Below are 57,671 nucleotides of genomic sequence, written 5' to 3' on the forward strand. Positions count from 1 at the left end.
ATTATGGATAGTGATAAATTTAGAGAGTTCTTCTCTAAGTATTCTATTGCAGTAGGATCAACTGGAAACCTAGGACTTAGTATTGGAATAATGAGTGCACAATTAGGGTTTAAGGTTTATGTTCATATGTCAGCTGACGCAAAACAATGGAAGAAAGACCTCCTTAGAAGCAAGGGTGTTACAGTAATTGAGTATGAATCAGATTATAGTAAGGCAGTAGAGGAAGGTAGAAAACAAGCAGAAGCTGATCCAAACATGTACTTTATTGATGATGAAAATTCGACTAACTTATTTTTAGGATATGCTGTTGCAGCTTATAGATTAAAAAAGCAATTAGAAGAAATTAATGTAGTTGTAGATGAGAATCACCCATTATTTGTTTATCTTCCATGTGGAGTTGGTGGCGGACCTGGTGGAGTAACATTTGGGTTAAAGTTAGTTTTCAAGGATAATGTACATTGCTTCTTTGCCGAACCAACACATTCTCCATGTATGGTTTTAGGATTAATGACCGGTATGCATGATAAAGTATCGGTACAAGATTTTGGCATTGATAACCTTACTGATGCAGATGGACTCGCTGTTGGTAGAGCTTCAGGTTTCGTAGGGAAAACATTAGAAAACCTAATAAGTGGATCATTTACTGTAAATGATGAGCAGTTATATATACTTTTAAGTATGTTATCCGACTCAGAAAATATTAAATTAGAACCTTCTGCATTAGCTGGAATACATGGTCCAATTCAATTATTCAGAGATGAAGCTGGACAAAAGTATATAGAGAATAACAACTTAAAAAATAAAATAAAAAATGTTACACATATCGCTTGGGCAACAGGAGGTAGTATGGTTCCAAAAGATGTAATGGAAACCTATTATAAAAAGGGAAAAGAGGCATCTGCTACCCATAGTTAAGGCTATTTTTCACCCATTTTGTGAAGTAGTGATGTAAATAATTTATATGAATAGCAAAAACCACTTCCTCTAAAAATTAGGGAGTGGTTTTTTATGTTGATAAAATTTGCGTATCAAGACTTTTTAGATGACAGACGGTTCAAGAATACCACTAAAACGAATATCAAAATGAACTCTTATTCCAATTCTTTGCTGGCCGTTAAGAAAGGGCTAATGTGATGTTAACTATCAATCTAGAATTTACAGAATGAAAATCGATTTTCGGTGATGAAAAATTGACCGCAGCACTCTTGGCTCGATAAGGCTCATATCCTTCTAAATGGGGAATCTTATCGTTTTAGACAAAGCATGAAACAAAGGGAAGAAAGCGAAAGTTAGCCAGTAGTTTTTTGATCTTGCCTCTAGGAAAAGATCGAACTACCAGGATTTTATAACGATGAAGTAGCTTACCTTACTAATTACGCTATCAATAGAGCAATAAATGTGCTTGAAGTATAAGACCATTTACCTTGGTGATGATTAAAACCTGTGTGTGTTAACAAAAATGCTCACATTTTGCTAACGTATTCAAGTGAAAAACGGTAAAATTCCGTTAAAGATGTTACACCTTAGACTCTCGAAAGCCTTGATATACCGTACTTTTTGCACACCACGTTAAAGATATTACACACTCTCAGCTTACGGGCGGCATGATGTAATTAGGGTTTTAACCTTGTTATATCAACATCTAAAATGATAATATACTTTTCTTGTCCTCGTTTTGACAAGCCGGTATAAAAATGCTATTTAATAGAGAAGGTCTTTCATCAGTTTGCTAAACTGTTGGGAGGCCTTTTTTTCCATATTGGCGGTTATATGAGCGTAGATATACATTGTTATATTAATATTCCTATCCTAGCCGTTGTTATATTTCTTTAATACCGACTCCAGCTTCAGATAAAGCTTTTCGCAAAATCATGATTCACAAGCATGATACCATCCATATAATTTTGGCTGTATTTTTCGTTTAATTCCAAAATCCTTTCTTCAAACATATTCTTAGTAATACGGCTGACTGGATAAGGTCCCCAAAAACTAATAAAATGCTTCATTTCCTTTTCTCTGGTTCTTACGCTGCTAATCTTCACGCCATATGTTTTAAGCCAGTCATGGACAGGCTTTGGTGAAGATATTACCATGCTTGAAAAGACTTCTGGTTTTTTTAATTACAAAAAAGCTTTTATTAATTAAATATTCTATTAAAGTAGTCTGATAATTTATAAGATTGGGTTCTATTTATTGTACTTTCAAGGTAAAACGTTTTCAACTGGGGTATGTAGTTTTCTTCTAAGGATGATGGTGAAATGAGCGCAATAACATGGAAGGCTTTAAATAAAGCTTTGAAACAATTTTTGGGTCGAAAGTAATATTTCTTGAAAAGGGAGAGGCAATCATGAAAACATTGCGTGACAAAGCGTTACAAATGCACCGAGATAAACAAGGGAAATTAGAAGTGAAAGCAAAGGTAGAGATTAAAAATGCATATTACCTGAGCCTAGCGTATTCACCTGGTGTTGCGGAGCCTTGTAAGGAAATCTATGAAGAACGAAATAGAGTATATGAATACACGATGAAAGGCAACACCATTGCCGTCGTGTCAGATGGTTCAGCAGTATTAGGGCTTGGGAATATTGGACCGGAAGCAGCGATGCCAGTAATGGAGGGCAAAGCAGCTCTATTTAAGAATTTTGCTAACGTAGATGCATTCCCTGTTTGTTTAAATACACAGGATGTTGAAGAAATAATTGAAACAGTAAAGCGTCTTGAACCGACATTTGGTGGGGTAAATTTAGAAGATATTTCAGCTCCAAGATGCTTTGAAATTGAAGAACGCTTGAAAAAAGAAACAAATATCCCTATTTTCCATGATGACCAACATGGTACAGCAATTGTAACTGTTGCCGGATTAGTAAATGCTCTTAAACTAGTAGATAAGAAAATGGACGAAATCAAAGTCGTAATAAATGGTGCGGGTGCTGCGGGTGTAGCAATTGCTCAATTGCTAAATCGTTTTGGTGTGTATGATGTCATTCTATGTGATACAAAAGGTGCAATTTATGAAAATCGTAAATATGGAATGAACCCAATTAAAGAAAAGATGGCTAGACAGACAAACCGTAACAATGCAGAGGGAAGCTTAGAGGAAGTAATTGTCGGTGCAGATGTTTTTGTTGGTGTATCTGTTGCAGGTGCAATTACAAAGGAAATGATTTTAACAATGAGAAGGGATGCGATTATTTTTGCAATGGCAAACCCTGTTCCAGAAATTATGCCAGATGAGGCAAAAGCTGCAGGAGCAAAAGTAATAGGAACAGGACGTTCTGATTTTCCAAATCAGGTCAATAATGTGCTTGCTTTTCCAGGAATTTTTCGGGGGGCACTAGATGTTCAAGCAACAGAAATAAATGAAGAAATGAAAAAGGCTGCAGTATACGCCATTTCTTCGCTCATTTCCGAAGTACAACTATCAGAAGACTATGTAATACCTAACCCTTTTGATGACCGAGTAGCAAATGAGGTAGCAAAAGCTGTTGCAACTGCGGCCGTAGAAACAGGTGTAGCGAGGAAATCTTTTGTAACCGTGTAACAAAAGTGAATTTAGGTGACAGGCATCATAAACGGACAAATGTCTTTCTAGGGTGTATGGTGCCTCTGACCAAGGTGGGCTAGCTTATCCCATTGCTTTTGCTGGCGGGTCAGGCTACTATTTTGAGGACTAATTCAACGTCTTGCTTTTGATCCAGGTACTTGCTGGGACGATGATTGGCTCTTATATTGGGGCCAAATTTATCAACAATGTTCCACTGCCAATTTTAAAAAGTGCAATGGTTCTCACCCCAATTATGGCGGGTGCCATTTTGCTAATTCGATGATTCATGATAAAGGCTGCTTAAAGCTCTTTTATGAGCTTAGCGGTCTTTTGTCATTTTATACATAAGTCTTATACATACTATTATTATGATAATATCTGGAGGAGATTATGAAGAAAGGCAAACTAAGTTTACAAGCCATTATTATTATATTTGTATGCATTGTCGTCGCTGTATCACTTGGAATAACTGATTTAATAATAAGCAAAAGAATTACCGCCAGTGTGGAAGAGACACAGAAAGAAAAAGCCTTAAATGTTGCAAAAATGATTGCCATTAGCCCGCAAGTGATAGGAGCTTTTGAAGGGAAAGTTAACAAGAAAGAAGTACAAATTTTAACTAATCAAATAAAAGAAAAAACCCATGTTAACTTCGTTGTCGTTATGGATATGAAAGGAATTCGGCTTTCCCACCCAGATCCCAGTAAAGTGGGGAAGCACTTCAGGGGAGGAGATGAAGGGCCTGTTCTTAAAGGAAAGGAGTATGTTTCCATTTCGAAGGGAACTCTCGGTCGATCCATGCGGGCATTTACTCCAATAAAGAATTCACATGGAAAACAAGTAGGTGCGGTTGCTGTAGGAATTTCTTTAGAAAACGTTACAAAGGCGGTAAATAAAGGACGGATGGGGATCGTTATTGGGACGTTAATCGGAATTCTAATAGGTGTAATCGGTGCAGTGGGCCTGGCAAGATACATCAAAAAAACCCTTTTAGGGCTTGAGCCATTTGCTATTGCTAAGCTGCTTGAAGAACGTAGTTCCATGCTTCAGTCTGTGCGTGAGGGAATAATAGCCATCGACCAAGAAGGGAAAATCACACTTGTAAACAGGGCAGCCAGTAAGCTTTTTAAGAGAGCCGGGCTTGAAGAGGACCCTATGGGTATGAACATTGAAGCTTATTTGCCAGAGACACGGTTAACTCGCATTATAAAATCGGGTGAAACCGAATTGGATCAAGAACAAAACCTGAATGGGGTGGCCATTTTAGTAAACAGGGTTCCGGTGGTTGTGGAAAATGAGCCGGTGGGAGCAATCGCTACATTCCGTGATAAAACCGAAGTCCGATTTTTGGCCGAACAGCTCACAGGTGTGCGTAACTATGCGGATGCTCTCCGTGCCCAGGCACATGAATTCATGAACAAACTTCATGTCATCCTTGGCCTAGTTCGAACTGAACAATATGATACACTTGCTAACTATGTGAGTGAAACGGTTAACCACCGGGAAATAGAAATGGGCTTTGTAACGAAGAAAATTAAAGATCCTGTTCTTGCTGGATTTTTAATTGGCAAACTAAGCTTTGCCAGAGAATCAGGTGCTTCTCTATCTTTTGATTGTGTAAGTAAACTTCCCAAGCCTGCAAACTCGGAAATCACACATGAGCTGATAACAATCATTGGAAATCTCTTCGATAACGCAATGGAGGCAATTGCGGACAGTCCAAACAAAAAAGTCGGCCTTAAACTTGATTATGCAGAGGATATTTTAACAATCGAGGTTAAAGACACAGGGATGGGAATGACGAATTCACTCCAAAACAAAATATTGGATAAAGGATTCTCTACGAAAGGAGAAAACCGCGGGTTCGGGTTATATCTTTTGGCACAGGCAATTGAAAGACTGGAAGGGGATCTGATTATATCGTCCAAGCCTGGAAAGGGAACAAATTTTGCCGTGTATATACCTTATAAAGCAGAGGATGAAAAGAATGATTAATGTAATGATTGTCGAAGATGACCCGATGGTAGCAGAAATCAATAAACAATATCTTGCTAAAATTGATGGGTTCCGGTTAGCTGCAACAGTCAATTCAGTAGCTGAAGCCATCCGATTTTTGGGAAAGAATGATATTCAGCTCATTCTTCTGGATATTTTTATGCCGGGAAAGCAGGGCCTAGAGCTGTTAGCGTACCTTCGGAAAAATGACCTTGAAATTGATGTCATCATCATTTCGGCGGCCACAGATCTTGAACGAATTAAGAAGGCATTAAGGTATGGTGTTGTCGACTATTTAATTAAACCTTTCGAGTTTGAACGGTTTAACGCGGCACTTGCTACCTACTTTGAGCAAACTCGGTTCATTGATAAACAGGATTCGGTTAGTCAGCAGGAGCTCGATAACTTACTTTTACACAGAGACGAAGCTGTAATAGCAGAAGAACTGCCGAAGGGGTTAACGAAGGATACCTTAAAGCAGGTATGGGATGCAATTCATGGATTGAAGGACGGGCCCTTTTCCACTGATGAAGTAGCAAATGTTGTAGGAATATCAAGGGTTTCGGCAAGAAAATATCTTAATTTCCTAAAGGACTTAGGAATCCTTGAAGTCAAGGTTATCTACGGGACGGTCGGAAGGCCAGTATACCAGCATGAATATAACAAATTTAAAGAGCACTTAATAAAAAACTTTCTGTAAGCAGTTTTTGAAACTGCTTACTTTTTTTATTTATTAAAAGAATTATTAAACTTTCATAATCTATGAAAACGGTTTACATGAGAATATGATAGACATGCAGCAAGACAAAGGCTGATTAAAATATGGCAAAGCCTGAAAGGAAATTGGAATCGCTTTCTACAGTTATTAGAGAAATTGGTGAAAATAGGAGTAAAAAATAATCGCTTTTTTGCAAGATTAATAAACTATTTTAGGAGGATTAAAATGCAAATTCCAATTAAGAAAACGCTCGATAAAATTCCAGGTGGTCTGATGGTTGTTCCACTTTTTCTAGGCGTATTAACGAATACATTTTTTTCGCAGGTTTTACAAATAGGTAGTTTTACAACCGCATTATTCAGTAAAGAAGCATCATCAACAATTTTGGCATGTTTTATGTTTTTAATTGGTTCACAAATTAATTTCAAATTAGCACCGAAGGCATTAAAAAAAGGTGCAATATTATTAACAGGAAAATTTATAGTAGGTGCTGGTATAGGTATAACTGTAGCAATGCTTTTTGGGCCTGCCGGAATACTAGGATTATCACCATTAGCAATCCTTGCAGCGTTATTAAATGCTAATGGTGGATTATATGCATCTCTTGCTTCATCGTATGGTGACGAAACTGATGTAGGGGCATATGCGTTATTTTCTTTAAAAGATGGTCCATTTTTTACATTAGTTGCATTAGGTGCATCCGGCCTTGCTTCAATTCCTTTTCAAACACTTGTAGGAGTATTAATTCCAATAGTAATAGGAATGATTTTAGGAAATATTGATCCTGATATGAGAAAGTTCCTTGGAAGCAGTAAATTATTATTAATCCCATTCTTCTCATTCCCATTAGGTGCGGGAATGAATCTTTCAACTATTATAGAAGGGGGAGGTCCTGGCATATTACTAGGATTAATAGCTGCATTCACTGGAATTGGAGCTTACGTACTTTTGAAGTTATTTAAAGAAAATCCTATAGTTGGTTTAGCAACAGGGTCAACTGCAGGAAATGCTGTAGCTACACCAGCAGTTGTTGCAGCTGCAGATCCAACCTTTGCTGCCATAGCACCTACAGCTACTGCACAAGTTGCAGCTGCATGTGTTATATCTGCCATCGTCTGTCCGATTATTGTGAGCTATGTATTTAAAAGGTCCGAAAAGAAAAAATCGAAACAATCGAAACAATCGATTGCAAGGGCAGCCTGATAAAAAGTAACGTAAATTTTAGAAACACGAAAAGTGGAAGATAGTACAAAGCAGTCAGCCAGTTTTACTGTCTGCTTTGTTTAATTACAAAAAAGGGACATTAAATTAAAAAAACTAGTGTGCTAAGGAAAATGTTATTAACATGGAAAGATAGAAATCTATGATCCCGTAATTGTCCGAGTAGTTATTTTAAGAAAGGAAGAAGGAAACACCATGAATATACCTGAGAATGTTATTATTACAACATTAAAAGGAAAAGAGGTTCTCTCTAATCCTTTTTTGAATAAAGGAACGGCTTTTACTAAAGCGGAAAGGGAAGAGCTTGGACTCGTCGGGCTGTTGCCGCCCCAGGTGCTCACACTTGATGAGCAGGCGGAAAGGGCCTATGAGCAATATTCAATGCGGACCACGAATCTGTTCAAAAACGGGCTGCTCTATGATTTATATAACCGCAATGTCGTTCTGTTTTACCGACTGTTGAAAGAACACTTAGCAGAAATGCTACAGATTATCTACACTCCTACTGTCGGTGAAGCTATCCAGACATACTCCCATAGCTACCGCCGTCCAGGAGGTTTATATCTTTCCATTGATGATCCTGAGGGCGTGGAAAAGGCGTTCTATAATCTTGGACAGCCCAATAATGGCATTGATTTAATCGTTGTTACCGACTCAGAAAGTATTCTGGGAATTGGGGACCAAGGGGTAGGCGGTATTAATATTGCGATTGGTAAGCTTGCCGTGTATACAGCGGCAGCTGGTATTGATCCAAGTCGTGTTCTGCCAGTCGTGTTGGATGTTGGTACGAACAATCAAGCATTGATCGAAGACCCTATCTATATTGGCAACAAATTCGCCCGTGTCCGCGGTGAGCGTTATGATCAATTTATTGATTTATTCGTTCAGACTGCAAGAAGGTTCTTTCCAGAGGTACTTCTTCACTGGGAGGACCTTGGCAATGTGAATGCGCGTAAGATTCTAGACAAATACGGTGACAAAATCCTTACCTTCAATGATGACATCCAGGGAACAGGGGCAGTGACCCTTGCTGCAATTATGTCAGCTTTGAAAGTAACAGGAGAATCTCTGAAGGACCAGCGCATTGTTGTCTTTGGACCAGGGGCTGCCGGCATCGGTAACGCTGACCAAATGGTTGATGCTATGATTCTAGAAGGGCTGACCAGAGAAGAAGCCTATGAGCGTTTCTGGGCTATCGACTATCGGGGGTTACTAACGGATGAAACACCAGATGTTCTGAATTTCCAGAAGCCTTATGTAAGAAAGATGGATGAAGTAAAGGACTGGGATAAGAATGAGGATGGAATCATTTCATTAATGGAAGTCGTTCAGAGGGTGAAGCCAACCATCCTGATTGGTACTTCCGGACAAGCCGGTGCCTTCACGGAGGAAATTGTAAGAGAAATGGCAAAGCATGTTGAGCGTCCTATTATCTTGCCTATGTCCAACCCAACTACACTGGCAGAAGCGTTGCCGGAAAACCTGATTAAATGGACAGATGGCAAGGCTCTAATTGCAACTGGCAGCCCGTTTGCCAATGTAGAATACAACGGTGTTTCCTATGAAATTGGCCAGTCAAATAATGCATTTGTATTCCCAGGTCTAGGCCTTGGAGCCATTGTGGCAAAAGCTGAAGTGTTCTCAAAAGGAATGTTCGCAGCTGCTGCTTATGCGGTTGCAAGAATGTCTGACTCCAGTAAACCTGGAGCATCCCTGCTGCCATCCATTGAAAATCTTCATGAAGTTTCAAAATACGTAGCCATTGAAGTAGTCAATGCTGCCATATACGAAGGAATTGCAAGAGCGGAAATCCAAGATGTTGAGACTGCTATTGAAGAGGCTATGTGGAAACCTGAGTATAAGGAAATGAAGAGTGTAGGGATTTGGACAAACATTCATTCCTATGCATGATTAAATAGTTTAAAAAAAATGAATGGGCGGCATGATGTAATCCATCTCTAAAACCCTTGTGCTATAAGGATTTTTGAAGATTAGTTAGCTTTTGGCAACATTTATTAAAAAACATCCATCACATGATATTTTTAGTGAAGGATGTTTTTTATGCTTATAGTTGAATGAATTGATTCATTAGTTTGCTAAAACCCACGGCAGCTTTTTCTCTTACGCTAACATTCTGTTAATATTTTTATTCATTTTTGAGGCTTCTCATTAATTCAGTGAATTTTTGAGAAGCCTCTTTTTTACAGTTCTTTGGTTACGTTTTGGGAAACAAAAATTTTTTTTAATGAAATATCATTTTTGTGCGTTTAGAAAAAAAATATTTTTTCTGAAACAATTTGATTATTAAGTACGTGAAAGGAGCAGAGGGTTTTTTAGGAGGAGAAAATAGGTGTCGACGATAAAAATAGAAGGATTACAGAAAAGATATCGTAAATTTCAAGCTTTAAAGAATATTAATCTACATACGGAAACGGGTTTATTCGGGCTTCTCGGTCCGAATGGAGCAGGGAAATCGACTTTAATGAAGATTCTTAGTACAATCCTTCCGTTTGATGAAGGGAAAATAACCATTTACGATTATGATTTAGTGAAAGAGGGAGACAAGGTGCGTCAGTTGCTCGGTTATTTACCGCAGCATTTTAACGTGCCGACCCAATTTACGGGTAGGGAATTTCTTCATTATGTTGCTTCTATGAAGGGTGTAACGAATCTGCAGGAAAGAAATCTACAGGTAGAAAAGTTGCTGGAGGAAGTCAACCTTGTCCAACAAGCAAATAAAAAGATAAAAGGCTACTCTGGGGGAATGAAGAGGCGGCTTGGCATCGCCCAGGCTTTACTCGGAAATCCGAAATTAATCATTCTCGATGAACCGACAGCGGGACTGGACCCTTCGGAAAGGATTCGTTTTCGAAATTTAATAGAAAAATTGAGTAAGGACCACTCAATTATTTTATCAACACATATCATTAGTGATATCGAATCCAGTTGTGAAAATGTTGCGGTCATATATCAAGGTGAAGTCCTTTTCCAAGGATCCACTGAAGAATTAGCTAAGAAGGCAGTAAAAGTAGTTTGGGAGTTATCGGTGCCTTTTTCTGAATATGATCAAGTCGAAAAAGAATATGTCATTATTTCCAGTCGTAAAGAAAAGGATCGGGTTGTTTTTCGAATCATTTCAAAAGAAAAACCGCAAGGTGAAGTAAGCCCCGTACAACCAACAATAGAGGATGGTTATATGGCAGTTATAAACGGGGTGTTAACATGAACGTAATGAAATCCATTTTTCGAAACGAAGGGCTGCTTTTACTACGAAATAAATTTTTGACCATTCCACTACTGGTAAATATATTGTGTTGGGGATATGTCATTATCTCGTATGAAATTCAGCCTATCCATTATGAAGAACGTGCTGCTGTGTTTTATCAAAGTTTTATTTGGATACTGCTGCTTGATCTTCTCATTGTCGGCCTGATTGCCATTTATATGGCGAGTAAAGATCGGGAAAGTGATTTTGAACAATTAGTAGTAACGTACGATGTAATGAACATGGAATGGATTATAGGAAAATGGCTGATCACCCAATTGTATGGTCTTTGTATCACTGTCATTACAATCGTCGTGCAGGCATTATGGCTTGCGAGTGCGTCAATGACGATAGGAGATTGGTTTAAAAATATTGTTTACGTATTTATTCAAATGGAAGGAGCTTTTTTTCTTCTCATTTCCATTGGCTTTTTATTTGCGATATTGATTAAATCAATGTTTGCGTATCTTTTCATTCCAGCTATTTTAGTATTAAGTTTAATGTTTCCTTTTGACTATGTTGGACACGCCTATAAATGGGATAATCCGAAGTTTCACTTGTTAACTCCATTTGATTATATGTTTATTGGATCGCCGTATGAGGGTATATGGGGGATTCACCATGTGTTAAAAAGTTCAATTTTGCACCAAAGTGCTATTGTGTTGTTGGGAATCGCAGTGATTGTTGTAACTCTATTATTGTTCCGGCGCTATCGTAGGAGTAATAAAGAAAAAAAGATGATACCTATTATTCTTACAATCTTCATCATTCCTACAATTGTGTTAAGTGGAATACGTTTCATGCAATATGAACAAGCGCTTAAACAGTACGTTACAACGGGGCAACTATATGTAAAGTCGTTTCAAGGGGACGACGATGAATCATATTACAAATGGATGAATTCTTACTACGAATATAATAATGATGATCAACCATATGAGTTTTCAATGGAAAAAACAAATTTAAGTGTGGAACTTCAAGCAGATGATCAAATTAATGTTCAAAGTACCTTAACAGTACAAAATAACGGTAATGAGGCAGTGAATGATGTATTTCTTACTTTATACCATGGGTTAAAGATAAAGGAATGTTCGAGTGCAAAATCAGTTACTTGTTCACAAGATAAAGATTTTATAACACTTCACTTCGATCAAATGATTCAGCCGGGTGAAGAATTTGACTTAAACGTTCATTATCAAGGAAAAATTTTACAATACCGTGATGATGGTTATATTGAACAAGCTTTTATAAAAAATCAGCGAATTTATCTTCCTAAAGAAGCGGGTTGGTATCCTTTAATCGGGAAGAGGCCTCTTGTGATTGCTCGGGAGCATAATAACCTTTATGCCCAATTCGAATTAAGAAATGCTCGGCTTGTTGAGGATTTTCCTACGGAATTCACAGTTAATATTACGCGAGAAAATCAAAAAGTTCCTCTTGCTTTAACGATTCCGGAGATTAGTGAAGATACGTTTCAAGGAACTTCTCAATACGGTCTATCTTTGTTGGGAGGGAATTTCAAGGAAGAGAAGGTTGGCCACATTCGAGTCGTCGCACATCCTGAAGTTATAAAAGGTGCGACAGAAGTAATTGAAAGATATCAAAAAGCATGGAGTTTTATGGAAGATTGGCTCGGAGTTCCGATGAGTCCTTCTGTTATTTATATATTGAGTGATAACTATTATAATCTTACACAATATAGTGCAAATCACGATTTTTTTGTGCTGAAAAGCGAGTATAAAGATGATTTTGAAATTGCGTATGAACTAAAGAATGAATTAACCCGGGAAGATATTTTTGGTAATAATCAAGACTTTCATATTTTATCTGATGCAATGGTTTGGATGATTGCGAATCATTTGCAAGAACAAGTTAGTTTTGCGGAATGGTATAAATCGAACTGGTGGGTTGAAGGGGAGGATCTTACTGTTGTAAATTTGCTGCAAAGCTATGAGAAAAAAGGTTCTGAACAATTTAAAGATGTTATAAAGTATCTTTTTCATTATTGGACAGAACTTGATAACAAGCAGGACTTTGACATGGAATCAGCATTAAAGCAATACGAAGGAGAATCAAGAAGATGAGAGGATTCTTGATTAGACTTCGACTATTTATAAAGCTATGGTTTTCATCGATATATTCGTTAATGACTATATTGCTAGTTCCAATTATCGGGATTATCATATACAACTCTGGGACGTATGAGATAGATGATTTATCTAGCCTTATTTATGAAAAAACAGCAACAATATGGTTTGTATTTATCATTCAATGGTGTTTTTCGATTGATTTGGATTCGAAATTTTTCAATCAGCTTATTACGTATCCGGTCGTTAAGTGGAAATTTCTATTGGAGAAGGCATTGTTTTCTGCGATTATTTTTTTCGGAGTAACGAGTATCATCACAATTCCTTTAGTATTTATATATGGCAAATTTCTATGGCAAGGCTTCGTTTTTACAATTCCAGTGTATTTGGCTTTAGGAGGATTTGTCATTCTCGGAACGATGATAGGAAACCATTCGCTTGGTGGATTGATGGCCGGGATTCTTTTTTGGATGATGATCCTATTTGGCGGTGCGTTGTTGCGTGAATTAAATGCGATTTTACTTATATATGGAAGTGTTCAACGTTTTGTGAGCGGAGAAAGTGGATTATTATTAGTGGAAAACCGCTGGATTATCTATAACCGATTGTTTTATATCGGACTAGGAGTAATATGTACTGTAGGAGCTATTTTTAAAATCAATCGGAGGTCAGCTTGAAACGGAGGGATAGGGATGCAAGATGAAGAATATATGCGCCAATTGTCGCTTGGGATAGACACAGCTTTCGATACACTTGTTTTCCGCTATCATAAGCCTCTGTATGGATATATATACCGATTATTGCACGATGAAAAATTGGCGGAAGACATTGTTCAAGAAACATTTTTGAAAATCTATCAGCAAGGACTTAAAGGGTTCGTTCCAGATCAATTTAAACCATGGATGTATAAAATCGCGACCAATACTTGTAAAGATTATTGGAGAAAGCCTACATCTCGTCTCGAATATGTGACAGATAAGGATATTGAAGAAAAAAGCAGGGTTCATCATATTATTGATCATCAGCTTGAACGTCAATGGATGGTAGAGTCATTGAATCAACTCTCACTTGATTATCGTACAGTTCTTTATTTACGTTTCTATCAAGGTTTGAAATACTCGGAAATAGCATTGGCATTGGATATTTCTATAAATACTGTTAAAACGCGAATTACGCGTGGGTTAAAGCAGCTTGAAAATATTCTAGTTACGGATGAGCGGAAAGGGGCTGAGGGAATTGAGTGAAAATCAAGAATTATCGAGGTTAGAAAAAGAATGGAAAACTCACTTTGATCGATTTACTGCCCCTGAACCAACGAGAGAAATGACGTTAGATCTGATTCAAAAGATTAAAAATATAGAGCAGGAGCAAAGTCCGATTGATTTGCGCCTAGAGCTAGAAACGACGCAAAATTCTCTTTCAACTAGATCAAAAATAGTGAATATGTTTTTATCACAATGGAATTTCTATGGAACGACAAGCTGGCTGTTAACTGGACTTCTTATGATTGCAATCACTTTTACCATTAGTGAAAATTCAGCGGACGCCATGACTGGATTTTCGAGCTGGATCAAGTGGATTACCCTTCTTGTCATTGGAGTGATTGGCTATTCGTTCCGTCCTAAAAATGAAGGAAATGAAATCATTGAATCGTTAAGTTATTATCCAGTGATTCAACAAATATTTACCCGATTTATGTTTGTGATGGGATTCCAATTAGTTTTGACACTGCCATTAAGTCTTTTTGTTGTTGGAAAAGAAGGTACAATATTGTATTTGGTTAGTTCGTTTATACCTGTTTTCTTTTTTGGAGTAATAGGTTTTGTTACGATATTTTGGTTAGGGCAAAAAATAGGGTTGTCGATTACACTGTTTATTTGGTTCAGCCAAGTGTTATTAAAGAAAAAGCTATTGTTCCAAGCACCTGGTGATGATTATTTTCTGACAGTGAATATGATTATTTTAGGAATTTCCATTCTTTTATTAAGCAGTGTTGTATTAAAGAGACGTTTTTCGGTGAACTTGAAATGAGAATAGCATTAAATGATGTGGAATATTCGACGGGGGATACAACACGTTTAAACCGTATTACTTGCTCATTTACAAAAGGAATTACGTATGTTGTAGGAAAAAATGGAGCTGGAAAAAGTACGCTTTTGAAGCTACTCACGACGTCGATCCAACCAGGACATGGGGAAATCAATTATTCATTATTAGTTAGAGACGAGCAGATTGGGACGTACCGAAGAAAACTAGATATTGAAGAAATTAGGAAAATCATTAGTTTTCTCCCACAACATTTTACAGGTCATTTAGATATGACTGTGGAAAGGTATGTAAAATATATTGCTTATCATAAAGGGATTCCTCGGGAACTTGTAAAAAAGACTGTTGAACATTGGTTGAAAGAGAGCAATTTAACTCAAATAAAAAGGAGGAAGATTCGCCATCTTTCTGGAGGACAACGGCAAAAAGTTGGTTTAATCCAGGCACTCATAAATCTTCCACGAATTTGTATTTTAGATGAACCCTTTGAAGGCTTGGACATTGAGGAGCAGCTCTATTTTCAACGCGTTCTTAGGCGGCTTTCTTATCATAGTATCATCATTATTAGCACCCATCTAGTCGACAAGATCCAGCAATCGAGCGAAGATAAATTACTTCACTTAAGCGAAGGGAAAATAGCTTACTTTGGAGGAATGGAGACACTCGAAGCTGTGACTCAAGGGTTACAGGAATAAAAAACACCCTTATAGCTCGGTATATCATCGTTTGTGTAAATTAATAAAAAATATAGAATCAAACATCTTACGGGCGGCATGATGTAATAAAGACTAAAAAACCCTAATATTTAGGGATTTATAAGCCTTCGCTCAATCTAGAGTGTCCGAAAAAGTAACCGATATTATTTAATGAGATTTTTAAAGAGGTCTTTCATTAAGTCAGTGAACTTAATGGAGGCCTTTTTTTATGTCTATCTTCTCAACTATCTGCTTCTTCGAGTAATACTGCTTTCATCTGTTCATCATTTTCTTATGAAATGTTAAGGAAATTGAAACACTATACCTAAAATATCCTGGTTCTTCTAAGAAATGAACAACAGAAGCTTGATAATGTCCAGTAGACTAACCCCCTTAACTTTACTCCTAATAAATAACAGACTACTGTACGAGTTAAATGTTAAACGATATAATGATGAGAGTTTATGCCTGAGTAAATATTTTTATAAGCAGTGAGGTAGAGTATGAAAAAAACAACCACAGACATCATTTTTATTATTATTGGTGCCTTTCTTTTTGCGTTAGGTGTTAATTTATTTGTTATTCCGAACGAGTTTGGGGAAGGCGGGGTAACGGGTATCACAATTATTACCTACTATTTATTTGAGTGGTCACCAGGTTTAGTCAACTTAATTCTGAATGCATTTTTGTTAATAATTGGTTATAAATTTTTGAATAAGGTAACAACGATTTATACGATTATTGCAGTGGTTTTTAATTCGCTTTTTCTTCATCTGACAGAAGGTTGGAATATTGCTTCTGATGAATTGATAGTGAATGCTATTTTTGGAGGAATCATTATAGGGGGCGGGATTGGCTTAATTATTCGGGTTGGCGGAACAACAGCAGGTACTACCATCTTAGCAAGGATTACACATAAGTATTTAGGATGGAATATTAGCTATGGTCTATTGTTTTTTGATTTAATCGTCGCTTTTTCATCTTATTTTATCATTGGTGCAGAAAAGCTGATGCTGACAATTATTATGCTATATGTTGGAACGAAAGTGATGGAATTTGTAATCGAAGGCTTGAATCCGAAGAAGGCTATAACGATTATTTCTGATAAACCGAATGACATTGCCGAACAGGTGACTACATCAATGGACAGAGGGGTAACCGTATACTCGGGTCATGGTTATTACACAAAAACCCCAAAGGAAATTCTTTATATTGTTATCAGTAAGCAAGAAGTAATAAAGTTGAAACGAATTGTTCAATCCACCGATCCGAATGCTTTCATCGCTATACACGATGTTCGAGATGTGTTCGGAGAAGGATTTATTGATATTTCTAAAGCATAATAAGAGGCTGTTTTAAAAGAGTTAGAATTTGAAGAGTTGGTATTAGATAGATATCTACCTGTTTTAATTACTAATCTACAGGCAGAGTCAGCCCCTTTTTAATGGTTAAATGACTTTTTTCTAAAGAATAGACTACTTCCTAAAAAACGAGGAGGTAGTCTTTTTTGTTATTAAGTTTGTTTCTCGAGAATGTTGGATGATAGGGGTTCAAAAACATGACAGAGAAAACAATTGAGAGCCTTTTCGAGAAGTGTGTAAAGGTTCATGTGGCCGGTTAAAGAACTATCATAAAAATCACGCAGGATTGATAATAAGGCCCTTTATAGTTGCCTGCTAGATTTACAATAAATTTACTCTGAGAAAATATTAATATCATATTATTCTATTACAATACAAAAAGAGCCTATTCAAAAAGCACCATTTCAGTTTAATGAGAGCAGCAGAAGGTGAAAATCAAGGTTCCAATATTGGAAACGAAAGGGGGATTTACGTGACGAAAAATCTCCTCTCATTCCGATCGATGGGAGGATACCCGCCGTCCTTGTAAAGCGGGGCGATCTTCTCCAGCACAATGGAGTCGTCAACATGATCGATATAATCAATGAGTTCCGCTTCAATGTTTCGCTACGGCGCGTTTTTTTTACTCAATTTTACGAGCTTTTCGAACAGGTTCATAAAATACATAAAATATGGAGGTTTTCTGTAATGAAAAGAATTTTATCCATTACCCTCGTATTAACGATGATATTCGTTATGTTATCGACCACCGCAGACGCATCGGATGCTAATCTCGTCAAAATCGACAATATGCAGCCGGTTTACGGTCAAACGATCACCGCCAGTGTAATCATGAATCATGGTTCAATGGGCAAAAATCTAACATATCAATGGCAAGTACAGGAATCACGTACAAGCGATCAATATATTAATGTAAAATCGGGTGGTACATCCAAAAGCCACACCGTAACGTTAAATGATATTGGTAAAAAATTGCGCGTTGTAGTTGGTTTACCAGCAAATGGTGACAGAAAAACTTCATTGCCCACGAACGCAGTATTAAATGCCAACCCCCTTATTGCATCGATGAAATTCGACAATAATTTAAAGGACGATGCGAATCAAGAGAACTTGGAAGGGAAAGGAAATTATAGTTATGTAGACGGTGTATTACCCGGGACCAAAGCTCTGCACTTAGAAAGCGGAGACGGCAATTATGTCGGTACGAAGCATAGCTTGAATTTTGGTAATGACAGTTTTACCACATCCTTCTGGTATAAGGGTGACACGAACAATAATCAGGTAATATTATCAAACAAGGATTTTACTAAGAGCTCTAACGAAGGCTGGGCGATTTATACATCAGCCAATTCGGTCAATATGAATTTAGGACTCCCGACCGCATCAGTAAAATTTGGGCGCGACACGTTTAATGCTTCCGATTGGCGTTACGTGACATTTGTTGTAGACAGAGATAAAATGCTCGGATCATTGTATATTGATGGTTACAAAATGACTGAAACTTCACTGGGGATCGGAACTTTAGATACATCGAACCCATTAAATATAGGTAGCGACGGATTGGGCAATCATGGCGGTAATTCATTCGATATAGCTGATCTGAATGTTTGGAAAGGTGCATTTAGTAGTGAAGTAGTTCAAGCTAATTATAATAGTTACGCTGTAAATAAAGTAGATATGAACGCACTTAACGACACAATATCAAAAGCAAATACAATAATAGCAGACGGCCTCGGTAACGGCTTCAGCCAAACCGATTATGATCATTTGAAAAAGGTTTTGAATACGGCAACTACGGTTGCAACATCGCAAAAAGTAAAATTATATACACAGGAAACCATCAATTATTACGAACGTGAACTAAACAACGCCCTATTCATCTATCAAAAAAGCAATAAAACATTAACTCCCGCCGGTTTAAATATGATTGTGGACAGTGACCCGGAAGTAAGTGCTAATCCCGCAACAATCGCGCGCATTGAAAAAGATTACAGAACAGAACTGAGACTATTCCCACAGGCCGACGTACTCTTTATTCCTGGCGACGTTACCGGCGGTAACAACGCTAATGAATATGTGTGGATGAAAAATCTGACAGGCATATACAATAAACTTAAAGATGAGGGTCTGTTTGACAATACGAAGCTTTATATGGTTAGAGGCAACCATGATATGGGCGGCGCCGAACAATTTATACCTGTCGGTTCGGCGGGCGCGTGGAACGCCTCAACGAATTCATACGATAACAATTTCTTTAACGATGCTTATCGGGTAAAGGTAAAAGGATATAATTTTGTGGGTTTTGACGGGAATTATAACAATAACAACACGTCTGGAAAAGCCAAAAATTTCCTTGATCAAATTACAAAAGAACCGGATTACGATCCAACCAAACCCATATTTGTATCTTCTCACTACCCTATAAGCGGAACCGTGTGGGGATCGGCATGGAGCAGCGCGGCAAGTAATAATGTAGGTAAATATATTGCCGACAATAATTTTTCGCAGGTGGTATATATGTCAGGTCATACGCAATACGACCCGACCGACGAACGTTCTCACTATCAAGGTGCGGCTACGTATCTCGACAGTGGTGCGAGTTCATATTCCAGCTATATTGATAACGGTCCGTACGGCGGATATATAGAAGGCTCGTATATCAACTACCATACCACACCTCGCATCGCGAATTTCATAGAGGTTTACGGTTCAAAAATTATCATCAAACAGTATAATTTAAGTACAGATGAATATGTAGGCATACCTTCTGTAAAAATCGTTGGTGAAGGGAAAGAGGCCTTTACCTATAGTAAGAGCGATATAAGAGAACTCATAGCTCCGCAGTTTGAAGAGGATATTAAGGTCGATTCCTACAAAAATAACGAACTTGCTTTTACAATAAAGCAAGCAAATGACAATGTGCGCGTTTTGGAATATAATATTCAGCTTATCAACAAGCTCACGGGGAAAGTGGACAAATCGTTTAACAGTCTTTCACTGCCGCTAGACAAACCATTCGATGAATACAGACATTATAAGTTTACAGATTTGTCGCCGACTACTCCATATATACTCAGGGTATTCGCCGACGATTCCATGTATAACCGTTCGTCGAAGGACATTGACATTGAGGCTCAAAATGTTAATTTAAACAGCATCACTGCGCCTGCTGACATAACAGGGTTGACAATAGGAACGGCGAAGACAGCGGACGCCCTTGGATTGCCAAAGACAGTATCTTTGGATACTGATGCAGGCAGGGGAGAAGCAAATGTGACATGGAATGTAGATGCTTCAAACTATGATCCCGCTGTAAAGACTGCACAAACCTTCGCTGTCAATGGAACTGTAATTTTGCCAACTGGGGTGAAAAATCCCAATAACGTGCCTTTGACAACAAGCATCAGTGTATCTGTTGATGCAGCAGCTTTTATTCAGGCGGAAAACTATACCTCTATGAACAATGTAAAGAAAGAGGACACCAATGACATTGGCGGCGGACAGGCACTTGGGTATATTGGTGCGGATTCTTGGATGGAATATAGTGACATCGATATTCCGTCATCAGGAACTTATACCCTGCAATACAGGGTGGCTGTCAATAAGTCGGTAGGATCCGGCATCACATTTATCGTAGACGGAGTTCCGCAGAAGACAACGACATTGCCGAATACAGGAGGGTGGCAAAATTGGTCAACAGTGTCCGATGAGGTTACACTGTCGGCCGGGAAGCATACAATAAGGCTTCAGGCAGCTGCTGACGGATTTAATATCAACTGGTTCAAAATATTGTATCAGAAACAGTAATACCGTTGCTGCGAGACTCTCAATATGTATTGACACAAAAGTAGAGCAATTCAAGTGTTTGAAACCAAAAGTATACACGCAGGTGTCATCACATTAGCGAAATTTAGGATGGATCAGTAATGAAACTGGGGGAGATCAATTTTCTCCCTCTCTTTGATTTGGAAGATTAATAGTACCAAAGACGTAATAAAGCTACATTTCCTCGCTCTGCAACGGGATACCGGCTCATATTTCATATGTAATGTAAAAACACTCTTGGACAGCTTGAAATAAGTCGAGCAACATGTTCAAGTTGCAGAATGAACGTTCGTAACCGGATAAACTATATTGCAGATTGTAATACTATCATTTTATGAAAAGAGGTTCCGCTATGAAGCAGCGTTCATTTCTGTCCATGTTCATCATCATGATCTTATTATTTTTTGGGACTGCCACAACTTCACTTGCGCATTCCATAAATATGAATTACTCGGATTTAACCATTGAAGGGAACGAGATTCTCTATGATCTTTTTATTGAACAAAAAGACTTGTTTCCACAATTCGGTACTGACTTGGATAATCAGGTGAACGATGAACTGGCCTCGCAAAAAATCGAATCCTATCTACAGAAAGGTCTTCGCATAGATGCGGATTCGAAGCCCTTAACGATGGAATTGGTTTCGATGAACATGGCGCAAAAGGGTGCCGTAAGAGGCGTGGAATTTCAATTGAAGTTTATCGCCGGTGAAGACATCGAACAATTTAATCTTCATTACGATCTGGTGTTTGACGATGCGCCTGCTCATACGAGTGTATTCATGGTCCATGCAGGGGAATATTTTCAGCAGGATATGATTGATAGCACTAATAGAGATATTCTGATCAACCTTCCCCAGGAAGTCCCCCAGGACGTTCCTCAGCCTGAAATTGGATCCGTCCTATGGAAATACTTTGTACTTGGAATCGAACACATTTTAACCGGGTACGATCATTTACTGTTTTTGTTATCCTTAGTATTAATCGCATCTCGCTTCAAGGATGCGTTGAAAATTGTTACTGCTTTTACAATCGCCCACAGCATAACACTATTCTTGGTGGCCACCGACCGTATTCAGGTCAGTTCGCATTGGGTCGAATTCTTGATTGCCCTGACGATCTGTTATGTGGCAGTGGAAAATATATTTGTTCAAAAGGCGAAATGGCGGTGGCTATTGACGGCCTTATTTGGCCTGATTCACGGTATGGGTTTCGCCGGGGCTTTGGCCGAAACGGGACTTCCAAAGAGCAATCTGATTGGCTCACTCCTGACGTTTAATTTAGGTGTGGAAGCGGGCCAGCTCATGGTCCTATGCCTATTACTTCCCTTCTTGCTATGGCTGCGAAGGTTCCCATGGTATCGTAAAATGATGATTTCAACGTCTTGCCTTATTTTTGTGCTGGCATTTTATTGGTTGATTCAAAGATTGTAATTAGGCCATTTATTGATCAATACGAGAGTTAGCGGTATTTTTGCTAGCTCTTTTTTATTATTGCGTGTCTAACCAAGTCAGGCACAACTAGCTGGTATAGTCCGGTCGAGGTAAGAGCCTAGTCGCCTCGTAGCTGACAGGCAGCTCGTGAAGAGATCATATCTGATCGGGGTTCACAGTATGTGTCGGAGGATTACTGTACAAGAGATGCAGGTCGGCATGAACCGCAATTTGAAGGAACAAACCATGAATCGTTTAAAGAATCGCCAATTGTAGGAAGTAAAGCCCTTTCAATTTGGAAAGATAATATCCTTTTTGGACATGGCTATTATAATAAAAAGAAAATTCATCTTTATTCATTACAAAATCAAACAATCCAAAGCTATCTTCCTGTAGATGAAGAGAATGACATCATTAACTATGATTATGCAATAGGACGGAAGCACAAGCTGTTTTTAGTTTGTAAAAATGCCGTTTATCATGTTGGTATTCGAGATGTAATTAAATTAGCTGTTATTAACAGTTTGAAATAAAGCTTTATCACGAGAAGTGGTTAGTACTAATTGAATATAAGTAATACATGATTATGTCAATGTTTCGCTGCATCTGTAACGGCAATGTTCTTAACAACAGAAGCAGTTCTTTAGTTAAATACGATTTTCTCACGAATGCTCGCTTATTTCCAGGATTTCATACCACTTTTTATTGGCATTACGGATGATTGAAAAGAGTCACTGACAGTTACGATAATTCGGTTTTTAGTGTGCTTGTTATTTTCGGACTGAATGAATTATTAATAGAAATACATGCCTGAAAAAATTAAAGAGAAGTGCGTTAACACTTCTCCTGGTAACGGTTAAACTATTTATTAATATTTTTAAGAGAAATTTGTTCCGTTTGCTGCTGGCTAACTTGTTCTGTTTCATAAAATTCTTTTGTGTACTCCGCTTGTACGGCTTGGGCGTTAAGAAGGTTTTCAAGAATCAAAATATAATCTGTACATTTTTCGCCTTTAATGCCCAATGTTTCTGCCTTAATGCGGCCGTCAGGAAAAATGCGTATCTGAATTTTTTCTTCCATCTGCTCTCTCCTTAGAAATCAATCGTTCTTCCGCCCCGATTAAAACGAACGTCATCGGTATAATCTGGTGCTTGACCGTTGTCTGGGACCATAACGGTCTCCTTTATATATTCTTTTCGGTCTTCTTGGGGCGTGGCTGCAACGGCACGAACATTCGCCCACTCCCGAATTTGTCTTATTTGTTCAGCCTGGGTAACAGATAATGGAACGGTATTCGAAATCGCTCGTTCAAAATCTTCCAGACTAATCGAGCGATTTCCTGAATAGGCTTCAAATAAAGCATCAATGACTAGATGTTCAATCTCCGCCCCGACAAAGCCTTCGCATTGTTTCGCTAGACTTTCCAACACTTCATCGGTTAATTTGAAATATCCCATTACTTCCGGATCCTTGATACGCTTGTGGATGTGGACTTTAAGGATTTCTTTTCTTTCTCGGAGAGTCGGAAGATCCACAAAGAAGATTTCATCAAAGCGGCCCTTACGCATCAGTTCCGGCGGCAAACCAGAAATATTGTTGGCTGTCGCAATTACAAATACAGGACTCGTCTTTTCTTGCATCCATGTTAAAAACTGCCCGAAAATCCTGGAAGAGATCCCGCTGTCCCCGCCGTTTGAGATCCCGCTGAACCCCTTTTCAATTTCATCGATCCAAAGGATCGAAGGGGAAATGGCTTCTGCTGTTTTGATTGCCTTTCTCATGTTCTCTTCACTGCTGCCGACGATGCCGCTGAAGATTTTCCCCATATCCAGCCTTAAAAGCGGGAGCTGCCACATGGAGCTAATCGATTTACTGATTAAACTTTTTCCGCAGCCGGGGACTCCTGTAATTAAAACCCCTTTGGGTGCAGGAAGACCATATTTTCTTGCTGAGTCGAGCCAGGACTTATTTCGCTTGGCCAGCCAACGCTTCAGATTCTCGAGCCCGCCTACATCTTCTATTTTTAAATCGCTCGTAATGAATTCCAGAATACCGGTTTTTTTAATGATTTGTTCTTTCTCTTCTAGAATAACCTCTACATCATGGATGTCCAGCTTTCCGTCTTCTACCATCGCACGGGCAAAGGCATTTTCTGCTTCGGAGAGGGTTAAGCCTAAGGCGGCCTTAGCCAGCCGTTCCTTTTCTTCATTGGTTAAAGAGATTTGAATTCTTCCGCTTTGCTGATTGATTTGGATCATTTCATCAAGAACGGCATGAATTTCGTTAAAGGATGGCAGATCAAAATCAACTATCGTGATATCCTTTTGCAGATCCTCGGGAATCATCAGAAAAGGAGAAGTAAAGATCACATTAATCGGACTTGGACTTTGCTTGATTTTCCCTAAGATATCCCGTAATTTACGAATAACCTGGAAATCCGGATGTCTTCCCTGACCGCCAAAATACACATGGAAGTCTTGCAAGACCACAATACAGGGCCTATCATGTTTTTCAATAAACTCCAGCGCCTTTAAAGGCTGTTTGCAATCTCCCACTGTTTGCCTGTTGTGATCTTGAATCCCATTTGTCAATCTCCATGTGAATACTTCCCGCGGCGTTTTAATTAATTCTGTGTCTTGGGCAACCGAACGGATCAGTGATAAAACACGGTCTTCCTCCCACGTTTGGATATATAAATACGGAAATCGAGCTTTTAACAGATTTGCCAACAACGTTCGTGTTCTGGTTTGCTTGCCTGCAGACATATGCATCCTTCCTTTTTTCTCACTTTACTAGTATGTAAAGAAAGTAAGCCATAAATAATCCGGCTTACCATATTTCATAAAACTAGATTAGAAGTCTATTACTCTTCCAGAAGTAACTTGTTCTTTGTTGTTTTCGCCTTCTGAAAAAACGAGTCGCGGTTTTACTTTTTCAAATGTGTGCTCCTTTAACCCCATTATTTGGGCAAATTGTTCAAAGGATTGGAAACCGCCAATCTCTTGGCGTTTAACGACTGCTTTTTTGGCTAAAATGATTCCAATTTCAGGAATCGCAGCAATTTCCGCTTCAGGCGCTAAATTGATATTGATTTTTTTAACTTCTTTTTCTTCTGGTACACCCGGTTGGATTTGCGGGATTACCTGAGAGTTGGTGTCAATTTCTGGCCGGTTATCTCTCTTAGGCTGAGGAGGTTGCGTTTGCAAACGATTAACGCCGCCAAATTTCGCTTCAGCTTCTTGTCTGAGCTTTGAAACTTCTTGATTAATTAATTCATTTTCATGAGACTTTAAGAAATCTAACTGGACTAAATAAGCCGGACGTATTTTAAAGGCATGGACAATCGAAACAATCCAAAGGACAAGAAATATGCCTGCACTAATATCTGTTATGTTAAAAGCTATAACAAGAATAAAGACTGCTAAATAAATGAAACCATAAATTTTCCAACGCTGATTTTTTACTTTAATTCCCGTATATAAAAATGCGATAAAACTGGTCATACCAATAGGAGCAAACGTTAATAGAATCCACCAGCTATTCGCTAGCTCCCATGTCTTTCCTCTGTCTGTATAATTTTTTGCCAAATCATTCTCCCCCTTTTATCGATTTAAAATATAGGTAAGCTGGATTGAATGATCCTCTAACAATTCCTCATTCTCTAGAATCATTCCCTGTTGTTTTGCCTTTTCTACTAGATTCAGATAGACTTTTTGCTGCAGGTAATGGGTATAGGACGTTTCTACCTTTTCGATCCATTCTTGGAATGAGTTTTTGTCTGCAGATTTCGGCAAAACAAGCGAGTAGCACCCCTCCTTGTTCATCATAAAAGACACTTCATTTTCATGAAGCTGTTGAAGTGAATCTAGTGCTTCTACTTCTCGAAACGAACAGCTCCACTCTTCCAGTGCTTGCTTGAGAAGAGACTCATCTTTCATTCGTGTATCGAGGATGGAGAAGTCTTTATTATTTTCTTCTGAAATTTTGGAGATGCCCTCCGCAATTTCCTTTGTTAAAGCAATAGCAAGAGGAATTAACACAATTTCAATGCTCATGAATTTACTCCTTCCTTACATAATCCAGTTCCAGTAACATATGTAAATCAATGGACTCTGCCATTCCATTGGCAGATATACTTCCGTCAGGATGCAGCCGTATCTCGAGTTTATTCGGAATTAGCGGCAATGATGATTCCAAATGTTTATAAACATCCGTCAGAAATCGATAGTTTTGATTTTTCGATCCAATCCAAGGGCGGCTGAGATCATGTTGAGCCTGGATATAAGGCCCGTCTATTAACAAATCCGTTTCCTTTAATAATCTGTGCCATTCTCGATTCGGTGATCTCAAGATCGTTTCATATTCATAGCCGGTAAACGTAACAACTGATAAATTCATTTCTTTTATTTCCTGCGCCAGGATACTTAATTCCTTTGCCTGACTAAAAGGCTCGCCTCCTAAAAAAGTGACACCTTCAAGTTCAGTGGCTGTCTCTAAAGTACTCTTTATTTCCAATAAGATTTCGTCAATATCTTTTGTAAAGCCTCCGTTGGAATCCCAGGTATGAGGATTAAAACACCCTTCACAGCGTATCGGACACCCTTGAACCCAAATAGAATACCTTAATCCCGGACCTTCTACTCTCGTTCTTTTTTCTATTCTTGAAATTCTTAGTGAAGGCAAATAGATAACCTCCTTAATAGGTATGTAGATGTTAATTATTAAAATAATAGGCTGCTAATAAAGTCTGAAACCGAATATCTTTTCTGAATACTCAGTTATATATTACCATAAAAATAATCCCGTTGAATCATGAACTAGTAAATATTTACACATAAACAGCTACAAATTAGTAGGATGCTTATGGAAACAATGATGGAGATAAAAAATCTGATGATTCTAGACCATGGAAGGGCTTTGTAGCAGGAATGGTAATTGCGGTTGGTGGATTATCTATTTGTAAACATCATTTGTTTTTGTTTGAAATTATTTACATTGTTTTAGTTAATCTCAAGAAACAATGTACAATTAAGGGAAGAACAGGATAAAGAGCCGAAATCTACCGTTCAAGCGAAAAAGCACCTAGTGAGTACAAATTTCAGTTTCATAAACTGTTCTTGACCAAGTAAGAAGGTGATACTATTGGTAAGGCATATACAAGCCATTCGTAAATTAAACATTGACCATATTGCAGGAAAACATGACACACATAATATCTTCATAGATTACGATGGTAATCTGGTTTTGCTAACTTCGGTTAAAAAAAGAGATATTCACCATCATTCAATTTTTTATGTTACAGAATGGGCAGTACAGAAAATAATAATTCCTCCTTCACAAGAGCCTCTTCACTATGCTCAGCCATTAGGAGACAATTGGCTGCTTGTAAATGCCCGTGCAAAGAATGATACAACACATAATGCCTTTGTTTACGATGATACTCAGAATTTAATGTCTTCTTTTCATATGGGTGATGGAATAGAAGATGTTCAAACTACTAAGAATGGTGATATTTGGACTAGCTATTTTGATGAAGGAGTGTTTGGAGATTCTATCGGAGCAAGCGGGTTACTTTGTTTTGATAAAAAAGGGGTTAAAATTTTTGATTTTGTAAAATTTATTCAGACTCCTAGCAATAATGAAATTCCTTTCATAGATGACTGTTATGCTTTGAATGTTTCCTCAAATCAAACTGTATATTTGTATTACTATTCGGACTTCCCTCTGGTAGCACTACATAACAAGACTGATTATGAGTTATTCAACCATGAACAGTTCCAAGAGTCGCCAATCGTAGGGAGCAAAGCCTTTTCAATTTGGAAAGATTATATCCTATTTGGACATGGTTATGATGTTAAAGGAAAAATTCATCTTTATTCCTTACAAAATAAGAAAATCCAAAGCTATCTTCCTGTAACTGAAGAGAATGACATCATTAACTATGATTATGCAGTAGGGCGAAAGCATAAGCTGTTTTTAGTTTGTAAAGATGACGTTTATCATGTGGATATTCGAGATGTAATTTAAGAAGCTTTACTACATTGAAAACTGGTTTGAAATAAAGGTTATTTGTTTAAAGAGTACTACCTTCTATGACTGCTTTATAGTTATCCACCACTACTTTATAATTTGAAATGAAGCTTTATCACGAGAAGTGGTTAGTGCTAATTGAATACAAGTAATACATGACTATATCAATGCTTCGCTGAATCTGTTGCGGCTATGTTCTTAACAACTGAAGCAGTTGTTGCTGACAAGCCAGAACCTGCTGGTCAAGGCGGCATGCCTGATATGAGTGGCATGGGCGGAATGGGCGGATTGATGTAAGGCTTTTGAGCCTTGCATCTGAGAAATAGTTAACGCTATTTTTCGCCCATTTTGAGAACTGGTCACGTAAATGACTTTTTTCTAAAGAATAGACTACTTCCTAAAAACAAGGAGGTAGTCTTTTTATGTTGTTGAAATTCGGGTATCAAGACTTTTTGGATGATAGACGTTTTAAAAACACAACTGAGACAAACATTAGAAATTACAAAACACTGCTTGGTGAATTTGTGGACTATTGCATCGAGAATGAGGTTGTAAACGTCGAAGACATAACTTACAGTCATGTACGTCAACATCTTTTAGAATGCCAAGAACGGGGCAATAAGGCAGGTACTATCAACACCAATTCACTTGTTGAAAATGAATCGATATATTTTGAGGTTATTGGTATAATTATGTAAATATTACTTCAAGAAATAATGCCATATATTCAAAAAGGGGGTGAGAAAGTTGAATATTGAAAAATTATTTATTAAAAAGGTTACGGTAGATGATGATTTCAATTATAAGGCTCTTTATAACGATAGCAGAGGAGCAGTCTTTAAAGATGAATATAAGGCTTTAATAAGAGAAGCTATCTCCAAAAAGATAATTACAGTGGAGAAATTTATTATTGCTGAAAATATCCAAGATGAATTATACAAAATAAGTGATACTAAAGGCTTTGAATACACTTTGATTGAGTGCTTAAAAAATTATCATAATGAATCTGATTATTTAATTGCTCCACTTATTTTCTTATTAAAGAAATTAGACCCTGACTTCACACTTAGTGACAACGAAGGGAAATTGAAAATCTCATCTAATTTAATTGAAGTAGAACTTTGTCCAAGAATTGATGGAAAGAATGCTGAGCCTAGAATATTTTTCCCTAAGGAGAAAATTTCTATCTCTTCAACAAATGATGATGTTGAAAACTTGGGGGATATATTAGCCGTTAAAGGTGTAAAGGTCTATATTTTAGGTACAGATGACCGTTCGAATGTTATTTATGCATATAAGGTAAACAGGGATGACAGGTATTTTGAGATAGCAGAAGTTTATAAAGATAATGTGAGGATGGAACTATTTGATAAAATTAGAAAATATGAGATTTAAGTACGTTTCAGAATCTATTTAACAATATAACAAGGGTCTCCTTTTTAAAAAAATTTAAATTCTGAAATCTAAAAAGTGGAGTTCATTAAACAGACAAATAGTAAAAGGGGGTTTTCCTTTTGTTCAAAAATCTAATATATTTTGATTCAAACAGAGTAGCTGATTATGTAGCTGTACTAGAAGGTAAAAAACATGTAGCAATTAAAAATGTAAAAGTAAGTTCAGGTAAATCGCTAAGTGCTAAAGTACCCATACTGTTAATGACGTTCTATAATGTCAAGAAATTGACGGAACCTTTTGTCCGTAATCTGACGGGAATATTAACCGAAAGAAAGGGGAAGCCTATACTTTCTCTAGCTTCCCCTTCACCTAAATATTAACTTGATAGGTTTCATTTTGCTTCAAATAAAATTTTGTATCATTCCTACCAACGATAATATACCAATCTCTTCCAAGTTCCATGCGGCAGGAAAGCTTCCTTCCATCACCGAGGTGAAGATCAAACCAATCGCCACAGCGCACCTTGTATCCTGTATTATCACCCCAGAAAACCACCCAACAATCGAGATCCTCATTAAACTTCATTTTTTTCCAGCGGCTCTTCATGACAGTTCCCCCTGAATGACATGCTTAATCATATGATCATCAATTATTCGGCGTCCGTTTTGAGCTCCATAAAGTAAGCTGTGTGTACAAACTTTATTAATAAGCCTTGGGGTTCCGCCGGAAAATCGATGAATTTCCTCCAAAGCACCATCTGAAAAGATTTGTTGGTCAATTCCTGAATATTCTAGATGTCGTGAGACATATGCATCTACTTGTGCGTGATCATAGTGACTTAATTTAAACTGAATATCGATTCTTTGACGTATGGCAGAGTATGATTGAAGACGCAGACGATCCCATAATTCACTTTGGCCCACAAGGATAAGAGCCATCGGGCTTTGTGCATCCATCTTGAAGTTGAGTAAAAATCTAACTTCCTCAAGCATTTCACGATCTAATAGGTGTGACTCATCAACCACAACTACAGGCTGAATTCCATGAATACCTCTCATTAATTCAATTTCTCGATGGAGTTGTCGTTTGGCATCGCCTCTATAAAACTTCGATTCCGATCCTAGCTGTTCTAACAAACCTTTATAAAAATGCCTAGGTGTTAGTTTTGAATCGGATAAATAAAGCACTTGAAATTTCCCTTGATCAAGGCCATCTACAAATTTCCGAATTGTGGTTGTTTTCCCAGTTCCGCAATCCCCAGTTAAAACGGCAAATAGCTGCCTCTCTGCCGTATACTTTAATCGGCCTAAAACTTCTTGCATCGTAATGGAATCATAAAGTTGAGTAGTAGGCACATCTCTTGTAAAAGGGGTATGTTTCATTCCATAAAAAGCCTCAAACATCTTCGCCATCCTCCTTCCAGACAGCACGGAAAGAAACGGCAGGAGCTTGTTCGATTTTTCTTTCTTTATGTTTCTGTTCGGCAGCTTTAAGTAATCTGGAAGAATCAGCTTCAAGTGATTGGAGGTGTGAAGGCAATGTTGGTCGCTTTCCAGATCTTTCTCCAATCACAAGCTTTTTTGCTCTCCAAGGGGAATAACCTTCGTATTCAATTGTTAACTCCTCCAAATCCGCAGGATCATAGACAACATCTACTTGACGACCAATAAAAGAAAGACCAACCTCATATTTCTGATCCATAAAACTAATACACCCCGACTTATCTACTTTCCTCGTCTCACAATGCAAGAAAGCATTCGCTAGTTTATCAGGACCAATAAATCGAAGTGCTTTTTTATCGCTTCGAAAAGCAGTTTCAGGGCTAATGTTCTCACCAAGACCAGAATGTGGTTTATTTTGATAACACTCTGAAAGCCATACTTGAAAAAGCTCATTCAATCGATCTAAGGAATTAGGCTTTTCAAGGGCCGCTTCACCCAAGAAAGAATCTACAACTCTATTAAAGCGTTCAACTTTGCCTTTTGACTCAGCCGCATACGGTTTTGCATAGATCAGTCTTGTCCCTAATTTGGAACAAGTACGAGACATCCACTTGTTTCGATACTGTTTTCCATTATCAAAGTAAACAGCTTCAGGGACACCATATTTTTGAATAGCATTTCGAAAAGCATCCTCTATAATCCTAGAATCAAGGGTAGGATAGAAGGCTCCATGCAGAATAAATCGAGTTGCATCGTCTATTATAGCGACTAAGTAAACCTGCTTCTTGGTCCCATTTGGCCCAATGGGCAAATAAGGTCCAAATTTAATATCCGATTGCCACAGTTGGTTACGGTGACGCTTTTGAAATCGTCTAGCTGCTATTCCTGTTTGAGAGTAGAGCCTCATTTGCCGAGAACTGTATCCTCTTTCAGTTAACTTTTCTTGAAGTGTAGAACGTTTCAGCTGCCCTGGTTGAGCCAAGCCCTCCCACTCAAGTATTTGAATAATTTGTGCAACACTTCTAGTAGGAGCTTCTTTTCGAAGGAGAATCGCTTGTTCCAATAAATGCAGGGGAATGGCCTCTTTTTTCATTTTTCCCGAGATTCCTTTTGGCTTTAGCCCTTTAAAACTTTCATTCCGATACTGCTCAAGGTAACGTCTAATGGTCCTTTCAGAAAGACCGCTGGTCTTACAGATATGGTTTTTCAATTCTTTTGCTTTTCCAGCATCTAGCCCTTCCGCCAAAAGAGGGGCAATGAGCTGGAACCTTTGTACTGCAATTTCTTCTGCCTTTTTTTGATCTCTCATGATAACACTCCCTAACATATGTGATTATCATGAGTGTAAATCAGCTATCTTCGGACAAGAATGCAGAACGGGTCTGTAGCCACAAATTAAAATTCACAATCGGACGGACAATTCTCTCCAGCCATCTGGGGGCATTCCCCACCAGTCGTCCTATTCTACGAAGTGCAGTCTCTGAATTTGCGGACGTCAAATTCAAAGGGATCTTATCCTGTTTAGTTCGAAGCACAATGGATAGGAGGCAATTAGCCCAGTAATCTACGAAATAATTAAACCATTCAAACCAACGAAATAAAGTAGATTCATCAGCTGGAACATCATGTGTAGAAGGGTTCGAAAGAACCGACTCTATACACTCTGCGCTATATCTCTTATATGGGACTAAGAAATCTGGTAATTCATGATGAATCCGGCCACATTGATCACAACCTAATCGTCGGATATTATATACTTTTGTCTCTCCAGAACTTTCTCTTGATTTTCTTTCCCTAGTACCAGTTACACTCATGCTTTTTCCGCAACAGGGAGAAGGAATCCTCCCCGCACCTCTAACCAAAAACTCCATTGTTTTCAATTAGTTTATAATCTGATACAATAATCATATGGTTTTTTTAGGGGACGTCTCCCGTATATCTGTTGGCGCAGATATACATTATGGGAGGCGTCTTTTCCTTTCTCCAGAATTATAAATGTCGAAATGTTTCGAATCATGTACACATGGACATTATAACCGTCTAATTCTGGACAGGCAACACCGTCAACTTTCGGTCATTTTGGGATGGCAATAACATTTAAGTCCAACTTTTCATATGTTTTTTAATGGTAGGGTCATTTAAAAAAAGAAACCTATGATATTACTGTGGGTCTCAAATCACTTTGAACATATGTTTTACTTATCTGACAAACAAGGTTCCACATATTTGTAATATATTTGTCATTTTGATCTATGCTAATGTATCTTTAATTAAAGGCAAGCTTAATTGAGGTGATGTAAAGTGTTAGATCGTTCCATGGAGAATGTAATGGAATTAAAAGAAGAAAGGAAGTGGTGTAGAGGGGAGATATTACTTTATCAGTAGTTCTTCTCAATAAAAAAGAAAAGAGGACAATTACAATGAACAAATATCAAAGTATAAGCAGTAATGGATTTAAACTGAACTATTGTGTAAAGGGAACTGGAAAACCGATATTAGTGGTAGGCAGCAGTATTTATTATCCTCACCTATTCTCGGAAGATTTATATGAAACATTCCAGTTTATTTTTCTTGATCATAGAGGTTTTGTTAAGCCGCCCCGGGTTCTAGAAGCAGAAGATTATACATTGGACAAAGTGTTAGATGACATAGAAATAGCACGACAAACTCTTTGTATAACAGATTTCATTATTTTAGGGCATTCAGGACACGCTTTCATGGCTTTGGAATATGCAAGAAAATATCCTGAACATGTCCAAAAAGTTGTCTTGTTAAATTCAGCCCCTTCAAATAGCCAGGAAAGGCAGCGCCAAAGCTTTGCATTTTTTAATGAGACTGTAAGTCCAGAAAGAAAGCGGCAGTTTGAAAAGGATATTGCTCTATTAGAAAGTGACATCAAGAAAGATCCTAAACGGCGATTTGTCCATATGTGCATTCGTATGGGAGCACAAAGTTTTTATGACTATACCTTTAATGCAGCTTATATGTGGGAAGGTGTATGTACGAATATGCCAATCATCGATTATCTGTGGGGAGAGGCGTTCGGAGAGCTAAATCTTATACAGTCACTGAACACTTTCAATAAACCAGTATTTATTGGTTTAGGGAGATATGATTATTTGGTAGCGCCAGTTTCACTATGGGATTCAATTGATGACACATATGAGAACGTGAAGAAAGTGATTTTTGAGCATAGTGGGCATAATCCTATGTTTGAAGAACCTCAATCCTTTGAGAGAGAACTAATCAATTGGATTTTTGAGAGTAAATAAGGATTCAATCCATGGTTCAATGAAAAAACACTAAGTAGATTTTATTAATTTAAAAAAGAGAGTTGAAGAATCCGGTTTCATTCATACAAAAATATTTTTAAAAGAAAGCGTTGACAAATATAGTTTAGGATATTATATTAACAATATAAATCAAGAAAATATTATTGCAAATTACGGATAGTGATTGTTTAATTACAAGCTAGACCTATTTGCACATTAAATTATACGCAGATCTTTGCGTTTATTTAAGTGTGCAGATAGGTCTTTATTTGTAAAAAGGAGTAAAAATTGATGATCATTCGAAAAATCCTTAACAATAATGTGGCGGTATCACGAGATAAGCGGGATCAAGAAGTAATTGTAATGGGCAAGGGAATAGCTTATCAAAAAAAGGTTGGAGACCCCATTGATGAACAAAATATTGATAAGGTATATCCACTGTCTACCAAAGAAGCATTCAACAAGTTCCAAGAACTTTTAACGGAAATTCCTATTGATTACTTTAAAATTAGTAACAAAATTATAGAATCCGCAAAATTATCCTTAGGGAAGAAACTAAATGAAAGTATATACCTTTCTTTAAGCGATCATATTTTTTCAGCTGTAAATCGTTTCAAACAAGGGGTTTTGATAAAAAACGCGCTATTGTGGGATATACAAAGGTTTTATCCTGATGAATATGAAGTGGGACTCTTGGCTCTTAAACTCATTAAGGAACGTTTTGATATTCGTTTTCCAGAGGATGAAGCCGGTTTCATTGCTCTCCATATTGTAAATGCGGAAGATAAGGAAGATACTCAAGACATTTATCAAGTTACTAAGATTATCCAAGAAATTAGTAATATTGTCAGGTATTTTTTTAAAATTGAATTTGATGAAAAATCCGTATATTTCTACCGTTTTATATCGCATTTAAAATTTTTCGCTCAAAGATTAATGAGTGAAAACATGCATGAAAACGAAGGCGATGAGGATTTGCTAGATGTGATTAAACTAAAATATCAAAATGCTTACCAATGTGTAGAAAAAATAGCTACTTTTATTAAAAATAATTATAACTATACACTAACAAATGAAGAGAAGCTCTATCTAACAGTTCATATACACAGAGTTGTATACAAAACAACTTCATGAGCTAAGCATGCCACTCTAAGGAGGTGAGGAGTTACATATAGATTGGATGGTGACATTAAGTTGGCCAAACCTTCATCATACTATTTTTTAAATAGAAAATGGAGGAATAGAAATATGGGAAAGTATGAAAAGTTAGCGAGAGAAATTGTGCATAACGTAGGGGGAAAAGACAATATATCTAGTCTCACCCATTGTGTAACAAGGTTAAGATTTAAGTTGAAAGATGAGTCAATGGCAAACGATGACGTCCTAAAACACATGGACGGTGTGGTGACTGTGATGAAATCGGGCGGACAGTATCAAGTCGTAATTGGAAATCACGTTCCTGACGTGTACACAGATGTTTTGGCCATTGCTAATATAAAAGACAATGAGGATATAGAAGATAATAAAAAACCGAAAAAAGTTCTTGATTCATTTATTGATGTTATTTCAGGCATTTTTCAACCAATTTTAGGTGTAATGTGTGCTGCGGGAATGTTGAAGGGATTTAATATTTTATTTAACGTTTTAGGCTGGTATTCTGCTGATAGCGGTACCTATAAAGTTATTAATTCCATGGGCGACGCTTTGTTTATGTATCTCCCTGTGCTTTTAGGATATACAGCTGCGAAGAAGTTCAAATTGCAACCATTTGTAGGATTATTAATTGGCTTAGCAATGTGTTATCCTTCCATTCAGTTAGATGCGTTATCTGCTTCTGGGAAACCATTAACTACCTTGTTTAGCGGAACTATTTTTAGTTCACCAGTTTACCTTAAGGTTTTTGGAATTCCATTAATAAGTATGAACTACACGTCTACTGTTGTACCAGTTATTTTGATTGTTTATTTTGCATCTAGAATCCAAAAAATATTAGATAAAATTATTCCTGATGTAGTGAAATTTTTCATCGTTCCAATGATTACAATATTTGTCTCATTAACACTCGGATTTTTATTGATTGGGCCAATTGCAACATATGCTTCTGGGGCAATTGCACATGGAATTATAGCAGTTCGTGACTTCAGTCCATTGCTTGCAGGTTTATTGGTCGGTCTATTCTGGCAAGTCCTGGTTATTTTCGGACTCCACTGGGGACTCATACCAGTTTACATTAATAATATCATGACACTTGGCTACGATAATATTATGATTCCCTTTTTTGCAGCTACTTTTGTGCAAACTGCTATAGTACTAGCAATTATATTTAAAACAAAAGATAAGAAATTAAAAGCTTTATGTATTCCCGCTGCTGTTTCTGGAATTTTTGGTATCACAGAACCAGCAATCTATGGTATTACACTACCTCGGAAAAAATTATTTATCATGAGCTGTATTGTTTCAGGGATTGCAGGGGCCTTCTATGGTCATTACAACTTAAGAGAGTTTACGTTTGGGGGAATGGGGATTTTCGAGTTTACCACTATGATTAACCCTAATGATAAAAGTTTAAGTAATTTAATGATCGCTATAATTGGGGTATTGGCTGCAATGGTAATTGCATTTGTCCTTACCATGTTTATTCATAAGGACAATGATGAGAAAGTAACAAACGCCGAAAATGAAGATAAAAACTCTACTAAAGTTATAAAAAAAAGCACGGCATATAGCCCAATAAACGGGATTACTATTCCTTTATCAGAAGTTAAGGATGCCGCTTTTTCCCAAGAATTATTAGGAAAAGGAATTGGTATTGAACCTTTAAAAGGTGAAGTTGTCGCTCCATTTGATGGCACAGTTGCTACTCTGTTCCCTACCAAACATGCCATTGGTTTAGTATCAAATGAAGGTCTGGAAGTATTAATTCACATTGGTCTTAATACTGTTCAATTAAATGGAAAGCATTTTGAAGCTTTTGTGGAACAAGGTGACACTGTGAAAAAAGGGCAGAAGTTGGTAGCCTTTAATATTGAGGAAATTAAAAAAGCAGGATACTCGATTGAAACTCCAATTATTGTTACCAATTCGAATGATTATTTTGAAATCATCGAGACTAAAGAGGTAAAGGTTAATGCAGGTGATGTCTTAATTACAGGAATTGTCTAAGTAGTTTTATGTAGTAAATTTTCTTGATAGAATCATCTTACATTACTGATTGCTCATTTATGAAAGGAGACGATAATATGGGTTTTAGAGAAGATTTTTTATGGGGCGGTGCAACAGCAGCGAATCAATGTGAAGGAGCTTACAACGTTGATGGAAGAGGGCTTGCAAATGTTGATTTGGCACCTATAGGTGATGATAGAGTGGGTGTGATTAAGGGTAAACTGAAAATGTTTGATTTTGACGATCAACATTTTTATCCAGCCAAAGAAGCGATTGATATGTTTCATTATTATAAAGAAGATATTGCTCTATTTGCTGAAATGGGATTTAGGGTCTATCGGTTATCGATTGCTTGGAGCCGAATTTTTCCTAATGGTGACGAGACTGTTCCGAATGAAGCAGGGCTCCGGTTTTATGAGGATTTATTTAAAGAATGTCATAAATACAACATTGAGCCTCTAGTAACGATTACACATTTTGATTGTCCGATGCATCTTGTAAAAGAGTACGGTGCTTGGAGAAATCGAACGTTAATCACTTTTTATGAAAGATTATGTCGAGTGATTTTTAATCGTTTTAAAGGATTGGTAAAATACTGGATCACTTTTAACGAGATTAACATGATCATGGAAGCTCCTTTTATGGCGGCAGGACTTTATTTTGAAGAAAATGAGAATGAAGAGGCTGTCAAATATATAGCAAGTCACCATGAATTAGTAGCTAGTGCCTTAGCTACTAAAATTGCTCATGAAGTGGATCCAGAAAATAAAGTTGGCTGTATGCTAGCTGCTGGTGCTCCGTATCCAAGAACAAGTAATCCAGAAGATGTTTGGAAAGCAAAACAGGTAGAAAATGAGAATTATTTCTTTATTGATGTGCAGGTAAGAGGTGAATACCCCGCTTATGTATTAAAAGCGTTAGAACGAAAGAACATTACTCTGCCATTTGAAGAAGGAGATAAAGAACTCCTGAAAGAACATACAGTAGATTTCATCGGTTTTTCCTATTATTCATCTAGTGTGGTAAGTGCTGATCCTGAATTAACTGATACCATAGGAGGAAATTTATTTCCAACTTTACCTAATCCTTATTTGAAAGCAAGTGAATGGGGCTGGCAAATTGATTCACTCGGATTAAGAATTACGATGAATGCTATTTATGATCGCTATCAGAAACCATTATTTATTGTTGAAAATGGCCTGGGTGCAGTCGATACGCCTGATGAAAATGGTTATGTAGATGATGATTATCGTATAAAATACCTTAGTGAGCATATTAGTGCGATGCGACATGCCGTTGAGTACGATGGTGTAGATTTATTAGGCTATACGGTTTGGGGACCAATTGACATTGTAAGTGCTAGCACAGGAGAAATGAATAAAAGGTATGGCTTTATATATGTGGATAGGGACAATGAAGGTCGTGGCACTTTAAAACGCACAAAGAAAAAATCTTTTGAATGGTATAAGAAGGTTATTAGTAGTAATGGTAGGGATTTAGATTTTTAAATGATTATTAAAGGCAATATGTGAGATTTTAATATTAGCAGGGATCGAACACACACTCTGAAAAGTGAGAAAAATAAACGAATATATTAAATTTTAGAATTTGTAACCGATTATCTAGTATTGATTATCAGAGTATCTTCTTTTATTTGAAATACTATCTTTGATAGGAAAATTTAGTGTTAAATGGTAGCATCGAGGGGAACCGTATCATAAGTAAATGAGGTTTTTGTAGAATTTAAAATTAAAGCCGATTTCTTCAGTAAACAAAAAATCGGCTTTAATTTTTATTGATTTTTTCTCTTAAGTCCCCTCTATATCCTAAATCATTTATGGTTAAATCATTATTATACAGTGAACTGTGAAGGCCATTTTGCAGGGATTAACCAATCTTTGTAGCCGGAATCATGCGGCGTGAGCTTTTTCGTTTCTTTTTTCTTCTTTCAAAACAGATCCTTGATCCGGTGACTTTATTAACAGAGCAATGACTACTGAGACTATACTCAACACTGCAATAAACGTGAAGGTAGGAGCAAAGCCGCCAAGTGCTGTGGCAATAAAAGATCCGGACAATGCACCAATCCCAAACCCTTGATAAATGATCCCATAGTTTTTACTTTGGTTTTTTAAGCCAAAGAAATCGGCAACAATTGCTGGGAAGATGGTTATATTTCCGCCGAAACAGAAAGCAATTCCTGCAACACACGCAAAGAACAATCCATAATTTAGTTTTAGGAAGCTTAAAACAGATACAGCTGCTGCAGTCACCAAAAAAGCGCCGGCTACCACTTTTAAACGTCCAACTTTATCTGATAATGCTCCAAGAATAATGCGGCCAATCGTATTGAAAATCGCTACTAATGCTACGGCATTGGCTGCTGTTGCCACATCCAAACCAGCTAAACTTACACCGATATCTTTTACAATTCCGATTAGATATAAACCGCTCAAACATGCAGTAAAAAACATAATAAACAATAAGTAAGCTTCTTTTGTTTTAAGCATTTCTTTGACTGTGTAGTCTTTAGCCTGTACCCCTTTAACGGACTGGGACTGGCTTGATACCTGTGCCTCGCGAATTAAGAATGAACCGACCATAACCATAATCATCACGATTATGCCCCAGTATAAAAATGTATTAGATACGCCAACGTTCTGAATTAGTGATCCGTTAATGTATTTGAATAGCAAACTGCCTGTTCCATAAGCACCTACAGAAATTCCGGAAATAAGCCCTTTTTTCTCCGGAAACCATTTAATAAGATTTGACAGTGATGTGATGTAAGCAGTACCATCGGCAAATCCTACCACAACACCAGCCATGATGTAAAGCATCCATAATTCTGAGATTTGTGAGCTAATGATTAATCCTGCTCCCAAGAAAATGCCTGCAGTTGCGATTAAGCGGCGAATCCCCCAGCGATCCTGGAGTTTGCCGGCAAACAGTGTTGAAAAAGCTAAAGCAAAGCTTGTAATTGAAAAAGTAATGGCTACCGAGTTCAATTGCCAGCCAAAGCGATCAACCAATGGTTGGTTAAATAAGCTCCATGTGTAAATAGTTCCCAACCCCATTTGAACAATAATAGTTCCTATAACAATCAGCCAGCGATTACTTGTTTGTGAATTCATGTTAATCTCCCCTTCTAACTTACAAGGCCAATGCAGCCTCTTGGTAGATTGCGTTTACAAGAAGATCATAACACTAAAAAAAATTATGAAATTGTATTCAGAACCAAATGCTTAAAGAATGGAATGAATTGCAGTTAAAATCGCATAATTTGTCGAAACTCTTTTACTTTGCTCCGGCTTACAGGAATCTCAGCATTAAAGTCCTTAAGATGAATAATATAGGTTTGATTAAACCAAGGGACGATTTCACGGATTTTGGATAAATTCACTGTATAAGATCGATGGCAGCGAAAAAAAAGATTCTGGGGCAGAGCAGAATGGAATTCTGATATACTCATTGGCATCGTATATTCTTCATGAAATGTATAGACCAGTGTGACCTTTTCGCTCGCCATCGCGTAATAAATATCATTTACATCTGTGACGATTATTTTATCGTTTTTTCGCAAGTTTACTCGGACATCCGTTCCCAGACCTTTGAAAGAATCCTTTTTTTGGAAAGAAAACTCCTCTTCTTTATCTGTTTGATTTAAATCACGTAAAAAAGCAGCCTCGAGCTTATGCAACATGGAAGCAATCCGCTTCTCATCATATGGCTTGAGGATGTAATCAAAGGCTTCAAGTTCAAATGCCTGAGCCGCATGCTCTTTGTATGCTGTTGTAAAGATAATATAGGGTTTTTTTGCAAACTTACTTATATTGCCTGCCAGCAGCATCCCATCGAGGGAAGGAATGTTGATATCAAGAAAAATAGCATCTGTTTCATTTTCTTGTAAAAATTTTAGGACATCTAATCCATCTTCAAAGCAATTAGTTACTTGAATGCTGCTATATGCATCAATCAAATATTTTAATTCTTCTCTTGCAGGAAATTCATCCTCAACAATGATTGCTTTCATTTTTTCTCCTTTACAATATCAAAATAAACTTCAGTACCCGGGGATAACCTTTTGATGATTAATCCTTTACCATAAATCAATTTAACACGCTGATGGACATTATATAATCCGATATTCTTTGCAGGAACATCATCGCGGTACAAATTCTTTACCACTTCATCTGCTATCCCTGCTCCCGTATCCTTTACGCTAATACGGACTTTATCACCCAAATCATTCACAGCAATTGTGACAGTACCAGAACCCTTTGTTTTTAGTATGCCATGAATAATTGCATTTTCGACCAGCGGCTGAATAAGCAGACTAGGAAGTTTTATTTTTACGTTTTCAATATCATATTCCACCTGAAGTTTAGAGCCAAAACGGGCCTTTTCAATTTCTATATAATCATGTACCTGTTGTAATTCGTCATGAATATCGATAAATTCATCGCTTAACTCCAGATTGTAGCGCATATAGCTTGATAAAGTAATAATCAACTCGCGAGCTTTTTCTGGATTACGCCGGGTTGTCGACGCAATGGCATTCAGAGCATTGAAAAGAAAATGCGGGTTAATTTTTGTTTGCAGCGCCTTTAGTTCTGCTTTGTTGGCCGCCTCCTTAATCTGTTCGACACGGGATATCTCCATAAGGGTGGAAAAAATTTGTGACAAACCAATTGCCATCGTTTGCAAAGGATAGGTCATTTTGGAGGCTTTGCGGTAATAAATTTTGAGAGCTCCCGTGACTTCCCCACGCTCTTCAAACGGCATGATGAGCAGGGACTGAATCTCAGGAGTTTGTTGGTCAGTCACATGGTTTCTAATTGTGATTTCACCGCTACGGATCGTTGCTTTTGTTAGATCACTGAGGATTTCTTGTCCTTGCTTATAGCGTTCTTCACCAAAGCCGACATATGCAAGGACAATTTCAGTATCGGTTATAGCCACTGCATCGGCATGAATTTGATCTTTGATGATTGTACAAATTTTTTTCAACGATTCTGTATTGATCGAACGAAAATAAGGCAATGTTTTATTCGCAATGTCCAATGCTAACTTTGCTTGTTTAGCAGCAATCCTTTCCTTTTCATCTTCTACACTCATTACCAATAAAACAATCAAGCCGACATTGACTTCGCCTGCAATCATTGGAAAGCCAATTTTTGATACAATATCCAGGCCAAGTTTAAAGGGGTCTGCCATAGCAAGTATCAATAGCATGGTAAGGACTTCGCAGCTCATACCTGCAGCAATCCCGTAAATCCAACGCTGCGATTTTTTTACTTTAAGGTTAATATACCCGGATGCTATCCCGGCAATAATACTTGTAATCAGGCATGGAACGGATGTTACTCCACCGATATCAATTAAATAGCGATGCACACCTGAAACAATACCGGTAATGATCCCTATCCATGGCCCGAATAATATACCCCCGGATATGACAGCGATAATTCTAACATTGACTAAAGAACCTTCTACATTAATTCCGGTATAGGTTCCAAAAATGGCAAATAAACAAAAGATAAGAGTGATGACAATTCTCTCTGAAAGCGAGTGCTGTTCTTTATGGAGATACTCTTTAAACCTGGGAACCCTTGTTAAAAAAAACAAGCAAATTAGCAATAGTGCCGCCCGTTCAAAAATATCGATTAGCATTTCTAATTGTGGATTCATCTTAAGTTCCTTTCCAAATGATTATATTTAGCATATTTTTAGTATGGTACAATACTAAAACAAGAAAGCATATGTTTTTGTTTAAATAAAGTAAAAGGGGATATTACTGCAACGAAATAATATATGATGTTGAACTTGAGCTTCCAATGAGGTAATTGGATGGGGTACCAATATTAAGTATGCTGATGATTTAAAGTTGATTTCAGAAAGGAAGAAGGAAGAAATAAAAGTACCAACAAGCAAGAAATAATGGAGCTTAATTCCCTACTTATTGTTATACCAAATAAAGATTTGAATTGAAAACCTCATTTAGATACGTTACGGTGAACCGTATCATAAGTAAATGAGGTTATTAAAAGTACAAAAAATTAAGTAGGGGGTCTTTTTAACCATTTAATGTTCAGTTAAAAAACCTCTACTAATATCTAAATGTGAATCCTTCCGACTTTTAACTTAGAGTGGAAGGATTCGATTCTGTATTATCATGGCATTTTCCTTTTCGGAAGCTTGTGATAAATGCCTTTTTCTATAGCTATTTCATGAAATACTTTTTATTTATAAACAGCACCTTGGCCACTATGTTAATCAAACGGATAAGTAACTTCCGTATTCATTACAAATTCACTCTAAGTCATCCCATTACCCCCCTCTTTAACATCAGTATATAATGTTCCACTTCTAATAGTCCCTAGCTTGAGATTCTCAGATATAGCAGTAGATTAGGTATAATCGTTTATTTATCTGAAAAATTCATCATACATCCAATCCAATTAATATTTAAGGAATATATTGATAGAAACGTTTAAAGAATGTATAAAATTCGATTCATCTTATTTTGACAGTTCGATGACAAATAAAATAAAGGGATGTAATTTGTATAGAAAGGTGGTTATTTAGTTTTGAAGATTGATTGGGTTATTGTTGGGGCCGGTTTTACTGGCGCAACGTTGGCTGAACGAATTGCATCCCAACTAGACCAAAAGATATTATTAGTTGAACGCAGAAATCATATAGGTGGTAACTCATATGATTGCTATGATAAGGAAGGGATATTGATCCATAAATATGGGTCACATACTTTCCATACAAACTCAAAATTGGTTTGGAATTATCTTTCCAAATTTACAGAATGGAGACCGTACTTTCATGAAGTGCTTGTTGTAGTTGATGGAAAAAAAGTACCTGTTCCATTCAATCTCAATTCTATATATGCTCTGTTTCCAAAAGAGTACGCAGAAACTCTTGAAAAACTGCTGATCCAACATTTCGGTTTTGGAACAAAAGTACCTATTTTGAAGCTGAGAGAAAGCTCTAGTGGGGATCTGAGCTTTTTGGCGGATTATATCTATAAAAAAGTTTTCCATAAATATACACTAAAGCATTGGAATCTAAAGCCTGAGGAACTTGATCCTTCAGTCACCGCAAGAGTACCAGTTCATATTAGTAGGGACAACCGTTATTTTCAAGATACTTACCAAGCTATTCCAATACCAAGTTATGAATCCCTCTTTAAACGGATGTTAAACCATCCTAATATCAAAATTTTATTAAATACTGATTATCGTGAAATTATAGATGATGTTAAATTTAATCGAATGATTTATACCGGTCCCATAGATGCCTTTTTTGATTATAAGCATGGAGAACTTCCATATCGGAGTCTTCATTTCGATTTTGTTACGAAAAATCAGGAATACTTTCAAGAAGCGGGAACGATTAATTATCCTAATGAATATGACTTTACTCGTATACTTGAGCAAAAGCACCTCACTGGTCAAATATCTCCAAAGACAACCATAACGTATGTATATCCTCAAGATTACCTTATCGGAATAACTGATCCTTATTACCCTATACCAAAAAAGGAGAATCGCGAACTTTATCATCAATATCTCAAAGAGGCGGAACAAATTAAGGATAAAGTACTTTTTGCGGGGCGACTTGCAGACTATAAATATTACAATATGGATCAAGCAGTAGCACGTGCCTTAAACTTATTTAAGGAAATTTCAGGAGAAAGTAAAAAAGATAGTTCATTTTGAAATTACCTCGTGGCAAAATTCAAAGAATTGAATAAGTAAGTTTCATTGTAGAACGATGGAGACACATGGGCAGTAATGCAAGAAAAAGAGTTCATGGAGGGGTTGTACCTAACGACATCATAAGAATATTCAATGATAAAGTAATTGGTTTAAGTAACCTGTGTTACAGAAGGCTTTCAAGTTGTGGCGTTTATTTAATCCTTAATTTAAATTGGGGGGTATTCATTGAATAAAATTGAAAAAAATCGCTATCTCCTTGTATGTAGAGCCGGTGATAATTCCTTGCATAAGTCTTGGATTGAGCCGAAAGACTATAAGAATTTTGACTTGCTTATTGATTATTACGGTGATAAGCCAGATTTATTTGTAAATGATGGGGATTTTTATTACCAAAACAAAGGACCTAGATGGCCTGGGCACTATAACTTATTAAACAATTTAGGGGATTTCTTTTTTAAGTACGATGCAGTTTGTTTTATAGCAGATGACATCTATACTAACGCCTGCACTATTAGTAAAATGTTTGATTTATTTTCAGCACATGATTTATGGTTGGCACAACCTGCTTTAACTCGAGATTCCTTTTTTTCTCATTATATAACACTAGAAAATCCTTTATATATTTTGCGATATACAAATTTTGTAGAAATAATGGTACCCATATTTTCATCTTATGCTTTAAAAATGTGCTGGGAAACCTTCGGGAAGGTTAAATCCGGATGGGGTCTTGACTTCCTTTGGCCAATATTATTAGATAATCCGACAAATAAGATTTCGGTCCTCGATAGTGTTTCCGTAAAACACACAAGACCAGTAAAGAAAGGTAATTTGTATAAAAGTCTAAATGTTTCACCCTTTGAAGAACTAAAGAAAATCCTAAAGGAATATAATTTAAAAAATGAAAAAATTGAATATGGTGGAATTCAAAGACTTCATTAAGAATATTTTATTGGGCTTGGGAGGGTTGACTATTAATGAAATTGAAGATGGCGATGTCATGCTTTTAGACATTTGGTTTAAAAAAACCTCATTTAGGAACATTACGGTGAACCTTACCATAAATAGAGGCGGTTTTATAGAAGCAATAATTTGAGGTGATACAATTTTTTGTATCATCTTTTTAGGTTGATTAATTTTGAAGAGGAAAAAAATGTTTGCTAAGGGGACTCTTTCTAATTTAGTGAAATATATTAGTACTTTTTACTATTTAATACTCAAAATAACGGATACTTGCTAGAATAATTAAGTATTTTCATATAACAATATTCAATCGAGGTGAATTGTTTGAATAAATTAACCAAAAGAGAAGTCATGTTCATCGGGTTTATGTTATTTTCAATGTTATTCGGTGCTGGAAATTTAATTTTCCCTGCCTATTTGGGACAAGCTGCTGGAGAAAATGTATGGCAAGCGGTTAGTGGGTTTATTATTTCTGATGCGGGTCTTACATTATTAGCTTTTATAGCGATTGCAAAATCAGGAACATTCGATGCTTTAACTAATAGAGTTAATCCTATTTTTGCTTTACTATTTCCCATGGCGATTTATTTGTCAATAGGACCTGGACTTGCAATTCCGCGTGCAGGCAGTCTTGCTTATGAAATGGGAGTTAAGCCCTTTTTACCAAATGCAATCGAGTCTTCACCTATCGCACTTTTGGTTTATACAATAGTATTTTTTAGTATCGTCTTTTGGTTTGCAAAATCTCCATCTAAATTAGTAGACAGATTTGGAAAGATTTTAACACCTTCTTTATTAGTATTAATCATGATCGTTTTTATCAAAGCTTTATTTACTGATTTATCCAGCTTTAAAGAAGCTACTTTATCTTATAAAGAGAATCCCATCTCTCAAGGATTTTTAGATGGATATCAAACAATGGATGCCATTGGAGCATTAATTTACGGAATTATATTTACTAATATTTTCAAGAGTAAAAAAATAACCAAGCAATCAATACAAGTTAAATATTTAGCGATAATTGGACTTATTTGCGGTCTGCTTTTAACTATTTGTTATTTTATTATTGCGTACTTAGGAGCTTCCGCTTCAATACCAGGAAAAGTTGATAATGGAGCGATTGTTTTAAGTACTGTATTACAGCAATTGCTTGGACAGAGTGGAATAATTGTTTTAGGATTAATTTTTACACTTGCTTGTTTATGTGTTTGTATAGGATTAATCACATCATGCGCTCAATATTTTTCAAGTATTTTCCCAAAATTATCTTATATAAAATGGGCAATCCTTTTATGTGTGATCAGTGGTTTTGTAGCAAATCTTGGTCTCTCTCAAATATTAAAAGTATCTGTCCCAGTGCTCGGCTTAGTGTATCCAATGGCAATAACATTAATCATTTTAGGTCTATTACATGAGAGATTACCTTTTAATAATCGACCGGTATATGTCATGACAATCGGCCTTGTCGGACTATTTAGCTTAATTGAAATCATCAATTCCACATTTTTAAATGGTTCATTTTCAGATGTATTATCAAATATTCCTTTGCAAAAAAATGGCTTCGGCTGGGTGATTCCTGGTTTGCTAGGTTTAACAATAGGAAGCATTTTTGAAAAATTAAAAGTTAATAAGGAAACGACTATTAAGAAAGCGAAAGCAGCATAAATACTTATTAAATAATTGTAAATCGCACTGTGAATTACATTTGCAAAGTACGGATATAAACAACTTAAATAGGTATTGATAAAAGTAATTTGTGCTATTTGGTAGCATTAAGTTGAGTTTGGTGGCATTTTGGCGGCAAACTAGCTGTTTATTATGTATAGCTATAACAGTTAAAACAGAAAAACCCTTGCCGTAGCAAGGGTTTTTAGACGTCCTAGAGAGGATTCGAACCTCCGACCTACAGTTTAGGAATGTGTAATATTAAACTGTATTATATAGTGAAATGCTTGATTTTATTAGGTTTAGTTTGTTAAATGTTAGGTTGATTATGTTGGGTTTGGGAAGCAATTTGTACTCTTTGGTGGCAGATTGGCTGCAAAATTTATAAGGAAAATCTTGTTTATTTCAGCCTAGGTCATTTAAACATTCAAACTACAATGGATATCTATGATGGGGAAGTAGCATCTTTGGCTTGACTGCTTAGATATATTTGCTTCCCCTGACCAGTATGCTTATCAATCCTGGCATCCATTCGAAATCCCCATCCTTTACCCGTATTAACATATAGAAAACCTCCATTGTGAGATGGTACCAGGGTGCGTTAAACGGTCTAGGTTTCTAACAATGTTTTTCAACAAGGTGTGTATTTAAATTAAGCCTGTAAAGTTTCACCTTTTATAAAAACAAATGGATGTGGGCATAGTTTTGGTTTGACTCTTTTTGAACACCTTCTAAAACTGAGATGATACGGAAGGTATTATGCCAACATAAGGGTCTTGACATAATACCGATGTTCTCTCTGAAGTTTCGACATCAATGGTGATAACCATTGTCATATTTCGTGTCATGTGGTATTGGTCCATCCAGGGAATCCAGAAAGGAAACAGCTTGTGTAAAGTTCATTAAGAACAAGTGAGCCAAGTCCATAGAGAATCCATTTCGAACTACAACGCGCATAATCGTGACATCTTCCATGTCAGGGGGTAAAGGATAAGCCGGCACTTGCCAGCCAAATGTACGCAATTGGCGGGACAAGTCATAAAGATTCCAGTTTGATGTGTAGCCTTCTTTCAGTCGCCATGATAATACCGGAATATCCGACCCGTCAGTAAATAGGTCAAAAGGTCCCATCTCATGAATCGCTTTGCTAAGGAATTGCGCCACTGCCTGAGACGCCTTTTGCACCTCATAGTACCCTTCTTTGCCTAAACGCAAATAGTTATAATATTGCAGGAGTACTTGTGCGCCAGGCCGAGAGAAATTCAGGGCAAACGTCGGCATGTTCCCACCTAAATAGGAAACCCGAAAGATAAGATCCTCAGGGAGATCCTCAGCCTCACGCCAAATGACCCATCCCAGCCCTGGGTAAACTAATCCATATTTATGTCCGGAAACATTGATGGATTTCACCCTGGTCAACTGAAAATCCCAGACTAAGTCCGGCTGAAGGAACGGTGCTATAAATCCTCCTGAAGCAGCATCTACATGTATTGGAATATCAAGATCCGTTCTGGCCTGAAACTCATCTAAGGCTCGCGCAATAGCGGCGACCGGTTCGTAAAGGCCTGTGTAGGTCACCCCAAGAACCGGCACCACACCGATTGTATTTTCATCTACGACAGCGAGTACACCCTCGGGATCCAGATAAGGATGATCCGGGGTAATATTCACAAAACGCGGCTCAACGTCCCAATAGTTCGCAAATTTTTCCCAAACGACCTGAACAGCGGAACTAAATACGATATTTGGCCGGTCAATCGGCTTCCCTTGTTCTTTACGCGCTTTCTGCCAGCGCCTCTTTAACGCAAGACCCCCGAGCATACACGCTTCCGACGATCCCGTTGTCGAAACACCTACAGTATTTTGCGGGGAGGGCGAATGCCATAGATCGGCTAGAATTCGAACACACCGTTCCTCTATCGCCGCTGTCTGCGGGTATTCGTCCTTATCAATCATGTTCTTTTCGACTGATTTGGCATATAAGCGATCTGCGAAGGGTTCCATCCAAGTGGTAACGAATGTTGCAAGATTGAGACGGGCATTTCCATCCAGAGCAATTTCATCGTGGACAATTTGAAATGCAGTTTCTGGCAACATGCCTTGTTCACGCATCCGAAAACGTGGAACGGCCTCTTCTCCTTTGCGGGAGAAGAGAGGATTTACAGAAAATTCGGGAGGCAACATGCTTTGTGTGATTTGCTCGCGGCGCGGGTGCCATTGTTGCATACAATGATCATCTCCTTTACGTAATGTGACTTCTTATGTTGGTTTGTGAATAAATGCCATAAAATATTCATAACGCAGGTATGTCTATAGATGAAGGCGTAATTGTGTGAAGAAAATAAAAACAGTGATCTCAATCCACTAGTTGAATTAAAGTTTAGTAAAATAATACATCACGCCATATCAAAAAACGATGACACGAAAAAATGTCATGCGTTATTGCAACTCAATTACGGCGCCAACAGCTCAGGTAGTAGCCGTATGCGAACGCTCGTCAAAATACTTCCCCAACACCCGTCAAGGATGATGAAAGCTTTTTCATACATATCAATTAGATGTTAGCGAGTATGAAGAGGTTTCTAACTTTTTTCATATATAGAGACAAAACATTTTGATGTTGATAGCTTAGTTAATGATGCTGGGATTTATGCAAAATTTAAGTAGTTAATTCATCGAGGTTTAAAAAGCTAAGAAATTCTTGTCTAAGCTACCGATATTGTCAACAACTTGCTCTCCATATATCATTAGGTATAAAGAGAATGTTAAAAGGGGGAACACATTTATGATCCCAGCAAAAATAGATACTATGTCAATCACTACGATAAGTGAAAAAGGCGTGGAATCTATCGTTGATTGGTTCGATCAGCATAAACAATCGTTCTACACACTTGGTTGGTTCTATCTTAGGAATCAGCAGCAAGTGGAAGAGCTTTTTTACCGGTCCATTATAAAAGTGCACAAGGAATTGCCTCGATTTAAAAGAGAAACATCATTCGAAACGTGGATAACATCTATTTTTATACATACCTGCCGGGAGCTTTCTTATGATAGAAGTTTACAAGTTTCTGAGGAAAGTGAACAACATAAGGATTTATTTAAAGCACTCGATCAGTTAAAAGAGTATGTGAAAGAGGCGGTGGTCCTTACATATATAAAAGGAATTTCTAAGGAGGAAACTGCCCACCTTCTCCAAGTTTCAATGGAAAAGATGAAAGAGCATTTGTTTTCTGGAATTCAGTCACTAAAAAAAGAAATGGGGTACGGGTCATCTTTTAATGGTTGTAAGGAGTATCATAAGTATTACATCGATTACTTAGAAAGAAGCCTAGATCGGACGAAAAAGGTTGATTTCGAGGTGCATATTTATCATTGCCAAGGCTGTCAGGAGGATTTGGGTACCTTTCAGGATGTCATGTTAACTATGTTAAACCTTACTGAAAGGATGGAGGATTTCCATGTGCCATCTGGTTTCATGGAGAACGTCAAAGATAGGCTAGCAGAAAAGGAAAAGCACAGACAACAGAAGAACAAGAAACGTAAAAGAATAGGACTTATTTTTGCTAGTGTTTTCGCATTATTAATGGGTATAGAAGTTTTTACAGGGTCTTTTACCAACCTCTACTATACATATACAGAAGAAGATCAGCAATTGCGTGCCTTTCTGCAACAGGACCTGGGTGAAAGGCTGAACCTTGAAGCGGAAAGTAATGGGGTGAAAATTAGAATAAAGAGTGCGATTGCTGATGATGTTCAGACGCTTGTTTTTTATGAAATAGAAGATACAGCTCAAGATAATCAATATGTGATAGATTATCATGAGGGTGTTTCTGTGGATAACGAACATGAAATCATGAGTCGTGAAACATTTCCTAGGTACTTTCCTCCTGACCTAAAATCGGATGAAAATAATAAAGATAAGAACGTGTATCACGGAAAGATTAGTCTGCTGCCACTGATAAAGGATAACGGGACAATTAAACTTAAGATCACAAAGCTTCAGAAATTGATTCGTGATTCCTCTGACCGGAATAGTTTTAAGGCTTACCAGAAGATGGAATATGAAACAGGGGAGTGGAACTTCAAGATCCCTGTAACAAAACAGCCCTCTATCGAATATGCATTGGATGAAGAAACAGAAGTCGAGGGGATCCCGGTTCGATTTGATAAACTAACCATTGCTCCAACAGCGACGGTTCTGCAATTTGGTATTAATAATAAACAACCAGCGAAGCGGATAGAAGTTCTTAATTTTGACAATCTAGAAGTGAACAATAAAAAAGTGAAAGCTGATATGTATGGCAGCACTTTTATGGATTCACAGCAAGACATGAATTGGACTACTTTTCAAACACACTTTGGCCCTCTTATTGGAGAAAAACCAAAAGAGGTTAAGGTTCAATTTGAATCTGTTTATTTAACGTTTGAAGATAATAAAACCATAGAATTGGATACTACTCAGGAATATCCGCAAACTTTTGAATATGCAGGCAGTACAATCTCAATCGACAAGCTGGAAGTTGGCCAGCCTACCATTATTGTCATAAGCAATCATGATATTGAGAATCGAGCGTATGAGGTGCTTAACTTTAATATTGTGGGTAAGGATGAAAATGAGCCGAATTCAATGGAGATGAATTCTGAAGGAGTGATCGTTGATAAAAACGGGGCAGAATACGATATGAATGAATTACCTCTCTCATATGAAGAAATCGAGCAGCCCCGTCACTTCTTTACAATTCAAAGCATACGGATAGACGGTAATAACGCAGGAGAGAAAGTGATTCCTAAAAGGTTGGAGATTTATGGATATAATACAACAAAATATTTGGATGATATTGTGAAGGTTTCGTTGGAATAACCTTTATCGCTTACATGCTATGTCCCAAAAATTCTTGGTTCTAGAAGGTAAGAGTAAACCCCAATTCTGCCCCAATTGGGGTTGAGAAACAATAAAAACAGTCATTTTCTGGCGGTTACTTGCTTGCTTTTTTTTTAAAGAATGGATCAAAATGACTTGCAGCTGTTTGATCTGCTTCTGCAAGGACATGGCCGTAGATATTCATTATCGTAGAAATATCTGCATGACCAAGACGTTCACTAATTACTTTAGCATGAACACCTTCATTAATTAATATTGTTGCTGATGTATGTCTTAGTTCATGAAATCGAATATGTTTAAGTTTATATTTCTTTATAAAACGTCTCCACCATTGACTAATACTATCCGGGCGTATTGGTTTTCCAAATTCATTTGCAAAAATGAAGAAATGATCGGGCCATTCATTTTTATCACCAGCAAGAAGTTTTTCATGAGTCCGCTACACTTTCAATTTCTTTAACATTACTAATAAAGGAGTGGGAAGGGAGACAAATCTATATCTTTCATTTTTTGTTGATTTAAGTTTAACTCCTTCACCTACAACCTCGGTTAGGGACTGTTCAATGTTAATAACACCTTTTTCAAAGTTGATGTGTTTAAATTCAAGTGCAGCGATTTCCCCTTCCCTTGCACCGGCAGAAAGGGCAAGCATTATGAGAACTTGCCAATGAAATGGCTTTTTTTCCAAATGGTTCATTACTTCTGATATTTCTTCTTTGGAATATACTTCAGATTTTTTTACTTTGATTTTAGGTTGTTTTACAGAGGCAGCAGGATTTTCATTTAATAGATTCCATTCGGTTGCTCGTGCTAAAATATTATTGAACGGCGCGGTAACAATTTGCGATGGAAGAAGGGGAGAGAGGCCCCTTTTTCCCGTCTAATCTTTTTCCATCTTTCTTTAAATCGTTCACGAAATTAACAATATGAATGGTCTTAATATCAGTTAATTTCATATGGCCATATTTAGGTAAAATACGTTTCTTTAAGATGTTCACATAATTTTGTCTTGTATCAGGAGATAAGTTTTGTTCATCATTTGCGTACTTTTCAAGCCAATCGTTAAAGAAAAGGTTCAATGTCATTGTTTCCTCAACTTTAATGTTATTGTCCATTTAAGATTTCAGCTTCAAACAATGTAAGTAGTTTCTTAACTTCTGTTGGGTTTTTTGCTTTTACCGTTTTCCTTTCTCGTATTGGATCACCATTGGATTCATAACCGATTACAACCGACAAGCGGTAACTGTTCTTCCCTCGCTTTTCAATACTGGCCATGGAAATAAACCTCCAAATTATTTTTGTACTAGCATTTCTTCCGATTCCATTCTTTTAAATGTGCTTTTTAGGTGTTGTATCATCCCGATTGTTAATGGAGCATAACATGAAATGTCCTCTCCAAATTCTTTTAGGAATCCTCAATCATTTCAGGTGGGGCAGGTAGATCATCAACATCGCTGCCTAAATAGATTACCTCATTTGAACTTTGTTCTAGTTCATAGAGAGGAGTAGCTTCTACAATCTTTTCAAAAAATAAAAAGCTATCCTGCTGTTGGAGCCACTGTTCTAAACGAACCTTAGCAAAATTCAGTTCCACATTAAATGTTTTTGAAATAACTTCAATTGCTTCTTTTTTTATAGGAGGCAGGTCCAATCTTTCAAGCATAAAAGTAGGAATGCAGAAATGCAGAGCAAAGTTCCGTGCCTTGCTTTCTTGGTACATTACAAATTCCAGCGGCAAATTAAGCTGGTTGCCACTATGCATGAGGGCATGGCAAAGCTCATGGCCAAAGTCTTGCCACTGTTGCTGCGGAGATAAGCGTCTATCAATAAACATGGAATAGACACCGCTATGCTCTATTGCTTTGCTTGATAGGTCTTCAAAGTGCAGCCAGATGTCCAGTTTAGCTGCTATATCTATCATGTCGATTTCTTCGGGAACAATGGTAGATAGATGTTGGTACAATTTCTTTACTTGGTCTTCTAGTGGATTATAAATGTAATTCATTGACAGTCACCTCAAACAAATTATACAAACATACGTTCTATTTTACAATAACAAAAAAAGCAGAAGAAATATTCACTTCTGCATAATTTATTATTTTTTATAATCCATATTGAGCTTTATTTTGTAACTTGTTGCCCTGGAACATGAAATTAGCATTTGCTCCAAGACCACCCTTACCATTATACTGAATCATAATTGTATGAATATCCGATCCTTTTTCGCCCGACTCAGAAATAACTTCGCCTTCTCCACCGATGATTTTTTGAACTTCTTCATAAGTCATACCATTTTGAATTTTATCAAATTCTTCCTTGGTAATTTCAACGCCTGAATCTCCACCACCGAGTCCAAATTGGGCTTTGTTAATTAGTTTATTACCTTGGAACATCATATTTGCATTTGCACCGAAGCCGCCATCTGCTTCAAATTCATACATGACAGTATGTAGGTCAGTTCCTTTTTCGCCTGACTCAGACAAAACCGTTCCTTCACTACCCACGATTGCAACGACCTCTTCATAGGTCATACCATCTTTAATTTGTTCGAATTTCTCTTTTGTTAGTACGCCCTTCTTAGCAGCTGGTTTTTCTTCCTTTTTTGGAGTTTCAGTTTTCTTTTCAGTGTCAGCAGATTTACTAGAGGTTTCCTTTACCTTTTTAACTTCAGATTTTGGTTCACTGCTAGATTTTTCAGTAGAATCCTCTCCACCATTTGTAGCAATTGCCCCAATAATAATAACGACAACTACCCAAAACCACCATTTCTTAAAGATTGATTTTTTTACCTTTTCCTTAGCCATTGTAATTCCCCCAATTTTATTTTTATATATTTACACAGTTACCTGTGTGTAATAAATTTTTTATATTACTTCTTTGATGTAAAAGTTATTGAATTTTCTTAAAGAATTCATCAATATCATCTATCTTTGAAATAAGATTTGGAATCTCTCTGAAGGAAAGGTTGGTTAAGCAGCTCTTCAAATAGTATGTTTTTTCATTTGTAGTTTTGTTTGTTCGAGATCCCAGCCGGGCATTGATAAAGCCTAATTCCTCAACTATTGGGTTCTCTGACAGGAATTTAGAAATTTCATTTGACTTTACTGCGTACAATGTAGTGTCGTTTTGTTGATTATAGTACTGCCCGATTAGGTAACCTGCAATTGAAGACCCTTGAGTAAGAACAGAAGAAACGAAGAAATCACTTGAGGGATTTCCTTTTTCTACTGAATATTCTTTTGCTGATAATTTTAATAAATTTTTATAGGATTCTGTATTGGGGAGAACCACTTTAACACCCTCAAAATCTTCAAAGGTTCCTAACGTTTCTAATTGTTCCTGAGTATAATATATCTTTTTATTTTCTTGCGAGACTGAATCAACAGCTGCGGCTACCTCTTGAGGCGCTTGAGTTTGAATGTGATTTTCAAATTTCTCACTTATAATTTCAGATAGAGATTCTTGAATACATTTCTGTACAATAGGCCGAGCCATATTAATAAATTGCTGAGTTACTTTAAAATTGAATCGTTCTTTAATAACAAATTTAATAAAATCATCATTCGGACTCTCAATAATTTCTTTTATTACTGTTTTAAATGACTGAAAGTAGATCAGAGATTCAGCCATGGACTTTATGCCTTCATAGTCATAAAGGTTTTTAGAAAACTTAACTAAATTATTGAAATCCTCTTCATTAAAGTTTGTAATATTAAAAACAAAAAACGGCTTAGCATCCATTATGTTTGCATTATTTAAATCGGTAAAAAAGTGATACTCTATCCCGTTTGTTAAGACACCAAGACGCACACTTGGGAAAGTACTAAAATATCTACTTAACTGTGGAGCGCTTTTATTTATTTTAGTGTTGATCGTTTTAGCTTCAACAAATATTTTAGGAACACCATTAATAGAAATTGCATAGTCTACTTTTTCATTCTTTTTATGGAAATCTGCTGTGAACTCTGGAGTTACCTCTTGCGGGCTGTATACATCGTATCCAAGGCCCCTTATTAGAGGTAAGACCAAAAATTGTTTTGTTGATTCTTCATTTTTTATTAGTTCTTTGTTTTCATTTACAACTTTGTTCAGCATTTCTAAGGTTTCTTTAAGATTCACTTTTTGCGTTCTCCTTTACAGTGTTTTTTTTAACATATTAATTAAACAAAAAACACCCAAACCAAAAAAAGTGGTCTAGGTGTCTTAATTTCATCATTGGTGTAATATTAATTATTGTTTGTCCCCAGGTTTACGACCGTCTTCCCGATTCTTGAGAATTTCCCATATCTTTCGGAGCTCTTGCTCTGCCTCTGGATACTCTTTAAATTCTTTAGCCCAGAAGCCCAGTGTTGGGTCGTTTAAAAATTCCTGGAATTCTTTATCATTGTTATTGATGTTAGGATTATCTGTGTTTCCAAGTAACCAATCAGTTGATACCCCGAATGTATCTGCAATTTTATTAAGAGTTTCCTTCCTGGGTACCCTATTTTTCTCTTCTGATTCATATCCCGCAACAGTGGGTCTTTGAACACCCAGTTTTTCTGCCATTTGATCTTGAGTTAAACCAAGTATTTCAACCCGTAATTTTTTGAATCTATTTGCAAAAACAGCCATTGTATCACCACCGGAACATTCTAAATTAATTTTATTATTTTTTGTTCCTAAAAGAAACGTAAATTTTAGGAACAAAATTATTGATATAGTTCCTATTAGGAACTAAAATGAAATATAAATAGTTCCTAAATGGAACTGCGAAGATGAAAAAGTGGAACACCGCTCTAATTTAACCGAAAGAAGAAAAGAACGTGGTCTTACTCATGAACAAGTTGCAGAAAAATCCGGAATTACTCGTGCATATTACACAAATATTGAAGCAGGACGTAAGGATCCATCTATGGGAGTTGCCAAGAAAATTGCTGATGCCTTATAACAACTGTTGAT

The 57,671-nt window shown here is 37.0% G+C and carries 51 protein-coding genes and 2 pseudogenes; 32 read left to right on the forward strand and 21 right to left on the reverse strand.

Annotated elements, in window-relative coordinates; genetic code table 11:
* Nucleotides 1–915 (forward strand): D-serine ammonia-lyase (locus V7150_RS10570; protein WP_335517358.1); only part of this gene is annotated, 915 nt, incomplete at its 5' end.
* Between the two features lie 93 nt (nt 916–1,008).
* Nucleotides 1,009–1,134 carry a hypothetical protein gene (locus tag V7150_RS10575; protein ID WP_335517362.1) on the forward strand — a complete coding sequence of 42 codons (126 nt, stop codon included), beginning with the start codon at nt 1,009–1,011 and terminating at the stop codon, nt 1,132–1,134.
* A 713-nt stretch (nt 1,135–1,847) separates the two neighbouring features.
* On the opposite strand, the gene V7150_RS10585 is transcribed toward V7150_RS10575, so the two are convergent.
* Entirely contained in the window at nt 1,848–2,093 is a 246-nt protein-coding gene (locus V7150_RS10585; protein WP_335517365.1) for a hypothetical protein, read from the reverse strand.
* Nucleotides 2,094–2,347: 254 nt separating this feature from the next.
* Between V7150_RS10585 and V7150_RS10590 the strand changes: the two genes are divergently transcribed.
* From V7150_RS10590 to V7150_RS10665, 16 genes are all read left to right on the forward strand, one after another.
* Nucleotides 2,348–3,541: an NAD(P)-dependent malic enzyme gene (locus tag V7150_RS10590; protein WP_335517367.1), complete on the forward strand. Its 1,194-nt coding sequence runs from the start codon at nt 2,348–2,350 to the stop codon at nt 3,539–3,541.
* 142 nt (nt 3,542–3,683) lie between these two features.
* Nucleotides 3,684–3,827, forward strand: coding sequence for a hypothetical protein (locus tag V7150_RS10595; RefSeq protein WP_335517370.1), 144 nt, complete (start codon nt 3,684–3,686; stop codon nt 3,825–3,827).
* Nucleotides 3,828–3,934: 107 nt separating this feature from the next.
* Nucleotides 3,935–5,539 carry a DcuS/MalK family sensor histidine kinase gene (gene dcuS, locus V7150_RS10600; RefSeq protein WP_335517373.1) on the forward strand — a complete coding sequence of 535 codons (1,605 nt, stop codon included), beginning with the start codon at nt 3,935–3,937 and terminating at the stop codon, nt 5,537–5,539.
* A complete protein-coding gene (locus V7150_RS10605) occupies nt 5,532–6,239 on the forward strand; it encodes a response regulator (RefSeq protein WP_335517508.1) in 708 nt (235 codons plus the stop codon). Before dcuS ends, V7150_RS10605 begins: the two co-directional genes overlap by 8 nt.
* Nucleotides 6,240–6,482: 243 nt before the next feature.
* Nucleotides 6,483–7,460, forward strand: coding sequence for a 2-keto-3-deoxygluconate permease (locus tag V7150_RS10610; protein ID WP_335517375.1), 978 nt, complete (start codon nt 6,483–6,485; stop codon nt 7,458–7,460).
* 213 nt (nt 7,461–7,673) lie between these two features.
* Nucleotides 7,674–9,389 (forward strand): NAD-dependent malic enzyme, encoded by a 1,716-nt coding sequence (locus V7150_RS10615; protein ID WP_335517378.1) that lies wholly within the window; start codon nt 7,674–7,676, stop codon nt 9,387–9,389.
* Between the two features lie 439 nt (nt 9,390–9,828).
* A complete protein-coding gene (locus V7150_RS10620) occupies nt 9,829–10,704 on the forward strand; it encodes an ABC transporter ATP-binding protein (RefSeq protein WP_335517381.1) in 876 nt (291 codons plus the stop codon).
* Nucleotides 10,701–12,827, forward strand: a complete 2,127-nt coding sequence (locus V7150_RS10625) for a hypothetical protein (protein ID WP_335517383.1) — start codon at nt 10,701–10,703, stop codon at nt 12,825–12,827. The genes V7150_RS10620 and V7150_RS10625 overlap by 4 nt, the downstream gene beginning before the upstream one ends.
* Before the next feature lie 62 nt (nt 12,828–12,889).
* Nucleotides 12,890–13,507, forward strand: coding sequence for a hypothetical protein (locus V7150_RS10630; RefSeq protein ID WP_335517387.1), 618 nt, complete (start codon nt 12,890–12,892; stop codon nt 13,505–13,507).
* 15 nt (nt 13,508–13,522) lie between these two features.
* Nucleotides 13,523–14,074 (forward strand): RNA polymerase sigma factor, encoded by a 552-nt coding sequence (locus V7150_RS10635; RefSeq protein ID WP_335517390.1) that lies wholly within the window; start codon nt 13,523–13,525, stop codon nt 14,072–14,074.
* Nucleotides 14,067–14,861, forward strand: coding sequence for a hypothetical protein (locus tag V7150_RS10640; RefSeq protein WP_335517393.1), 795 nt, complete (start codon nt 14,067–14,069; stop codon nt 14,859–14,861). Before V7150_RS10635 ends, V7150_RS10640 begins: the two co-directional genes overlap by 8 nt.
* A complete protein-coding gene (locus V7150_RS10645; protein ID WP_335517396.1) occupies nt 14,858–15,571 on the forward strand; it encodes an ATP-binding cassette domain-containing protein in 714 nt (237 codons plus the stop codon). The genes V7150_RS10640 and V7150_RS10645 overlap by 4 nt, the downstream gene beginning before the upstream one ends.
* A 503-nt stretch (nt 15,572–16,074) precedes the next feature.
* Nucleotides 16,075–16,914 carry a YitT family protein gene (locus V7150_RS10650; RefSeq protein ID WP_335517399.1) on the forward strand — a complete coding sequence of 280 codons (840 nt, stop codon included), beginning with the start codon at nt 16,075–16,077 and terminating at the stop codon, nt 16,912–16,914.
* A gap of 705 nt (nt 16,915–17,619) precedes the next feature.
* Entirely contained in the window at nt 17,620–20,739 is a 3,120-nt protein-coding gene (locus V7150_RS10655) for a carbohydrate-binding protein (RefSeq protein WP_335517401.1), read from the forward strand.
* Nucleotides 20,740–21,109: 370 nt separating this feature from the next.
* Nucleotides 21,110–22,189 (forward strand): HupE/UreJ family protein, encoded by a 1,080-nt coding sequence (locus tag V7150_RS10660; RefSeq protein ID WP_335517404.1) that lies wholly within the window; start codon nt 21,110–21,112, stop codon nt 22,187–22,189.
* 182 nt (nt 22,190–22,371) lie between these two features.
* Nucleotides 22,372–22,722, forward strand: a complete 351-nt coding sequence (locus V7150_RS10665; RefSeq protein ID WP_335517407.1) for a hypothetical protein — start codon at nt 22,372–22,374, stop codon at nt 22,720–22,722.
* A 328-nt stretch (nt 22,723–23,050) separates the two neighbouring features.
* Here V7150_RS10665 and V7150_RS10670 read toward each other — a convergent pair whose 3' ends face one another.
* The 5 genes from V7150_RS10670 to V7150_RS10690 form a co-directional block, all read right to left on the reverse strand.
* Nucleotides 23,051–23,269, reverse strand: coding sequence for a DUF2997 domain-containing protein (locus tag V7150_RS10670; protein ID WP_335517410.1), 219 nt, complete (start codon nt 23,267–23,269; stop codon nt 23,051–23,053).
* A gap of 11 nt (nt 23,270–23,280) precedes the next feature.
* Complete coding sequence (locus V7150_RS10675; RefSeq protein WP_335517412.1) at nt 23,281–24,954, reverse strand: AAA family ATPase; 1,674 nt, start codon at nt 24,952–24,954, stop codon at nt 23,281–23,283.
* Nucleotides 24,955–25,041: 87 nt separating this feature from the next.
* A complete protein-coding gene (locus V7150_RS10680) occupies nt 25,042–25,776 on the reverse strand; it encodes a ComEA family DNA-binding protein (RefSeq protein ID WP_335517415.1) in 735 nt (244 codons plus the stop codon).
* A 15-nt stretch (nt 25,777–25,791) separates the two neighbouring features.
* On the reverse strand, nt 25,792–26,244 hold the full coding sequence (locus V7150_RS10685; RefSeq protein WP_335517417.1) for a DUF1257 domain-containing protein: 453 nt from the start codon (nt 26,242–26,244) through the stop codon (nt 25,792–25,794).
* A gap of 4 nt (nt 26,245–26,248) precedes the next feature.
* Nucleotides 26,249–26,872: a 4Fe-4S single cluster domain-containing protein gene (locus V7150_RS10690; protein WP_335517420.1), complete on the reverse strand. Its 624-nt coding sequence runs from the start codon at nt 26,870–26,872 to the stop codon at nt 26,249–26,251.
* A gap of 459 nt (nt 26,873–27,331) precedes the next feature.
* On the opposite strand from V7150_RS10690, the gene V7150_RS10695 reads away from it, so the two are divergent.
* The 5 genes and pseudogenes from V7150_RS10695 (at nt 27,332) to V7150_RS10715 (ending at nt 29,994) form a co-directional block, all read left to right on the forward strand.
* Nucleotides 27,332–28,216, forward strand: coding sequence for a hypothetical protein (locus V7150_RS10695; protein ID WP_335517423.1), 885 nt, complete (start codon nt 27,332–27,334; stop codon nt 28,214–28,216).
* 177 nt (nt 28,217–28,393) lie between these two features.
* A pseudogene (locus V7150_RS10700) lies at nt 28,394–28,516 on the forward strand (hypothetical protein); the annotation flags it as partial.
* Between the two features lie 125 nt (nt 28,517–28,641).
* The gene (locus tag V7150_RS10705; protein WP_335517425.1) at nt 28,642–28,917 is read left to right on the forward strand and encodes a site-specific integrase; all 276 of its coding nucleotides are present in this window, start codon (nt 28,642–28,644) and stop codon (nt 28,915–28,917) included.
* Between the two features lie 49 nt (nt 28,918–28,966).
* On the forward strand, nt 28,967–29,614 hold the full coding sequence (locus V7150_RS10710) for a hypothetical protein (protein ID WP_335517428.1): 648 nt from the start codon (nt 28,967–28,969) through the stop codon (nt 29,612–29,614).
* 119 nt (nt 29,615–29,733) lie between these two features.
* Nucleotides 29,734–29,994 (forward strand): hypothetical protein, encoded by a 261-nt coding sequence (locus V7150_RS10715; protein ID WP_335517432.1) that lies wholly within the window; start codon nt 29,734–29,736, stop codon nt 29,992–29,994.
* Here the strand turns inward: V7150_RS10715 and V7150_RS10720 are convergent.
* Genes V7150_RS10720 through V7150_RS10735 form a run of 4 tightly spaced genes read right to left on the reverse strand, consistent with a single transcriptional unit; the run spans nt 29,984 to nt 32,927 of the window.
* Nucleotides 29,984–30,220: a DUF5348 domain-containing protein gene (locus V7150_RS10720; protein ID WP_335517435.1), complete on the reverse strand. Its 237-nt coding sequence runs from the start codon at nt 30,218–30,220 to the stop codon at nt 29,984–29,986. The two genes, V7150_RS10715 and V7150_RS10720, sit on opposite strands and share 11 nt — an antisense overlap.
* On the reverse strand, nt 30,217–31,017 hold the full coding sequence (locus V7150_RS10725) for an ExeA family protein (protein ID WP_335517438.1): 801 nt from the start codon (nt 31,015–31,017) through the stop codon (nt 30,217–30,219). The genes V7150_RS10720 and V7150_RS10725 overlap by 4 nt, the downstream gene beginning before the upstream one ends.
* A complete protein-coding gene (locus V7150_RS10730) occupies nt 31,010–32,365 on the reverse strand; it encodes a DDE-type integrase/transposase/recombinase (protein ID WP_335517440.1) in 1,356 nt (451 codons plus the stop codon). The genes V7150_RS10725 and V7150_RS10730 overlap by 8 nt, the downstream gene beginning before the upstream one ends.
* Nucleotides 32,366–32,405: 40 nt before the next feature.
* Nucleotides 32,406–32,927 (reverse strand): DUF6431 domain-containing protein, encoded by a 522-nt coding sequence (locus V7150_RS10735; RefSeq protein ID WP_335517511.1) that lies wholly within the window; start codon nt 32,925–32,927, stop codon nt 32,406–32,408.
* A 549-nt stretch (nt 32,928–33,476) separates the two neighbouring features.
* Here V7150_RS10735 and V7150_RS10740 point away from each other — a divergent pair.
* The 4 genes from V7150_RS10740 (at nt 33,477) to V7150_RS10755 (ending at nt 38,998) form a co-directional block, all read left to right on the forward strand.
* Entirely contained in the window at nt 33,477–34,328 is an 852-nt protein-coding gene (locus V7150_RS10740; RefSeq protein WP_335517443.1) for an alpha/beta fold hydrolase, read from the forward strand.
* 291 nt (nt 34,329–34,619) lie between these two features.
* Nucleotides 34,620–35,462: a BglG family transcription antiterminator LicT gene (licT, locus tag V7150_RS10745; RefSeq protein WP_335517445.1), complete on the forward strand. Its 843-nt coding sequence runs from the start codon at nt 34,620–34,622 to the stop codon at nt 35,460–35,462.
* A gap of 114 nt (nt 35,463–35,576) precedes the next feature.
* Nucleotides 35,577–37,490, forward strand: a complete 1,914-nt coding sequence (locus tag V7150_RS10750; RefSeq protein WP_335517448.1) for a beta-glucoside-specific PTS transporter subunit IIABC — start codon at nt 35,577–35,579, stop codon at nt 37,488–37,490.
* Between the two features lie 77 nt (nt 37,491–37,567).
* Nucleotides 37,568–38,998, forward strand: coding sequence for a 6-phospho-beta-glucosidase (locus tag V7150_RS10755; protein WP_335517451.1), 1,431 nt, complete (start codon nt 37,568–37,570; stop codon nt 38,996–38,998).
* Nucleotides 38,999–39,400: 402 nt separating this feature from the next.
* Here the strand turns inward: V7150_RS10755 and V7150_RS10760 are convergent, their stop codons facing one another.
* From V7150_RS10760 to V7150_RS10770, 3 genes are all read right to left on the reverse strand, one after another.
* Nucleotides 39,401–40,624, reverse strand: a complete 1,224-nt coding sequence (locus V7150_RS10760; protein ID WP_420490274.1) for an L-lactate MFS transporter — start codon at nt 40,622–40,624, stop codon at nt 39,401–39,403.
* Between the two features lie 134 nt (nt 40,625–40,758).
* Nucleotides 40,759–41,523, reverse strand: coding sequence for a LytR/AlgR family response regulator transcription factor (locus V7150_RS10765; protein ID WP_335517454.1), 765 nt, complete (start codon nt 41,521–41,523; stop codon nt 40,759–40,761).
* Complete coding sequence (locus tag V7150_RS10770) at nt 41,520–43,181, reverse strand: sensor histidine kinase (protein ID WP_335517457.1); 1,662 nt, start codon at nt 43,179–43,181, stop codon at nt 41,520–41,522. The genes V7150_RS10765 and V7150_RS10770 overlap by 4 nt, the downstream gene beginning before the upstream one ends.
* A gap of 899 nt (nt 43,182–44,080) precedes the next feature.
* Between V7150_RS10770 and glf the strand changes: the two genes are divergently transcribed.
* The 3 genes from glf to brnQ all read left to right on the forward strand — a co-directional run bounded on the left by glf (nt 44,081) and on the right by brnQ (nt 47,848).
* Nucleotides 44,081–45,223, forward strand: a complete 1,143-nt coding sequence (glf, locus tag V7150_RS10775) for a UDP-galactopyranose mutase (protein ID WP_335517460.1) — start codon at nt 44,081–44,083, stop codon at nt 45,221–45,223.
* Between the two features lie 225 nt (nt 45,224–45,448).
* Nucleotides 45,449–46,162, forward strand: coding sequence for a DUF707 domain-containing protein (locus V7150_RS10780; RefSeq protein ID WP_335517463.1), 714 nt, complete (start codon nt 45,449–45,451; stop codon nt 46,160–46,162).
* 345 nt (nt 46,163–46,507) lie between these two features.
* Nucleotides 46,508–47,848, forward strand: coding sequence for a branched-chain amino acid transport system II carrier protein (gene brnQ / locus V7150_RS10785; protein ID WP_335517465.1), 1,341 nt, complete (start codon nt 46,508–46,510; stop codon nt 47,846–47,848).
* 813 nt (nt 47,849–48,661) lie between these two features.
* On the opposite strand, the gene V7150_RS10790 is transcribed toward brnQ, so the two are convergent.
* The gene (locus V7150_RS10790; RefSeq protein WP_335517469.1) at nt 48,662–50,074 is read right to left on the reverse strand and encodes a glutamate decarboxylase; all 1,413 of its coding nucleotides are present in this window, start codon (nt 50,072–50,074) and stop codon (nt 48,662–48,664) included.
* Nucleotides 50,075–50,633: 559 nt separating this feature from the next.
* Between V7150_RS10790 and V7150_RS10795 the strand changes: the two genes are divergently transcribed.
* On the forward strand, nt 50,634–52,709 hold the full coding sequence (locus V7150_RS10795; protein ID WP_335517472.1) for a DUF4179 domain-containing protein: 2,076 nt from the start codon (nt 50,634–50,636) through the stop codon (nt 52,707–52,709).
* Nucleotides 52,710–52,824: 115 nt separating this feature from the next.
* On the opposite strand, the pseudogene V7150_RS10800 reads toward V7150_RS10795, so the two are convergent.
* The 7 genes and pseudogenes from V7150_RS10800 to V7150_RS10830 all read right to left on the reverse strand — a co-directional run bounded on the left by V7150_RS10800 (nt 52,825) and on the right by V7150_RS10830 (nt 57,344).
* A pseudogene (locus V7150_RS10800) lies at nt 52,825–53,571 on the reverse strand (site-specific integrase).
* Nucleotides 53,549–53,845 carry an N-terminal phage integrase SAM-like domain-containing protein gene (locus tag V7150_RS10805; RefSeq protein ID WP_335517475.1) on the reverse strand — a complete coding sequence of 99 codons (297 nt, stop codon included), beginning with the start codon at nt 53,843–53,845 and terminating at the stop codon, nt 53,549–53,551. The pseudogene V7150_RS10800 and the gene V7150_RS10805 overlap by 23 nt, the downstream one beginning before the upstream one ends.
* Nucleotides 53,835–54,005, reverse strand: a complete 171-nt coding sequence (locus tag V7150_RS10810; RefSeq protein WP_335517478.1) for a hypothetical protein — start codon at nt 54,003–54,005, stop codon at nt 53,835–53,837. Before V7150_RS10810 ends, V7150_RS10805 begins: the two co-directional genes overlap by 11 nt.
* A gap of 130 nt (nt 54,006–54,135) precedes the next feature.
* On the reverse strand, nt 54,136–54,735 hold the full coding sequence (locus V7150_RS10815) for an ImmA/IrrE family metallo-endopeptidase (RefSeq protein WP_335517483.1): 600 nt from the start codon (nt 54,733–54,735) through the stop codon (nt 54,136–54,138).
* Nucleotides 54,736–54,832: 97 nt separating this feature from the next.
* Nucleotides 54,833–55,534: a DUF3862 domain-containing protein gene (locus V7150_RS10820; RefSeq protein ID WP_335517486.1), complete on the reverse strand. Its 702-nt coding sequence runs from the start codon at nt 55,532–55,534 to the stop codon at nt 54,833–54,835.
* Nucleotides 55,535–55,619: 85 nt separating this feature from the next.
* Nucleotides 55,620–56,849, reverse strand: coding sequence for a type I restriction endonuclease (locus V7150_RS10825; RefSeq protein WP_335517488.1), 1,230 nt, complete (start codon nt 56,847–56,849; stop codon nt 55,620–55,622).
* A 111-nt stretch (nt 56,850–56,960) separates the two neighbouring features.
* Nucleotides 56,961–57,344, reverse strand: a complete 384-nt coding sequence (locus V7150_RS10830) for a helix-turn-helix domain-containing protein (protein WP_335517491.1) — start codon at nt 57,342–57,344, stop codon at nt 56,961–56,963.
* A gap of 151 nt (nt 57,345–57,495) precedes the next feature.
* Here V7150_RS10830 and V7150_RS10835 point away from each other — a divergent pair, with 151 nt between their 5' ends.
* On the forward strand, nt 57,496–57,660 hold the full coding sequence (locus V7150_RS10835; RefSeq protein WP_335517493.1) for a helix-turn-helix transcriptional regulator: 165 nt from the start codon (nt 57,496–57,498) through the stop codon (nt 57,658–57,660).
* The last annotated feature ends 11 nt before the right edge of the window (nt 57,661–57,671 follow it).

This window comes from Neobacillus drentensis, from assembly GCF_036965245.1.
Lineage (GTDB): Bacteria > Bacillota > Bacilli > Bacillales > Cytobacillaceae > Neobacillus > Neobacillus drentensis_G.

What these genes read in the sequence shown, in the direction of transcription:
- V7150_RS10575 (WP_335517362.1), top strand. Translation starts at nt 1,009, where the DNA reads ATGTTGATAAAATTTGCGTATCAAGACTTTTTAGATGACAGACGGTTC.
- V7150_RS10585 (WP_335517365.1), bottom strand. Translation starts at nt 2,093, where the DNA reads ATGGTAATATCTTCACCAAAGCCTGTCCATGACTGGCTTAAAACATAT.
- V7150_RS10590 (WP_335517367.1), top strand. Translation starts at nt 2,348, where the DNA reads ATGAAAACATTGCGTGACAAAGCGTTACAAATGCACCGAGATAAACAA.
- dcuS (WP_335517373.1), top strand. Translation starts at nt 3,935, where the DNA reads ATGAAGAAAGGCAAACTAAGTTTACAAGCCATTATTATTATATTTGTA.
- V7150_RS10605 (WP_335517508.1), top strand. Translation starts at nt 5,532, where the DNA reads ATGATTAATGTAATGATTGTCGAAGATGACCCGATGGTAGCAGAAATC.
- V7150_RS10610 (WP_335517375.1), top strand. Translation starts at nt 6,483, where the DNA reads ATGCAAATTCCAATTAAGAAAACGCTCGATAAAATTCCAGGTGGTCTG.
- V7150_RS10615 (WP_335517378.1), top strand. Translation starts at nt 7,674, where the DNA reads ATGAATATACCTGAGAATGTTATTATTACAACATTAAAAGGAAAAGAG.
- V7150_RS10625 (WP_335517383.1), top strand. Translation starts at nt 10,701, where the DNA reads ATGAACGTAATGAAATCCATTTTTCGAAACGAAGGGCTGCTTTTACTA.
- V7150_RS10630 (WP_335517387.1), top strand. Translation starts at nt 12,890, where the DNA reads ATGACTATATTGCTAGTTCCAATTATCGGGATTATCATATACAACTCT.
- V7150_RS10635 (WP_335517390.1), top strand. Translation starts at nt 13,523, where the DNA reads ATGCAAGATGAAGAATATATGCGCCAATTGTCGCTTGGGATAGACACA.
- V7150_RS10645 (WP_335517396.1), top strand. Translation starts at nt 14,858, where the DNA reads ATGAGAATAGCATTAAATGATGTGGAATATTCGACGGGGGATACAACA.
- V7150_RS10650 (WP_335517399.1), top strand. Translation starts at nt 16,075, where the DNA reads ATGAAAAAAACAACCACAGACATCATTTTTATTATTATTGGTGCCTTT.
- V7150_RS10655 (WP_335517401.1), top strand. Translation starts at nt 17,620, where the DNA reads ATGAAAAGAATTTTATCCATTACCCTCGTATTAACGATGATATTCGTT.
- V7150_RS10660 (WP_335517404.1), top strand. Translation starts at nt 21,110, where the DNA reads ATGAAGCAGCGTTCATTTCTGTCCATGTTCATCATCATGATCTTATTA.
- V7150_RS10670 (WP_335517410.1), bottom strand. Translation starts at nt 23,269, where the DNA reads ATGGAAGAAAAAATTCAGATACGCATTTTTCCTGACGGCCGCATTAAG.
- V7150_RS10675 (WP_335517412.1), bottom strand. Translation starts at nt 24,954, where the DNA reads ATGTCTGCAGGCAAGCAAACCAGAACACGAACGTTGTTGGCAAATCTG.
- V7150_RS10685 (WP_335517417.1), bottom strand. Translation starts at nt 26,244, where the DNA reads ATGAGCATTGAAATTGTGTTAATTCCTCTTGCTATTGCTTTAACAAAG.
- V7150_RS10705 (WP_335517425.1), top strand. Translation starts at nt 28,642, where the DNA reads ATGTTGTTGAAATTCGGGTATCAAGACTTTTTGGATGATAGACGTTTT.
- V7150_RS10720 (WP_335517435.1), bottom strand. Translation starts at nt 30,220, where the DNA reads ATGAAGAGCCGCTGGAAAAAAATGAAGTTTAATGAGGATCTCGATTGT.
- V7150_RS10725 (WP_335517438.1), bottom strand. Translation starts at nt 31,017, where the DNA reads ATGTTTGAGGCTTTTTATGGAATGAAACATACCCCTTTTACAAGAGAT.
- V7150_RS10730 (WP_335517440.1), bottom strand. Translation starts at nt 32,365, where the DNA reads ATGAGAGATCAAAAAAAGGCAGAAGAAATTGCAGTACAAAGGTTCCAG.
- V7150_RS10735 (WP_335517511.1), bottom strand. Translation starts at nt 32,927, where the DNA reads ATGGAGTTTTTGGTTAGAGGTGCGGGGAGGATTCCTTCTCCCTGTTGC.
- V7150_RS10740 (WP_335517443.1), top strand. Translation starts at nt 33,477, where the DNA reads ATGAACAAATATCAAAGTATAAGCAGTAATGGATTTAAACTGAACTAT.
- licT (WP_335517445.1), top strand. Translation starts at nt 34,620, where the DNA reads ATGATCATTCGAAAAATCCTTAACAATAATGTGGCGGTATCACGAGAT.
- V7150_RS10750 (WP_335517448.1), top strand. Translation starts at nt 35,577, where the DNA reads ATGGGAAAGTATGAAAAGTTAGCGAGAGAAATTGTGCATAACGTAGGG.
- V7150_RS10755 (WP_335517451.1), top strand. Translation starts at nt 37,568, where the DNA reads ATGGGTTTTAGAGAAGATTTTTTATGGGGCGGTGCAACAGCAGCGAAT.
- V7150_RS10760 (WP_420490274.1), bottom strand. Translation starts at nt 40,624, where the DNA reads ATGAATTCACAAACAAGTAATCGCTGGCTGATTGTTATAGGAACTATT.
- V7150_RS10765 (WP_335517454.1), bottom strand. Translation starts at nt 41,523, where the DNA reads ATGAAAGCAATCATTGTTGAGGATGAATTTCCTGCAAGAGAAGAATTA.
- V7150_RS10770 (WP_335517457.1), bottom strand. Translation starts at nt 43,181, where the DNA reads ATGAATCCACAATTAGAAATGCTAATCGATATTTTTGAACGGGCGGCA.
- V7150_RS10790 (WP_335517469.1), bottom strand. Translation starts at nt 50,074, where the DNA reads ATGCAACAATGGCACCCGCGCCGCGAGCAAATCACACAAAGCATGTTG.
- V7150_RS10795 (WP_335517472.1), top strand. Translation starts at nt 50,634, where the DNA reads ATGATCCCAGCAAAAATAGATACTATGTCAATCACTACGATAAGTGAA.
- V7150_RS10805 (WP_335517475.1), bottom strand. Translation starts at nt 53,845, where the DNA reads ATGGACAATAACATTAAAGTTGAGGAAACAATGACATTGAACCTTTTC.
- V7150_RS10810 (WP_335517478.1), bottom strand. Translation starts at nt 54,005, where the DNA reads ATGGCCAGTATTGAAAAGCGAGGGAAGAACAGTTACCGCTTGTCGGTT.
- V7150_RS10815 (WP_335517483.1), bottom strand. Translation starts at nt 54,735, where the DNA reads ATGAATTACATTTATAATCCACTAGAAGACCAAGTAAAGAAATTGTAC.
- V7150_RS10820 (WP_335517486.1), bottom strand. Translation starts at nt 55,534, where the DNA reads ATGGCTAAGGAAAAGGTAAAAAAATCAATCTTTAAGAAATGGTGGTTT.
- V7150_RS10830 (WP_335517491.1), bottom strand. Translation starts at nt 57,344, where the DNA reads ATGGCTGTTTTTGCAAATAGATTCAAAAAATTACGGGTTGAAATACTT.